The sequence below is a fragment of the Pseudomonas sp. FeN3W genome, assembly GCA_030263805.2.
GTDB classification, from domain to species: Bacteria; Pseudomonadota; Gammaproteobacteria; order Pseudomonadales; family Pseudomonadaceae; genus Stutzerimonas; species Stutzerimonas stutzeri_G.
In genome coordinates this window covers 3,383,207-3,440,877 of record CP136010.1, presented here as the reverse complement: position 1 = coordinate 3,440,877, position 57,671 = coordinate 3,383,207, and the positions used below count along the sequence as shown (strand labels likewise).

Annotated in this window: 40 protein-coding genes, 1 tRNA gene, 2 pseudogenes and 1 riboswitch (2 of these 44 running past the window's edge); of the genes and pseudogenes, 11 read left to right on the top strand and 32 right to left on the bottom strand. The window is 61.8% G+C overall.

Annotated elements, in window-relative coordinates:
• A protein-coding gene (locus tag P5704_016180; protein ID WOF77579.1) for a glycosyltransferase crosses the window boundary here: on the top strand, positions 1–3,621 show its 3' portion. The gene continues 162 nt to the left of window position 1, outside the view; the window shows 3,621 of its 3,783 coding nt (coding positions 163–3,783); its start codon lies off the left edge, out of view; its stop codon occupies positions 3,619–3,621.
• Positions 3,622–3,855: 234 nt separating this feature from the next.
• Here the strand turns inward: P5704_016180 and P5704_016175 are convergent, their stop codons facing one another.
• From P5704_016175 to P5704_016135, 9 genes are all read right to left on the bottom strand, one after another.
• Positions 3,856–4,266 carry a GtrA family protein gene (locus P5704_016175; GenBank protein WOF77578.1) on the bottom strand — a complete coding sequence of 137 codons (411 nt, stop codon included), beginning with the start codon at positions 4,264–4,266 and terminating at the stop codon, positions 3,856–3,858.
• Positions 4,263–5,204 carry a glycosyltransferase family 2 protein gene (locus P5704_016170; GenBank protein ID WOF77577.1) on the bottom strand — a complete coding sequence of 314 codons (942 nt, stop codon included), beginning with the start codon at positions 5,202–5,204 and terminating at the stop codon, positions 4,263–4,265. The genes P5704_016175 and P5704_016170 overlap by 4 nt, the downstream gene beginning before the upstream one ends.
• A 5-nt stretch (positions 5,205–5,209) precedes the next feature.
• Complete coding sequence (locus P5704_016165; GenBank protein WOF77576.1) at positions 5,210–6,829, bottom strand: DUF6311 domain-containing protein; 1,620 nt, start codon at positions 6,827–6,829, stop codon at positions 5,210–5,212.
• 179 nt (positions 6,830–7,008) lie between these two features.
• Positions 7,009–8,835 (bottom strand): DUF4214 domain-containing protein, encoded by a 1,827-nt coding sequence (locus P5704_016160; protein WOF77575.1) that lies wholly within the window; start codon positions 8,833–8,835, stop codon positions 7,009–7,011.
• Positions 8,836–9,112: 277 nt separating this feature from the next.
• Positions 9,113–10,111, bottom strand: a complete 999-nt coding sequence (locus P5704_016155) for an acyltransferase (protein WOF77574.1) — start codon at positions 10,109–10,111, stop codon at positions 9,113–9,115.
• Positions 10,112–10,329: 218 nt separating this feature from the next.
• Positions 10,330–11,376 (bottom strand): GDP-mannose 4,6-dehydratase, encoded by a 1,047-nt coding sequence (gene gmd, locus P5704_016150; protein ID WOF77573.1) that lies wholly within the window; start codon positions 11,374–11,376, stop codon positions 10,330–10,332.
• A complete protein-coding gene (locus P5704_016145; protein WOF77572.1) occupies positions 11,360–12,763 on the bottom strand; it encodes a TolC family outer membrane protein in 1,404 nt (467 codons plus the stop codon). Before P5704_016145 ends, gmd begins: the two co-directional genes overlap by 17 nt.
• Positions 12,763–14,076, bottom strand: coding sequence for an HlyD family type I secretion periplasmic adaptor subunit (locus P5704_016140; protein ID WOF81258.1), 1,314 nt, complete (start codon positions 14,074–14,076; stop codon positions 12,763–12,765). Before P5704_016140 ends, P5704_016145 begins: the two co-directional genes overlap by 1 nt.
• 20 nt (positions 14,077–14,096) lie before the next feature.
• Positions 14,097–15,833 carry a type I secretion system permease/ATPase gene (locus tag P5704_016135; protein ID WOF77571.1) on the bottom strand — a complete coding sequence of 579 codons (1,737 nt, stop codon included), beginning with the start codon at positions 15,831–15,833 and terminating at the stop codon, positions 14,097–14,099.
• A 221-nt stretch (positions 15,834–16,054) separates the two neighbouring features.
• Between P5704_016135 and P5704_016130 the strand changes: the two genes are divergently transcribed.
• Entirely contained in the window at positions 16,055–17,170 is a 1,116-nt protein-coding gene (locus tag P5704_016130; GenBank protein WOF77570.1) for a glycosyltransferase family 4 protein, read from the top strand.
• A gap of 8 nt (positions 17,171–17,178) precedes the next feature.
• On the opposite strand, the gene P5704_016125 is transcribed toward P5704_016130, so the two are convergent.
• From P5704_016125 to thiC, 3 genes are all read right to left on the bottom strand, one after another.
• Positions 17,179–18,597, bottom strand: a complete 1,419-nt coding sequence (locus tag P5704_016125) for an MBL fold metallo-hydrolase (protein ID WOF77569.1) — start codon at positions 18,595–18,597, stop codon at positions 17,179–17,181.
• A gap of 99 nt (positions 18,598–18,696) precedes the next feature.
• Positions 18,697–18,771: transfer RNA gene (locus P5704_016120), tRNA-Thr, on the bottom strand.
• A 207-nt stretch (positions 18,772–18,978) separates the two neighbouring features.
• Complete coding sequence (thiC, locus tag P5704_016115; protein ID WOF77568.1) at positions 18,979–20,862, bottom strand: phosphomethylpyrimidine synthase ThiC; 1,884 nt, start codon at positions 20,860–20,862, stop codon at positions 18,979–18,981.
• 96 nt (positions 20,863–20,958) lie between these two features.
• Positions 20,959–21,065, bottom strand: a riboswitch (TPP riboswitch).
• 175 nt (positions 21,066–21,240) lie between these two features.
• On the opposite strand from thiC, the gene P5704_016110 reads away from it, so the two are divergent.
• Positions 21,241–22,695, top strand: a complete 1,455-nt coding sequence (locus tag P5704_016110; protein WOF77567.1) for a TolC family outer membrane protein — start codon at positions 21,241–21,243, stop codon at positions 22,693–22,695.
• A gap of 118 nt (positions 22,696–22,813) precedes the next feature.
• On the opposite strand, the gene waaA is transcribed toward P5704_016110, so the two are convergent.
• Positions 22,814–24,082 carry a lipid IV(A) 3-deoxy-D-manno-octulosonic acid transferase gene (gene waaA, locus P5704_016105; GenBank protein ID WOF77566.1) on the bottom strand — a complete coding sequence of 423 codons (1,269 nt, stop codon included), beginning with the start codon at positions 24,080–24,082 and terminating at the stop codon, positions 22,814–22,816.
• Positions 24,083–24,201: 119 nt separating this feature from the next.
• Here waaA and P5704_016100 point away from each other — a divergent pair, with 119 nt between their 5' ends.
• From P5704_016100 to P5704_016085, 4 genes are all read left to right on the top strand, one after another.
• Positions 24,202–24,534 carry a multidrug efflux SMR transporter gene (locus tag P5704_016100; protein ID WOF77565.1) on the top strand — a complete coding sequence of 111 codons (333 nt, stop codon included), beginning with the start codon at positions 24,202–24,204 and terminating at the stop codon, positions 24,532–24,534.
• A 60-nt stretch (positions 24,535–24,594) separates the two neighbouring features.
• Positions 24,595–25,770, top strand: a complete 1,176-nt coding sequence (locus tag P5704_016095; GenBank protein WOF77564.1) for an FAD-dependent oxidoreductase — start codon at positions 24,595–24,597, stop codon at positions 25,768–25,770.
• Positions 25,767–26,576: an aldo/keto reductase gene (locus P5704_016090; GenBank protein WOF77563.1), complete on the top strand. Its 810-nt coding sequence runs from the start codon at positions 25,767–25,769 to the stop codon at positions 26,574–26,576. Before P5704_016095 ends, P5704_016090 begins: the two co-directional genes overlap by 4 nt.
• A 90-nt stretch (positions 26,577–26,666) precedes the next feature.
• The gene (locus tag P5704_016085; GenBank protein WOF77562.1) at positions 26,667–27,554 is read left to right on the top strand and encodes a metal ABC transporter ATPase; all 888 of its coding nucleotides are present in this window, start codon (positions 26,667–26,669) and stop codon (positions 27,552–27,554) included.
• Positions 27,555–27,626: 72 nt separating this feature from the next.
• Here P5704_016085 and hldE read toward each other — a convergent pair whose 3' ends face one another.
• The 3 genes and pseudogenes from hldE to P5704_016070 all read right to left on the bottom strand — a co-directional run bounded on the left by hldE (position 27,627) and on the right by P5704_016070 (position 31,533).
• Positions 27,627–29,048 carry a bifunctional D-glycero-beta-D-manno-heptose-7-phosphate kinase/D-glycero-beta-D-manno-heptose 1-phosphate adenylyltransferase HldE gene (gene hldE, locus P5704_016080; GenBank protein ID WOF77561.1) on the bottom strand — a complete coding sequence of 474 codons (1,422 nt, stop codon included), beginning with the start codon at positions 29,046–29,048 and terminating at the stop codon, positions 27,627–27,629.
• A gap of 85 nt (positions 29,049–29,133) precedes the next feature.
• Positions 29,134–30,948, bottom strand: a complete 1,815-nt coding sequence (gene msbA / locus P5704_016075; GenBank protein WOF81257.1) for a lipid A export permease/ATP-binding protein MsbA — start codon at positions 30,946–30,948, stop codon at positions 29,134–29,136.
• Positions 30,949–31,251: 303 nt separating this feature from the next.
• Positions 31,252–31,533: pseudogene (locus P5704_016070) on the bottom strand (polymerase).
• 683 nt (positions 31,534–32,216) lie between these two features.
• On the opposite strand from P5704_016070, the gene P5704_016065 reads away from it, so the two are divergent.
• Positions 32,217–32,846 carry a toluene tolerance protein gene (locus P5704_016065; protein ID WOF77560.1) on the top strand — a complete coding sequence of 210 codons (630 nt, stop codon included), beginning with the start codon at positions 32,217–32,219 and terminating at the stop codon, positions 32,844–32,846.
• On the opposite strand, the gene P5704_016060 is transcribed toward P5704_016065, so the two are convergent.
• The 15 genes and pseudogenes from P5704_016060 to glnE all read right to left on the bottom strand — a co-directional run bounded on the left by P5704_016060 (position 32,771) and on the right by glnE (position 50,181).
• Positions 32,771–33,922, bottom strand: coding sequence for a glycosyltransferase (locus P5704_016060; protein ID WOF77559.1), 1,152 nt, complete (start codon positions 33,920–33,922; stop codon positions 32,771–32,773). The two genes, P5704_016065 and P5704_016060, sit on opposite strands and share 76 nt — an antisense overlap.
• A 30-nt stretch (positions 33,923–33,952) precedes the next feature.
• Positions 33,953–34,816: a DUF6625 family protein gene (locus P5704_016055; GenBank protein WOF81256.1), complete on the bottom strand. Its 864-nt coding sequence runs from the start codon at positions 34,814–34,816 to the stop codon at positions 33,953–33,955.
• A gap of 53 nt (positions 34,817–34,869) precedes the next feature.
• A complete protein-coding gene (locus tag P5704_016050; protein ID WOF81255.1) occupies positions 34,870–35,829 on the bottom strand; it encodes a glycosyltransferase in 960 nt (319 codons plus the stop codon).
• Positions 35,830–35,850: 21 nt separating this feature from the next.
• Entirely contained in the window at positions 35,851–36,672 is an 822-nt protein-coding gene (locus P5704_016045) for a hypothetical protein (GenBank protein ID WOF77558.1), read from the bottom strand.
• A gap of 3 nt (positions 36,673–36,675) precedes the next feature.
• Positions 36,676–37,827 (bottom strand): glycosyltransferase, encoded by a 1,152-nt coding sequence (locus P5704_016040; protein WOF77557.1) that lies wholly within the window; start codon positions 37,825–37,827, stop codon positions 36,676–36,678.
• Positions 37,814–39,568, bottom strand: coding sequence for a carbamoyltransferase (locus P5704_016035; protein ID WOF77556.1), 1,755 nt, complete (start codon positions 39,566–39,568; stop codon positions 37,814–37,816). The genes P5704_016040 and P5704_016035 overlap by 14 nt, the downstream gene beginning before the upstream one ends.
• 100 nt (positions 39,569–39,668) lie before the next feature.
• Positions 39,669–41,108 (bottom strand): lipopolysaccharide kinase InaA family protein, encoded by a 1,440-nt coding sequence (locus P5704_016030; protein ID WOF77555.1) that lies wholly within the window; start codon positions 41,106–41,108, stop codon positions 39,669–39,671.
• A gap of 68 nt (positions 41,109–41,176) precedes the next feature.
• Positions 41,177–41,440 (bottom strand): annotated as a pseudogene (locus P5704_016025) (lipopolysaccharide kinase InaA family protein).
• Complete coding sequence (locus P5704_016020; protein WOF77554.1) at positions 41,437–42,174, bottom strand: lipopolysaccharide kinase InaA family protein; 738 nt, start codon at positions 42,172–42,174, stop codon at positions 41,437–41,439. Before P5704_016020 ends, P5704_016025 begins: the two are co-directional and overlap by 4 nt.
• Positions 42,171–42,986: a lipopolysaccharide core heptose(I) kinase RfaP gene (gene rfaP, locus P5704_016015; protein ID WOF77553.1), complete on the bottom strand. Its 816-nt coding sequence runs from the start codon at positions 42,984–42,986 to the stop codon at positions 42,171–42,173. Before rfaP ends, P5704_016020 begins: the two co-directional genes overlap by 4 nt.
• A gap of 43 nt (positions 42,987–43,029) precedes the next feature.
• A complete protein-coding gene (locus P5704_016010; GenBank protein WOF77552.1) occupies positions 43,030–44,151 on the bottom strand; it encodes a glycosyltransferase family 4 protein in 1,122 nt (373 codons plus the stop codon).
• On the bottom strand, positions 44,151–45,152 hold the full coding sequence (gene waaC, locus P5704_016005) for a lipopolysaccharide heptosyltransferase I (protein WOF77551.1): 1,002 nt from the start codon (positions 45,150–45,152) through the stop codon (positions 44,151–44,153). Before waaC ends, P5704_016010 begins: the two co-directional genes overlap by 1 nt.
• The gene (gene waaF / locus P5704_016000) at positions 45,153–46,187 is read right to left on the bottom strand and encodes a lipopolysaccharide heptosyltransferase II (protein ID WOF77550.1); all 1,035 of its coding nucleotides are present in this window, start codon (positions 46,185–46,187) and stop codon (positions 45,153–45,155) included. It lies immediately after the preceding gene.
• A 74-nt stretch (positions 46,188–46,261) separates the two neighbouring features.
• On the bottom strand, positions 46,262–47,185 hold the full coding sequence (gene ilvE / locus P5704_015995; GenBank protein ID WOF77549.1) for a branched-chain-amino-acid transaminase: 924 nt from the start codon (positions 47,183–47,185) through the stop codon (positions 46,262–46,264).
• A gap of 50 nt (positions 47,186–47,235) precedes the next feature.
• A complete protein-coding gene (gene glnE / locus P5704_015990; GenBank protein WOF77548.1) occupies positions 47,236–50,181 on the bottom strand; it encodes a bifunctional [glutamate--ammonia ligase]-adenylyl-L-tyrosine phosphorylase/[glutamate--ammonia-ligase] adenylyltransferase in 2,946 nt (981 codons plus the stop codon).
• 266 nt (positions 50,182–50,447) lie between these two features.
• On the opposite strand from glnE, the gene aceE reads away from it, so the two are divergent.
• Both aceE and aceF read left to right on the top strand, forming a co-directional pair.
• A complete protein-coding gene (aceE, locus tag P5704_015985) occupies positions 50,448–53,093 on the top strand; it encodes a pyruvate dehydrogenase (acetyl-transferring), homodimeric type (GenBank protein ID WOF77547.1) in 2,646 nt (881 codons plus the stop codon).
• Positions 53,094–53,120: 27 nt separating this feature from the next.
• Positions 53,121–55,127 carry a dihydrolipoyllysine-residue acetyltransferase gene (gene aceF / locus P5704_015980; protein WOF77546.1) on the top strand — a complete coding sequence of 669 codons (2,007 nt, stop codon included), beginning with the start codon at positions 53,121–53,123 and terminating at the stop codon, positions 55,125–55,127.
• Positions 55,128–55,214: 87 nt separating this feature from the next.
• Here aceF and P5704_015975 read toward each other — a convergent pair whose 3' ends face one another.
• Positions 55,215–55,703, bottom strand: coding sequence for a hypothetical protein (locus P5704_015975; GenBank protein ID WOF81254.1), 489 nt, complete (start codon positions 55,701–55,703; stop codon positions 55,215–55,217).
• 149 nt (positions 55,704–55,852) lie between these two features.
• Here P5704_015975 and P5704_015970 point away from each other — a divergent pair, with 149 nt between their 5' ends.
• Positions 55,853–57,671, top strand: partial view of an EAL domain-containing protein gene (locus P5704_015970; protein ID WOF77545.1) — the 5' portion only. The gene runs 854 nt beyond the window's last position; 1,819 of the gene's 2,673 nt are visible here — the first part of the coding sequence; its start codon is at positions 55,853–55,855; the stop codon falls past the right edge of the window.

Below are 57,671 nucleotides of genomic sequence, written 5' to 3'. Positions count from 1 at the left end.
CGCATCGCATTCACTGGCCTGCTGCCGCAAGCCAATATCCTCACCTGGTGGGCGCCGGGCCCGGTAAGCGCCGACAATCCAAAAAATGATGGCCGCCGCCAGGCGGCGGAGCTGATTCGCGAGGCATTCATCGCCAGCTTGCGACCCGACATTGTTCACCTCAGCAGCCTGTTCGAGGGCTATATCGACGATGCCGTAACCAGCATCGGACAGTTCAGCAGCACGACGGCCACTAGCGTCTCGTTCTACGACCTGATCCCGCTGCTTAACCCCGACCAATACCTTAAGCCGCGCCCCCAATACGCCAGCTATTACCAGCGCAAGATAAGCCACCTGAAACAGGCAGGAGCATTGCTGGCCATTTCAGACTTCGCCAGGGAAGAAGCCTTGAGCCACCTGGAAACGCCAGCGGAGCGAGTGACCAATGTTTCGACCGCCATCGAAGCGGATTTTCGCCCTCTTTCCATTGATGACGGAAGCGCCGATCACCTTAAGCAACGACTAGGCCTGAGCCGCCCGTTCCTCTTGTATACCGGCGGAAGTGACGAACGCAAAAACCTGCCCCGCCTGCTCCAGGCCTACGCAGCCCTGCCTGCAGAACAGCGCACCACGCATCAACTGCTGCTCGCTGGAAAAATGTCCGAAGGGTGTGTCGCCAACCTCCAGCGCGAGGCAGCCCAGGCAGGCCTGCAACCCGGTGAGTTATGTTTCAGTGGCTATGTAACCGATGTGGAACTCATCCAGCTGTACAACCTGTGCAAGCTGTTTGTATTTCCCTCGTGGCATGAGGGCTTCGGTTTGCCAGCGCTTGAAGCCATGGCATGCGGGGCTGCCGTGATTGGCGCAGGCACAACCAGCCTACCCGAAGTCATTGGACTGCCCTCGGCACTGTTCGATCCCACCGATACGAACGCCATCACAGCAACAATGTCCAGAGCCCTCGGAGACGCGAGCTTTACCGCCGAACTGCGCCAGCACGGCCTGCAGCAAGCAAAACGTTTTTCCTGGGATGAAACCGCGCGGCGAGCATTTCAAGCCTGGCATGCACTGCATACAAGCAAGCACGTCACCGCCTCCCCCGCCACTCAAAAACCCAGGCTAGCGTTCGTATCTCCCTTGCCTCCCGAGCGCAGCGGTATCGCCGACTACAGCGAACAATTGCTGCCAGCACTGGCGCAGCACTACAGCATTGAGGTCATTGTCTGTCCCGACGAGATGGGAAAACAGGCCCCCAGCACGAGCTACAACGTGCGCGATATAGACTGGTTGCGCGCGCACTCCCATGAAATGGATCGCGTGATCTACCAGATGGGTAATTCCCCCTTCCACAAACACATGCTGAAGCTGCTACGGGACATACCGGGGACCGTTGTCCTGCACGACTTTTACCTGAGCGGCTTGCTGGCCTGGCTGGAAGATACTGCCGGCGCAGGCCGCGCATGGACGGAAGCGCTCTTCGAGTCGCATGGCTACCTGGCGGTACGTGAGCGCTTCCTCAATCCACAAGCGGCGAAGTATGAATACCCGGCCAATATCGACATCCTGCGCTACGCGCAAGGGGTAATAGTCCACTCCGAGTATTCCAGAAAGCTCGCCGAACACTGGTACGCTGGACGCCTTCCCGAGGCGTGCGAAGTCATCCCGCTCCTGCGCTGCCCTGCAGAAAGCATCGACAGAACGATGGCGCGCCGCCACCTCAACATCGCGCCGGACAGCTTCGTCATCTGCAGTTTCGGCTTTCTCGATCCAACCAAGCTCAACCACCGGCTGCTGCAGGCCTGGATCGCCAGCAAGCTATCCGAAGACAAGCGCTGCACCCTGATTTTCGTTGGCGAGAACCACAGCGGCGACTACGGCTTCCAGCTGCTGGAAACTATCCGATCTTACGGCCTTGAAGACCGCGTGCGTATCACCGGCTTCGCAGCGCCCGAATTGTTCCAGCACTATCTGGCAGCAGCGGACATGGCAGTCCAGTTGCGCACCCGCTCACGCGGCGAAACGTCAGCAGCCGTGCTGGACTGCATGAACCATGCACTACCCGTCATCACCAACGCCAATGGCTCCATGGCTGAACTCGACCCAGCGGCCGTCTGGATGCTGCCTGATGAATACCAGGATTGCGCGCTTGTGGAGGCGCTAGAAACACTGTGGCAAGCCGCCGACAGGCGCAGCGCGATAGGCCAACGGGCCCAACAAATCATTGCCGAGCACCACTCACCCGCCGAATGTGCCTTGCGCTATAAGGATGCCATCGAGCGCTTCCATCTCAACACAACACCCACGGCGCCCGGCCTGGCAGACGCGATTGCTGCGACTTGCGGCTCGTCACTGACAGACACGGACCTGCTGCAGCTGGCAACGGCCATCGACACATCACTGCCACTGCCACGCTCGGCCAAACGCCTATACCTCGACATAACCGCCACCTGCAGCAACGGCCTCAACACCGGCATCGAACGGGTCGCACGGGCCTTGTTGCTTGCCTTGCTCGAATCCCCCCCAGCTGGCTACCGCATCGAGCCCGTCTATCTCAGTGAAACAGGCGGCAACTGGCATTATCGCCATGCCAGCCACTACACCCTGCAGCTGCTTGGTTGCCCTTCAAGCGCACTGAACGAAGAGAAAGTATCGCCCTATAGTGGCGACATCGTGCTGGGGCTGGATGTATCCGGCACGGTCCTGACCCAGGCGCAACGCTCGGGGTTGTTCAGCAGGCTCCGCGCCCAGGGCGTCCGGACCTTTTTCATGGTTCACGACCTGCTGCCAGTGAGAATGCCCGAGGTGTTTCCGGATGGCGCAACCCAGGGGTTTACCGAATGGCTGCAGAGCACCGCGCAACTTGACGGCATCATCGGCGTGACCAGGCAGGTTGCCGATGACTATGCCGCCTGGATGAAAGAACAGCCCGCCAGCCAGAGCAAACGGCAAAAGTCGTTTTACATCGGCTGGTCGCACCATGGGGCAGATCTAGGCAATTCCGCACCTTCCGGCGGCCTGCCTGATGATGCCGCACGGACCCTGGAAAAACTCCGCACATGCCCAAGCTTCCTGCTTGTGGGAACCATCGAACCACGCAAGGGCCACCTGCAGGTTCTCCAGGCCTTCAGCGCGCTCTGGCAACAGGGGGTCGAAGCCAATCTGGTGATCGTCGGCAAGGAAGGCTGGAAAGGCCTGCCTGACGCCGTACGCCGAAACATTCCTGAAACGGTCAAGGCTCTACGTGAACACCCGGAACGGGGCAAGCGGCTTGTCTGGCTCGAAAATGCCAGCGACGAATATCTCGAAAAGCTCTACGCCAACAGCGCCTGCCTGATCGCAGCCTCATTTGGCGAAGGCTTCGGCCTGCCACTGATCGAAGCCGCCCAGCACCGGTTGCCGATCTTCGCGCGCGATATCCCCGTGTTCCGCGAGGTCGCCGGTGAACACGCCTATTACTTTCAGCATGGAGACCCGGCGCGCCTGGCCGCTTCGCTCAAGGACTGGATAGCGCTTTATCAGGAGAACAAACACCCCCGTTCAGACGCCATGCCCTGGCTTACCTGGGCGGCCAGCGCGCAGCGGCTCCAGCAGCAGTTGCTCGCGGCAACGGCTGAAGATACAGAAGCCTTCAAGGCACAGTAACCACCAACCACCGCATGGCCGTGTTCGCGGGCGGCCCGCTCCTATAAAGCCGAGGCTCGCCCTGGTAGGAGCGGGCCATGCCCGCGAAAAAATCACACATCGGCGTGGCGCCATTCACGGGCATGGCCCGTTCCCACAAAAGCCACCAGCCGCGGCCAGCGGCCGGCACTACAATCCGAGCCCCACACCACGTAGGAGCGGGCCATGCCTGCGAAACACGCCAGCGCGCCCGCCTCAACGCAATGAGCGCGCCTCACCCACATGGGCGAAGGTCCAGAACTTCATAACGGCGAAGCTCAACAACGGCACCACCACCACGATCAATATAAAGCCCAGCAGATAATGCAGCCCGTAGAGTTCTGACATCCAGGCCAGCAGCAACGTAAGCCCCAGCGACAGCAGCGAGGCCAGGAAGAACCGCGCATAACGGCCTGGCGAGAGCGCCGCCTTGAAGGTCAGCCAACTGTTCATCAGATAAGAAAAGATATTGGCAACACAGAAAGCCAGCAGATGCGCAACCGTCACGCCCAACGCTACCCATTCGACCGCCACGACCAGAATAGCCCCGTGAACCAGGGTATTGGCTACCCCTATCAGCGCAAAACACATGAGCTGGGCATGACGTGCAAAGAGTGCGCGTATCACTCGTCGATGACCTCCCGGACGATATAGGAAGGCCGCCTTTTGACCTCGGAAAAGACCCTCCCGATATATTCGCCGAGCACACCGATTCCGATCAGCTGTACCCCGGCCGTAAACAGCATGACGACCATCAGCGAGGCATAACCGGGCGTATCGCCCCCATAGATCAACGTCTTGATGATCAGGTACAGGGCATACACGAAGGCCAGCAGCGAGACGAATCCGCCGATGTAAGTCCAGATGCGCAGCGGCACAGTGCTGAAACTGGTAATGCCCTCCAGGGCAAAATTCCACAACTTCCAGGTATTGAAGCTCGACTTGCCATGCTCGCGCGGCTCTACCTGATAATCGACAACGGTACTTTTGAAGCCAACCCAGGCAAAGATCCCCTTCATGAAGCGGGAGTTCTCGCGCAGCGACCTGATCGCCTCGACCACCTTGCGATCCATAAGACGAAAGTCACCCACGTCCGCCGGAATCTCGATATGGGAAATACTCCGGCTGACGGCATAGAACGCCCGCGCGCTGACCTTCTGAATTGCCCGATCGGTATTGCGGTCTACCCGGCGCGCCAGGACCACCTCATAACCAGCCTCCCATTCGTCGATCATTTTCAGCACCAGTTCGGGCGGGTGCTGCAAATCCGAATCGATTGGCACCACGGCATCGCCAGTAGCGAAATCCAACCCGGCAGTGATGGCGGCCTCCTTGCCGAAGTTGCGCGAGAAATCGACGATACGGATATAGCTGCGCCCCTCTCGCGCCTGCTTCAGCATCTCCAGCGTGCGGTCGCGGCTGCCATCGTTGACGCACACAACCTCCAGGTCATAGTGATCACGGATCGGCGCGAGCGCTGTGTCGATACGCTCGAAGAACCGGACCACGCCCGCCTCCTCGTTATAGAAGGGTGCGACAAGCGTGATTTTCTTCTTCTGAACCATCCCAGTCACTCAGTCGGTTGTAGACAAACATAAGCAAAGTCCAGCGCCTGGCAGCCCAGCGCCGCACCCGCTGGCAACAGCGCTTCGACCCTGGCGAGGCTTTCGAACTCCTTGCGCACGAAGATAAAGGCCGAAGCCTCCAGCGCCGAGCCGCTGATCTCCTCGGCAATATCGTCACAGCGCGGGGTGTAGCGGGCAATATAGCCCGTGTTGAGTTTCAGCTGCCGCTCGCCGGAATACTTCATCACCGGTAGCAGACTGTCATGGGGCGGATGCTGCCCGCACTTGAACTTCGGATAGAAGTACAGGTTGCGAACGTTCGCACCCAGTACCGCGTCCCATGCCGAGGCATCCATCTTCGGAGAGGCCTGAACGGAAATCTCATCCTTCAGCGATCGATAGTGGGGTCGCAGATCCGCCAGCTGCAGTGCGACCAGCACGGCCGCGGTCGCCGTGAAGGCCACACGGCCCAGGCGGCGGTAGAGGGTCAGCAACGAGAAGATCGCCACACAGTAGCCCACCGCCCAGAAGAAGCGCCCGGAGGCGCGAAACTGCGCGGTAAGCCCGCCCAGAAATTCCGGATAGCGGATCACCAGAATCTCGGTGCCGCCCAGATAGACCTGATTGGACAGCGCATACAGGCTGTAGCCCAGCATCAGCAGCGTCAACGGCCAGTGGCGCCTGAAGAAGCCCCGGTCGTGGCGCCGGCACAGCCCCAGGGCCAGGGCAAAAGCGACCAGCAGCCCCAGCCCCAGGTAATTGAAGCCCTCGTACTGGCCGGGCCCCGCCTCGGCCTGCACCTGCAGGAAATGCCCGCCCAGCAGCGGCGAGAGCAGGTTCATCGAGTAATAGCCAAAGCCCCACTCGCGGGTCACCTCGGCCAGCGGCATCGGCAGCAGGGTCACGAGCAGGCTGGCCAGCAGCAGCCCAAACGGCAGCATAAAAAACAGCAGGCTGCGCCAGTGCCGGTAGACCCCCACCGCCAGCGCCCCGGCCAGGTATATGCCGGCGGCCATCACAAACAGATAGATGTTGATATAGAACGCGGCCAGCAGCAGCACGGCCCAGCCGCCAACGGGCAACGCCGCCAGGCGCAAGCCGCGAACGTACAAGGCCAGGGCGAACAGCAGAATCCAGTGCGACATCAGCGATATATGGCCGATACGCGCCATCAGTGCCGGCGAAACCAGCAGCACCAGCGCCAGGCCGATAAGCAGCGTCCAGGAGTTGATGCGCAGCTCCCGGACGATCCACCAGGCACCCACCGGCTGCAGGATAAAGCACAGCGCGACCCATACCCCATAGGGGTTCAACGGCGCCAGGCTGGCCGGCAGCAAGGCCTTGAGCAGCAAGGCATACAGCGGAATCGCATCGACGAAGGTCGCGCGCGTGCCCTGCGGGTAATTGAGGCTGTCGAACGCCAGCAGCGGAAACTGCCAGGGCGCTGCGAAATAATGGTTGAACCCCGCGACATACTGGGTCACGTCATCGACATCGGTCTGCCAGAAGCCGGACACCCCCAGCACGAAAGACAGGCCGAAGGTCACCGCGACAAAGCCGATACCCAAGGTTAGGGCCACTACCAGGCCGACAGGGCCGGTTGGCCGTAAGGAAACTGCGGGCACGGGTAATAACCTCTCGGAGATGGCACGAAAGTCGCGGATGCTACAGCGCTGTGTGCGGAATGTCTTTAGTCGCATGCCATAGCTGGCTTGAGCGAGTGTCGCCAGTATTTATAAAGAAAAAACCCGGCCGAAGCCGGGTTTTTTATCAGCTCAAGCTGACCCGAAGGCCAGCGTAGAACTTAGGCGAAGCTGACGAAGCCGTTTTCGAAGACCAGGTCCGCAGCGTTGACGCCAGTCAGGGTGATGGTAGTGACATCCGCCTGGCCAGTAGCATTGCTGGCAAAAGTTTCAGTTTCGATTTGGATCTCAGCGCCAGTAGCACCCTGAATGATGAACACCTCCAATGCGTTAGCGTCACCTTCAAGCTTAGAGTAGTCACCAGTGCCGGCCTTGTACTCGGTGCCGATAAAGAGCAGATCGTTACCGGCAGTACCGAAGCTGCCGATTGAGGCATTGGCGGCATCGGAGGCTAGGAAAAGATCGTCTTCCGCAGTGCCTGTACCAGTAACAATCGTCACACCCAGAGCCTCTACGGCCTCAACAGCACTTTCAATCGCATCAGTCAAACCTTTGTAGTCAGCCTGCACTTTCAATGCAGCTTCAAGTTCATTGATAGCAGTTGTAAGCTCAGTGACTTCATCATTGGCGTTTTTTAGGGTGCCTTTGGCTGCAGTCAAAGCAACATCAACAGCATTGATTTTGGTGTTGCTTGTAACTGCATTAGCAGCGTTACTGGCATCTGTTGTGGCTTTAGCAGCAGCAGCTACCGCCGCCTGGTCGGCTTTGACTGCAGCCAGCAGTTCATTAACACCGGCAACTTCTTTGTAGGCTTCGACGATGATCAAGTTCTTGCCATCAGCGTCGAACGTAATGACGTCTGTACCTGCGCCAGTGGTAACCTCAGTACCCACCGTGACCACAGGTGCTTTAGCTGCCGGAGTCACAGCAACACCGTCGGTATAGCCAACGCTACCCACAGTGCTATTCAGCGTGAGGAAATTGGTTTCCGCACCGGCTGCAGCAGCCTTGGCAGTAAGAGCAGAAGCATCTGCAGCTGTTTTAGCGATAGCGGTCGCATCACGAGCAGCAATGGCTGCGGCGGCACCCTCTACTTCGTTAACAGCCTTCTGCTTGGCAGCTACGTCATTTTGAGCTGTAACCACAGCAGCTTTACGGTCGGTCAGGTAACCATTAGCAACAGCAAGAGAAATATTAGTCCCCGATACTTCGGTATCCAGCTTACTCTGTGCGTTAGTTACAGCCGTATTAACTGCTGCTTGGTCAGCCAGCTCATTCTCCTCGAGGAAGTCAGCTGCAGCCTTCTGCGCTTCAGCCAGATCAACCAGAGCAGCAGTCAGCGCACTGTTCTGACCAATCAGCGAACCAGCCGGATCGTCGGTGCCAACAGCTACGTCGATACGGCCTTGAGCGGCGGTAACGCTGGCAGCATCGGCGGTGACGTTGGCGATGGCAGCCTGGGAGGCCAGGTAGGCCGGATCGGCTTGCAGGCCGGCAACGGTGCTGGTGTCGGTGGCCGGGTTCAGGTTAGAGGCAGCGCCGAAGGTTTCGGCGAAGTAAATGCCGACGTTGGCTTTGTTGGTCAGGGTGTCCTGACGAACGACTGCTGCGTCGTACTCGGCCTGGGTCAGTTCGCCAGAAGCCAGCATGGCGTCCAGATCGACGCTCAGTGCGCCCTGAACGAAATCAGCCACGACCTGAGCCTTGCTCACGCCGCTGGCCAGCAGGTTGGCCCAGTTCTGGATGCCCTTGGCATCGCCCTCGGAGCCCAGCACGTTGATGTACAGCTGCTGAACGAACTGAATATTGGTCAGGCCAGCGTACAGCTCGGTGAATACCGGATGCTGAACGAAACCATCAGCAGCCTGGGACAGGGAGGCACCGCCCTGAATGAGGTTAACCCAGTTGTTCAGACCTTCCTGATCGGGCGCACGATTGAAAATCGCACTGTACAGCGCAGCTACTTCTTGTTGAACGGTAACGGCCATTTGTAACTCCTTAAGGATTAATGCAAGCGTTCGCTTGGCCTGAGGGCGACTCAGACGGGGGCGATTATGACGACACAATAACGGGCAAGCAACCCGAAGGGGTTCAGCTTAAGCATCCACGCCAAGCACCGTGGCCGACAAGATGCCGAAAAACCTTTCAAGTGACAAGCCAAAGGTGGAACTTGTAGACCTTTGGCGATTCATATCCAGGTTGCATGGTGCTATCGGCAGGTTGCGGCAGTACTACAGCCAGCCTGACGAATGGTGCACACGGCCCTCAGCCGGCAATGGCGCCCTTGGGCTGCGCTTGTGCCGGCAGCTGCTTTCTGAAACGTTTCCACAAGGGCAGCTCCAGCCCGTAATGGCCTAGCCCGGCCAGCAGTGCGCTGATCAACCACACAGCCCAAACCGCCCCGGGACCACTCCAGCCAGCCAGCTCCAGCAACCAGATGACCGGAAAGTGCAGCAAGAACAGGCCATAGGACAGATTGCCGGCTGCCCGCTGCAGCGATTGAAAGCGACCTGTGAAGCGATAGCGCTGAAGCAGCACAAGAATAGGCAACCCGAACGCCAGCCCGAGCGCTACCTCTATGTTGTGCGGCACATGCTGGCCGAACGTGAGCAGCCAGACGGCATACAGGCTGCTTCCCAGCCAGAGCACCAGCAGCAGGCGGCGCGCCCATGTGGCGGGGTTGCTCAGGAGGGTGCCGGCCAGGAAGATGAAGCCAACCCCGGCCAGTAGGCGATAGCCAAAGACATCGGTGTGCAGCCAGCCGATTTGCGCGCACAGGAAGACCAGGAAACTGGCCATGGCAGCGATGACAGCCCAGCGCGAGCGGCACAGTAGAAAGGGCACCAGCAGATAGAACTGCAATTCAGCGGCCAGCGACCAGGCTGGCGGGAGCAGGGTAAAGGTGTCCTGCCCGCCATACATATAGTAGTTGAGCGGAATGATCAGCAGATTCGCCAGCCAATCCTGCAACTGCGGCTCGCGTGACAGGAAATAGGATTGTGCGCCGAGCCACCAGACCACTATGGCGAAGATCAGGCAGGCGAAGTACAAGGGTAGAATGCGCCAGGCCCGGTCATGCCAGAACCAGAGCGCGCCGGACAGCCAGCCACCTTCAGGGCGGCGGCGCCACAACGAGGCCACCACGTGGCCCGCAAGCATATAAAAGACGATGACGGCCACGACACCGGGATTGACGCCCGCAACGGTAATGCCCATATGGCTGACAAGCACCAGGCTGGCCAATAAAAAACGCAGCAGCCCCATCACTCCCCCTTCGGCCATTGGCAAGCGGCGACAACCAGCCCCGGCATCCATTACGACAATTGGTCGCTCCGGATGACGCTCGGAACCATACCGCCACCCCACCCTCATTCACATAAAAGCAAAGCGCGTAGCCACCGCAGGAGCGTGCCGTGCCCGCGAAGCACGTGGCCCCTCCACGGACATGGCCGACTCCCATAAAAAGCGAAGCGTACGGTTACTTAGAATGACTTACCGTTTTGCACGCGCTGCAGATCGGCGTCGACCATCAACTGGCAAAGCTCTTCAAGCGTGGTCTTCGGCTCCCAACCCAGGGCTGCCCTGGCCTTTTCAGGATTGCCAATGAGCAGGTCCACTTCAGCCGGGCGATAGAAGCGCGGGTTGACCTCAACGAGGGTCTTGCCGGTACGACTGTCAATCCCGCGCTCGCCCTCCGCGGCCCCCTGCCAGTCGAGCTGGATATCCACGGCCTTGAATGCCAGCGAAACGAAGTCGCGCACGGTCTCGGTGCGGTTGGTGGCCAGCACGAAGGTATCTGGCGTATCGACCTGCAGCATGCGCCACATGCCCTCGACATATTCCTTGGCGAATCCCCAGTCGCGCTTGGCATCGAGATTGCCGAGCTGCAGGCAATCCTGTTTCCCGAGCGAGATACGCGCAGCGGCGTCGGTGATCTTGCGCGTCACGAATTCCTTACCGCGCAGTGGAGACTCGTGGTTGAAGAGAATGCCGCTCGCGCCGAATATGCCGTAGGACTCACGGTAATTGACCGTCATCCAGTGGGCATACAGCTTGGCCACACCATAGGGGCTGCGCGGATAGAAAGGAGTGGCTTCGGTCTGCGGTATCTGCTGAACCTTGCCGAACATCTCAGAGGTCGAGGCCTGGTAGTAACGAATCGCCGGGTTGACGATACGGATAGCCTCGAGCAGGTTCACCGCGCCAACACCGGTAATTTCAGCGGTGGTGATCGGCTGATCGAAGGACACGCCGACGAAACTTTGTGCGGCAAGGTTGTAGACCTCGGAGGGCTGCGCGCGCTGCATCAGGCGGATGCTCGATGACAGGTCCGTCAGGTCATGCTCGACCAGCTCCAGTGAGGGGTGCTCGAGCACGCCGACCTCCTCAAGTCGCCAGAAGTTGACCGAGCTGGTCCGGCGATAGGTGCCGTAGACCTTGTAGCCCTTGTTCAGCAGCAGTTCGGTCAGGTAGGCGCCGTCCTGGCCGGTGACGCCGGTGATGATCGCGGTTTTACTGTTCATGCTCATTCCGTTGTTTTTCTTCCAAAGCCCGTGCAGATTCGCCACGAGCCAACCAGAGATTAACGTTGGCAACGCTCTGCTCGGACAAGCCGCCGGCCCAACGATTCAACACCAGAAGGTTGGTGATGAAATCGTACTGAGCCTTGAGCAGATCACGCCGAGCCTTGTATTCATTCTGTACCGCAGTCAGCACATCAACCGCGTTGACGACGCCGAACTCGAAGCCGCGCTCGGCAGCCACGCTGGACCGCTCTGCCGACTCCAGCGCATTACGTGAGGCACGGATCCTTTCCACGCTGGATTGGGCGGTCAGGTAGGCGCTGGTTGTTTCCTTGACAACTTCTCGCCGCACCGCTTCCATCTGCTGCTCGGTCGAAAGCCGGTCGTTGTAGAGCGCGCGGCTACGGGCCGAGGTGGAGCCGCCACTGTAGATCGGGATCTGCACGCCAAGGCTGGCGACATAGCTATCCGAGCGAGGCGCAAGGGTATTGTCGTAACCGACATCACTGCGCTGAGCGCTGAGGTTGAGACTTACCGAAGGGTAATGCCCACCCCGCCCTTCACGAAGGGCGGCCTCGGCAGCCGCCAGAGCCTGCTCCTGGGCCTTGAGCGCAGGGTTCGCGGCGACAGCACGTTCGACCCAGACGCTGACGCTTTCGCCCGGCACCTGCAGCTCGATGTCCTCGCGTATACGACTGAGGCGCTCGGTCACGGGGCGACCGATGATTTCGGACAACTCCTCGCGGCTGACGCGTACCTGATTGCGCGCCTCGACCTCCTGCGCAGCCAATGCATCGACGCGCGCCCGCAAATCGAGTACGTCGGTCACCATGGCGAGCTGTCGCTCGTACATTGCCTCAACGCGGTCGAGATTCTTCTGCGTGGCACGGCGCTCGGCCAGCACCAGCTCCAGTTCGTCGTCCGACGCCAGGGCAACAAAATAGCGCTGAGCCAGGTCAACGGTCGCCTCCGCCTGCGCATCTTCCGCTTCGTACTCGCCCTGCCGCGCCCGGGCCTTGAACTCCTGGTAATTCTCCCAGGCCTGCTTGTTATACAAGTGCTGGCTCAGCGAGAGGGCGTAGCGTTCGTTGTTGAAGCTCTCGGTGTAGGTTTCCACGTCGCGGTTGGTGCGGTTGAAGCTGCTGCTGGCGGTGACCTGCGGCAGCAGTCCGCCGAAAGCTTCGCGCTCGCGCTCCTTGCCAGCCTGGGCGCGAGCGTAGGCGGCGAGCACACGCGGATCCTCGAGGCGGGACTCGCGATAGAGTTGCATCAGGTTGGCCGAGTAGTTCGAGGCCGTAACCTCGCCCGGCGGCGCCGCCGGTGTTTCGGCGGCCTGGGCATGAACGAGGCCGAAGAACAGGCTGAAGCAAAGAGAAGCGAAGCAGCGCACCATCAGTCCTCGATCAATGATCTGGCAAAGGCATCGGTCGCGGGCTGCATCAGATACTGCAACATCGTCCGGTTGCCGGTATTGATCAGCACCTCCGCGGGCATGCCCGGCTGGAGCGTGAGCGAGCCCAGCGCCCGCGCGCCCTCTTCGGTCAGCGCGACGCGCGCCAGGTAGTAGGGCATGCCCGTTTCCTCATTGATCAGGCGGTCCGCCGATACATGCCGGACAACACCCTTGATCACCGGAGTGGTCGAACTCTTGAAGGCACTGAAGCGGATATCGGCGGGCTTGCCCACGCTTACACGGTCAATATCGATAGGCGACACCTGAGCCTCGACGATAAGGTCGGACACCGAGGGCACGATATCGAGCAACGGCGTGGCCGGGCTGACGACACCTCCGATCGTGTGGACCTTCATGCCCAGGATCATGCCGTCTTCGGGGGCACGGATGACGATGCGGCTCAGGCGATCTTCCAGCGCGGCCTTGCGCTCCTGCAGGTCGAACACCTTTGTCTGCACCTCGGAGAGCTGCGACACCACCTCCGAATTGAAGTCCTTATTCAGCTGGAGTATCTGCAGCTCGGTCTCACTGATCTGCAACCGGGTCTTGGTGACTTCGGACTGATGGTCGGCAATCTCGGCCTTGAGCATGTCGAGGCGGCGCTGCTGTTCGAGCAGGCGCTGCTTGTCGACATAACCCTCTGCCAAGAGCTCCGTCAGTTCGCCAATTTCATCGCGGTAGGACTTTTCCAGATTGCGCTTGGTAGCGACCATTGATTGCAAGCCAGAAATCTGCTCCTGCAGCTGTCCGACACGCTTCTGCAGAACCGCGACTTCTCCAAGCCGGGAACCACGACGGGCATTGAACACCTGGGTTTCCCCGTCCTGGGCCTCGATCGCGCGATGGCTGCTGGTTTCGATCATTGCGCTGAAGTCGATCTGCTCCCGCCCGTCGCGCTCGGCCTGCAGCCGCGCTTCCATGGCCTGGGCAGCCACCAGCTGGCTGAGCGTCATGCCGTATTCGGCACGGACCTGGGTGTCGTCAAGCACGATCAGCGGATCGCCTGCAGCCACGACGTCTCCGTCACGGGCATGCAGTTCCTTGACGATGCCGCCTTCCAAGTGCTGGATGGTCTTGCGATAGGACTGCACGGTCACTACACCGGGCGCCAGTGCGGCGCTGCCTAAAGGGGCGAAGGTGGCCCAGGCACCAAAGAGCCCAAACGTCACGAAAACGATGGCAAAACCGATCAGGCGAGCCTTGCGGTCCGACGCCGGCAGGCTGGCAAGGCGATCTTCGATGGCATTGTTCATGCTGGTCATGATGGTCTCGGTTACGAGCGTGCCGCAGATTGCCCAGGCGTTACCTGGGCAATCTTCTGGGCGCTGGCTTGTTGCTTGTTGAGTTCGGCCATGACCTTGTCGCGCGGCCCATACAGGCCGATTGCTCCGTTGCTCATAACCAGCAGGCGATCAAGCTGGGCCAGGATGCTGGTGCGGTGGGTAATGATGAACACCGTGGCGCCACTGGCCTTTAGCTGCTGGATGGCCATGGCCAGTGCGCGCTCTCCGACCTCGTCGAGGTTGGAGTTGGGCTCGTCAAGGATAATCAGCCGAGGGCTGCCGTAGATCGCCCGCGCCAAGCCGACGCGCTGGCGCTGGCCACCGGACAGGTTGACGCCGTCCGAGCCGATCACCGTGTCATAGCCTTCAGGCAGTTGCAGGATCATCTCGTGCACGCCGGCAGCCTTGGCTGCCTGGATGACCTTGTCCGGCTCTATTTCGCGGAAGCGGGCGATGTTTTCGCTGATGCTGCCTTCGAACAGTTCGATGTCCTGCGGCAGATAACCGACGTAGGGGCCCAGCTCGCGCTTGTCCCAATTGTTGATATCCGCGCCATCGAGCCGCACCACACCATGCTGCGGCGCCCAGACGCCAAGCAGGGCGCGGGCCAATGTGGACTTGCCGGAGGCGCTCGGGCCTATGACACCCACTACCGAGCCTGCCGGTACGGCGAAGCTGATGTTCTTGAGAATCGGCGTCTTGGAACCGGGCGCACTGACGATGAGGTTTTCTACCAGCACATGGCCCTCGGGTGCGGGCAAGGACATGCGTTGCGGCTCAGCCTGCTGCTCGTCGAGGATTTCGTTCAGCCGTGCGTACTGGGAACGCGCCGAAATGAAGCCCTTCCAGCTGCCGATCATCAGGTCGATCGGCGCCAGCGCCCGACCGAGGAGAATGGAGCCGGCAATCATCAGGCCGGGAGTGATTTCCTGCTTGACCGCCAGATAGGCACCAATGCCCAGAATGAGCGACTGCGACAGCATGCGGAATGTCTTGGAGAACGAGGTAACCATTCCACCCTTGTCGCTAGCCTGCGATTGCAACAGCAGAACCTGACGCTGACGCTCGCCCCAGCGCCCCATGAGCGTTTCCAGCATACCCATGGATTCGATCACTTCGGCGTTGCGCAGATTCTTGTTGGTGTGCAGGTTCGCAGCGATGTTCTGCTTGTTGGCATCGGCGATGGCCTTGCCGGTCAGCTTTTCGTTGACTACCGCAAGCATGAGCAGAACGATGGCGCAGCCGATGGCGAACCAGCCGTACCAGGGGTGAAAGAGGAACATCACGCCGATGTAGACCGGTAGCCAGGGGGTATCGAAAAATGCAAAAAGACCGTTACCCGTGAGGAACTGGCGCAGCCCAGTAAGGTCATTAAGAGGCTGCGCCGACGCATCCATGCCACCGCTGTCCAGGGCCTTTTTGAAGCTCGCCCGGTAGACGTCACGACTCAGCAAGACATCCAGCCGGGTGCTCAGGCGCACCATGATGCGCGAACGCACCCACTCCAGCGAGCCCATGGTGCCCATCAGAATGGTCATGATGAGCGTGAGCATCACCAGCGTCGGGATGCTGCCGCTGGTCACGACACGACCATAGACCTGCAGCATGTAGAACGACGGCACCAGCATCAGGGCATTGACGAAGAAGCTGAAGAAGCCGACCGAGAGGAAACTGCCCTTGCACGCTTTGAGCGCGGTCTTCAGGCTGTTTTCGCGAACATTACGCATGGATTCGGTACTGCCTGGCATATTCGAAAGCGGCGGAGTCTACCATCGTTATATCCACCGGAGAATGTAAACCGAGCTGGTACGATGAATGACTCCCTTGTCGGGACACTGGGACGCAAGGTAGATTTCCGGCCCGGGGCCCCATGCCGGCCTCTATCCCTTTTGGCGCCAGCCCGATCGCTCAGCGTATTCAGGCGCCCCACAACCTGCCTCGAGCCCCCATGCGCGTCCTTCACTTTTTCAAGACCTACCTGCCGGATACCACCGGCGGTATAGAACAGGTCATCTATCAGCTGTGCCAAGGCAACCGCGAACTGGGGGTTGAAAGCCGAGTACTGACACTGAGCTCTGATGCTTCGCCGCAACGCCTATGGGTCGCTGACCACGAGGTGATCAGGGCGCGTCAGGATCTGTTCATTGCCTCCACCGGCTTTTCCCGGGAAGCATTCGCGTTGTTCAGCGATGCGGCTAGGCAGGCCGATATCATCCATTTCCATTTTCCCTGGCCGGTAATGGATCTAGTGCACTTCGTGAGCCGGCACAAGCGGCCATGCGTCGTCAGCTATCATTCGGACATCGTCCGCCAGCGCACACTGCTCGCCCTTTATAAGCCGCTGATGCAGCGCTTCCTGGCGGGCGTGGACCGCATCATCGCTTCCTCGCCGAACTATCTTGAAAGCAGCGAGGTCCTGGGTCGGTTTGGCGGCAAGACGGTAGTCATACCCTATGGCCTGGATCGCCAGGCCTACCCCGAGCCTTCGACCGAGCGCTTGACCTATTGGCGCGGACGCCTGCCGGCGCGCTTTTTCCTGTTTGTCGGCGTACTGCGTTACTACAAGGGGCTGGAGTATTTGCTCGAGGCGGTGGCCGGCACTGGCTGGCCAGTAGTGATCGCTGGCGCAGGTCCTGAGGAAGCCAACCTCAAGGAACAGGCACGCCAGCTCGGACTTGCACATCTGATCTGGACCGGGCGGATCACCGATGAGGACAAGGCCTGCCTGTTGCAACTCTGCCACGCATTCGTCTTTCCATCACACCTGCGCTCGGAGGCATTCGGCATTTCTCTGCTGGAGGCAGCCATGTATGGCAAGCCGATGATCTCCTGCGAGATCGGCACGGGGACGACATTCGTCAACCTGGACGGCGTTACCGGTATGGCCGTCCCGCCGGCCGACTCGCCAGCATTGCGACGGGCCATGAGCCAACTCTGGGAGAATCCGGCTCTGGCCGCCGAGCTGGGCGCGAATGCGGCGCGCCGCTTCGGGGAGAAGTTCAGTGCGCAGCGCATGTGCGAGCAAACGGTACAGGTCTACCGGGACGTACTGCAGGGCCGCTAGAGCGAAGCTCAGCGCTCGGGGACCAGCACGTCTACCCTACGCCCCTTGGCCGCATAGGCTGACATAAGGCCCTCGCGCAGTTGCTGCTTGGCGCGCGCCTCGCCATGCACCAGCCGCACCTCGCTCGGCCAGCGCCGCATCGTGGTGATGAAGCCAAGCAGCCCATTCCGATCGGCATGCGCCGAGTAGCCACCAATGCTTTCAATACCGGCGCGGATGTCCAGCCGCTGGCCATCGAGCTCGACGTAGCCACCGCGAGGGCCGAAGCGCTGGATGGCGTGCCCAGGGGTGCCGGCAGCCTGGTAACCGACGAAAAGAACGTTGTGCCGCCGATCTTCGAGCATCGCCTTCAGATAGTTGACGATGCGCCCGCCGGCGCACATGCCGCCACCGGCGATGACCACGGCCGGCCGCGCCGTTTCGGCCAGGTGGCGGACCATGCTCAGATGCTGGTCGTGGCTGTCGACGGTGAGCAGCTGGTCGAATGCCATCGGATCGCGCCCCTCGCGCAGCCGACCCTGCGCTTCGTCATTCCAGAACGGGCGCAGCTCGCGGTATGCCTCGGTGAAGCGACTGGCCAGCGGCGAGTCGAGGATGATCGGCAGCTGCCGCCAGCCGGCACCAGACGCAGGGCCGGCCCCGGCATGGGCCTCGAAGATGATCTGTTCCAGCTCGTAGAGCAGCTCCTGAGTGCGGCCAATGCTGAAGGCCGGGATCAGCACGCTGCCGTCGTCGGCCAGCGCCTTCTCGATCAGTCGTTTCAGGCGTTGTCGGCGCCGGGTTCGATCCTCGTGCTGGCGGTCGCCATAGGTGCTCTCCAGCACCACCACGTCGGCGCCTGCCGCCACTTGCGGCGGGCGCAGCAAAGGCGCATGAGGCGCACCGAGATCACCCGAGAACAGCACACGCCGACGTGCCTGGCCAGGACGCCTGATGTCCACCTCGACATAGGCCGAGCCGAGGATATGCCCGGCGCGCCGCAGGCGGATGCGCGCCCGCAACGACGACGTGTCGCTGAGGGTGAACCAGCGGTTGTAGGGCAACGCGATCAGACGCCGCTCGACGAGCGCAAGATATTGCTCGACCTTGTGCTGGTCACGACTGATGCCGAGACGAAAGGCGTCCTCGAGCACGATCGGCAGCAGCCGGGCAGAAGGCTCACTGCAGAGGATGGGGCCACCGAAGCCTGCGGCCAGCAGGTAGGGAATGCGGCCGACGTGGTCGATATGCACGTGGGTTGCGACCAGCGCACGAATGCCGGCCAGGTCGAACTCGATATCCAGACTGCCGGCCCCGGCCCGTCCCGGCGAGGTATCGGCCCCCTGGAACAGCCCACAATCGACCAGCAGGCTGAAACCGGTATCCAGGCGCAGCTGATGACAGGAGCCGGTGACGCCATCGGCGGCGCCGTGATGAAGGATTTCCATGACTCGTCCCTGAGTGTCGAAAACACAGGGGACCTTAGCCGGAAAATGCTGCAGCGGCCATTGGCCAAGTCACAGTTAACGACTGCACCCGCCAAACAATGGAGCCCATGGGCGGACTTGAACCGCCGACCTCTCCCTTACCAAGGGAGTGCTCTACCGCTGAGCTACATGGGCATCGCGAAGGGCGAGCACTCTAAGCGTCTAATGCAGGAAAATCAATAAGTTGCAGGTCGCCTCGGGTAGCGCTGGGCGGGCAATTCGGTGGATGGCTTCGGCCATCCACCCTACGCCTGCCGGCAGCACAAGGCGAAGCTTCCCGCAGGGTGGATAACCGCACAGCGTTAGCCGCGCTCATGATCAGCGCAGGCCCGCCCTCGCCGGTCACACCTGTTTGTAGATCACCGAGCCTTCGTCCTTGAAGCGCGAGGACTGCTCGGCGAAACCCGCCTCGATGGCTTTCTGCTCATCGGTCAGGCCGTGCTCGGCAGCGTACTCGCGCACTTCCTGGGTGATCTTCATCGAGCAGAACTTCGGCCCGCACATGGAGCAGAAATGCGCCACCTTCGCCGATTCCTTCGGCAGCGTCTCGTCGTGGAAGGCGCGGGCGGTGTCCGGGTCCAGGCCGAGGTTGAACTGGTCTTCCCAGCGGAACTCGAAACGCGCCTTGGACAGGGCGTTGTCGCGGACCTGCGCGCCCGGATGGCCCTTGGCGAGGTCGGCGGCGTGGGCCGCGATCTTGTAGGTGATGATGCCGGTCTTGACGTCATCCTTGTTCGGCAGGCCCAGGTGCTCCTTCGGCGTGACGTAGCAGAGCATGGCGCAGCCGAACCAGCCGATCATCGCGGCACCGATGCCGGAGGTGATGTGGTCGTAACCAGGGGCGATGTCGGTGGTCAGCGGGCCGAGGGTGTAGAACGGCGCCTCGTCGCAGCATTCCAGCTGCTTGTCCATGTTCTCCTTGATCATGTGCATCGGCACATGGCCGGGGCCTTCGATCATGCATTGCACGTCATGCTTCCAGGCGATCTTGGTCAGTTCGCCGAGGGTCTCCAGCTCGCCGAACTGCGCGGCGTCGTTGGCATCGGCAATCGAGCCCGGACGCAGGCCATCGCCGAGGCTGAAGCTGACGTCGTAGGCCTTCATGATTTCGCAGATTTCCTCGAAATGGGTGTAGAGGAAATTCTCCTTGTGATGCGCCAGGCACCATTTGGCCATGATCGAGCCGCCGCGGCTGACGATGCCGGTCACGCGCTTGGCAGTCAGCGGCACATAGCGCAGCAAGACGCCGGCATGGATGGTGAAGTAGTCCACACCCTGCTCGGCCTGTTCGATCAGGGTGTCGCGGAACAGCTCCCAGGTCAGGTCTTCGGCAACGCCGTTGACCTTTTCCAGCGCCTGGTAGATCGGCACAGTGCCGATCGGTACCGGCGAGTTGCGGATGATCCACTCGCGCGTCTCGTGGATGTGCTTGCCGGTGGACAGGTCCATCACGGTGTCCGAACCCCAGCGGATGCCCCAGGTCAGCTTGGCCACTTCTTCCTCGATGGAGGAGCCCAGCGCCGAGTTACCGATGTTGCCGTTGATCTTCACCAGGAAGTTGCGGCCGATGATCATCGGCTCCAGCTCGGTGTGGTTGATGTTCGCCGGGATGATGGCGCGGCCGCGCGCGACTTCCGAGCGGACGAATTCGGGGGTGATCTCCTTGGGAATCGCGGCGCCGAAGCTCTGCCCGGCATGCTGCTCGGCCAGCAGGCCGGCTTCGCGCGCCTCGGCGAGCTTCATGTTCTCGCGGATGGCGACGTACTCCATCTCCGGCGTGATGATGCCCTTCTTTGCATAGTGCATCTGGCTGACGTTGTGCCCGGCCTTCGCGCGACGCGGGTTGCGCACATGGGCGAAGCGCATGGCGGATAGTTCGGCATCGTTGAGGCGGCGCTGGCCGAACTCGGAGGACAACCCCGGCAGCTTCTCGGTGTCGCCGCGGTCCTCGATCCAGGCGCTGCGCACGTCGGCCAGGCCCTTGCGCACGTCGATGGTGACGTTCGGGTCGGTGTAGGGGCCGGAGGTGTCGTAGACGGTGACCGGCGCGTTGATCTCGCCGCCGAAGTCGGTGGGTGTCACGTCCAGGCTGATCTCGCGCATGGGTACGCGGATGTCCGGGCGTGAACCCTGGACATAGATTTTCTGCGAACGCGGGAAGGGTTGAATGGACTGCTGGTCGACCTGGGCGGATTCACTCAGGTTCTTGTTGCTTTGCACGCTCATCGGCTTCTCCTGGGATGTGTCGGAGCGAACCTGAGCAACACGGCGGATCAAGGGCGTCGGGCACCGCAACTGCGGTGGAGAGACTCGTCACGTTCTAGACGAGGACATCTTGTTCCCTACGCAGGCCTTAACCTGATCAGGTTCAACGGGATCCGGAACTTTCCGATCTCAGCCTTCGCTTCAAGGCACCCCGACAAGAACGCCGTCGAGTCTAATCAAGACCTTGGGCGAACACCATGGCAACGACGAAACTAGTCGACCGTTCGGTCATTTGCCCGGACCGCCATCGCCGCCTCACACCACGGCGCACGCGCGCCTTGACCCCCTGACAGCTGCCGCTTAGCCTTGCCCATCAGCTCTATTCAGGATGGACCCAACATGCTGCGCAGACTCCCCCTGGCTCTCGCCGTGGCCACCCTCACTGCCGGAGGAGCCTGGGCGCAAGAGACCGCCCCCCTCGCCAGCAAGACCGATCTGGTCAGCGTCTACCAGCAAGCCGTCAACAACAACGCCGACCTGGCGGCAGCCCGGGCGCAGTTCCGCGCACGCCAGGAAGTGGTGCCACAGGCACGCGCCGGCCTGCTGCCCAACCTCAGCGCCGGCGCCGAGCTGAGCGACACCGAAACGGACGTCGACACCAGCATGGGCTCCACGTCGCTATCACGCAGTGGCACCGCCTATCAGGCGACGCTGAGCCAGCCGATCTTCCGTGCCGACCGCTGGTTCCAGCTCAAGGCTGCGGAAGCCGTGAGCGAGCAGGCCGCAATCGAATACTCCATCGCCGAGCAGGACCTGATCCTGCAGAGCGCCCAGGCCTACTTCGCCGTGTTGCGCGCGCAGGACAATCTGGCCGCGGTAAAGGCCGAGGAAGCCGCGTTCAAGCGCCAGCTCGACCAGGCCAACGAACGCTTCGAGGTGGGCCTTTCCGACAAGACCGATGTGCTCGAAGCCCAGGCCGGCTTCGATACCGCGCGCGCCAATCGCTCCATCGCCCAACGCCAGGTCGAGGACGCCTTCCAGGCGTTGTTCACCCTAACCAACCGCGAGTACGTGGCACTGGAGGGCATCCGCCATACCCTGCCGGTGCTGGCGCCGGTGCCAAACGAGGCCAAGGCGTGGGTGGATACGGCGACGCGGCAGAACCTCAACCTGCTGGCGGTCAATTACGCCGTGACCGCCGCCGAGGAAACCCTGCGCCAGCGCCGCTCCGGCCATGCGCCAACACTCGACGCCGTGGCCTCGTACCGCAAGGGCGACAACGACGCGCTCGGCTTCAGCAACACCCAGAGCATCCCCGGCTTCGACATGCCGCGCTATACCGGCGACGTCGAGCAGCGCAGCATCGGCCTGCAGCTGAACATCCCGCTCTACAGCGGCGGGCTGACCACCTCGCAGAGCCGCGAGGCCTATTACCAGCTCAGCCAGAGCGAGCAGCAGCGCGAAAGCCTGCGCCGCCAGGTGGTGGAGGCCACACGCAACCTGCACCGCGCGGTGAACACCGATATCGAACAGGTCCAGGCCCGCCGGCAGTCGATCATCTCCAACCAGAGTGCGTTGGAAGCCACGGAGATCGGCTATCAGGTCGGCACCCGCAACATCGTCGATGTGCTCGACACCCAGCGGCGCCTGTATGCCGCGGTACGCGACTACAACAACGCCCGCTACGACTACATTCTCGACAACCTGCGCCTGAAGCAGGCGGCCGGCACGCTGAATCCGGACGACCTGCAGCAGCTGGCGGCCTACCTGAAACCCGATTACAACCCGGACACCGACTTCCTGCCGCCGGATCTGCCGCAGACCATCGGTCAGCCGGTGCGGGTGGATTATTGAGCCAGGGGGCTCGCTTGAACCGCGGTTGGGTGGGCTAAAGCCCACCAGGCGCTCGCCCCCCAGACGGCGCAATGACGCCGACAGTTGATCCGGCTTCCTCGCGGACCAGACACACCAGCTAGCCGAGCAGCCTCGCCAGCCCTGTCAGCAGACGCTGCAAGGCGCCCTGATTGGCCTTGAGCACGCCCAGCCCGGCGTCACGCATCCGTTGCGCGGCAGCCGAATCGCGCCAGATTTCACCGACAGCATCCGCCAGCTGATCGGCATCCTGCACTTCGCGCAGGGCGCCGGCATCGCGCAGCTGCGCGGAGATTTCGAGAAAGTTGAACAGATGCGGACCACTGAGGACCGGCTTGCCCAACGCCGCAGGCTCCAGCAGGTTGTGTCCGCCATTGGGCACCAGGCTGCCACCGACGAAGGCCACGTCGGCCAAGGCATAGAGAAACAGCAGCTCGCCCATGGTGTCGCCGACCAGCACCTGCGTGCCGGCGCCAACCGTCTCGCCCGTCGAGCGGCGCACCGCGGCAAAGCCTTCCTTGCACGCCAGTTCAAACACCGAGATGAAGCGTTCCGGATGCCGTGGTACCAGGAGCAGCAGGGCCTGCGGAAACCGCTCCAGCAAGCGTCGGTGCGCGGCCAGGATGATTTCGTCCTCGCCGGCATGGGTGCTGGCGGCAATCCACAGCGGCCGATCCTGCGCCGCCCATTGATCGCGCAATTCGGTCGCCCGCGCCAGCAGTGCCGGGTCGATGGCCAGGTCGAACTTGATCGAGCCAGTCACTTCGACGCATTCGTGGCGTGCGCCGAGCTGGCGAAAACGCTCGGCTTCAGTCTCTGTCTGCACGGCAATCAGGCTCAGCTCGGCCAGCATCGGCGCGGTCAGACGGGCGAAGCGCGCGTAGCCGCGAGCCGAGCGCTCGGACAAGCGAGCATTGGCCAGCGCTACCGGAATGCCGCGCCGGGCGCACTGATGGATATGGTTGGGCCAGAGCTCGGTCTCCATCACCACCGCCAGCTTCGGCTGCAGGCGATCCAGAAAGCGCGCCGCCGCCCAAGGCAGGTCATAGGGCAGGTAGCAATGCTGCACGCTGTCTCCGAACAGCGCCTGGATGCGCTCGGAGCCGGTCGGCGTCATGCAGGTGATGGTGATCGGCAGCTGCGGGTAGCGTGCCATCAGCTCACGGACCATCGGCGCCGCGGCGATGCTCTCGCCGACCGACACCGCATGCACCCAGATGCCACCCGGACGAAGCGGCGGCAAACCAAAGGCGAAACGTTCGCCGATACGACGGGAGTAGGCCGGCGCGCGCCAGGCGCGCCAGAGCAGGCGCAGAAATACCAGCGGCAGGCCGAGGTGGAACAGCAGGGTATAGAGGGTGCGATTCATGGGCGCGGAGCTTAGCAAGCCGCCTGCCGGCGAGCCACAATCGCCACGGCTGGCGAACTAGTTGACGAGGACGCGACCGAACGAAGTTGACCTCCTCCAGCCCACGATCAGGATTTCCCATGTCCGGTTACGTTTACCTGGCCATCGCCATCTGCGCCGAAGTGATCGCCACCACCTCGATGAAAGCCCTGGCCGGCTTCAGCCGCCCGCTGCCCCTGTTGCTGGTGATCTGTGGCTATAGCCTGTCCTTCTGGATGCTGGCGCTGGTGGTGAAGACCATTCCGGTGGGGATCGCCTACGCCATCTGGGCGGGCCTGGGCATCGTGCTGGTCAGCATCGCTGCGGCGCTGATCTATCGCCAGCACCTGGACCTGCCGGCAGTGCTCGGTATGGCCCTGATCATCGCTGGCGTGGTGGTCATTCAGCTGTTCTCCGGCAGCACCGGCCACTGAGCACCCCGCGAACTGCATGCAGTTATACTGCGCGTCCGTTTCCCCGTATGAGGCCTGCACATGCCTGAATCCCTCAGCACCGATGTCCTGATCGTTGGCGGCGGCGTCGCCGGCCTCTGGCTCAACGCGCGCCTGCGCAGGCAAGGTTTTGCCACGTTGCTGGTGGACAAGGGAACGCTGGGTGGCGGGCAGAGCGTGAAGTCCCAAGGCATCATTCATGGCGGTACCAAATACGCCTTGAGCGGCGCCCTCACCGGCGCATCCGAAGCCATCGCCGACATGCCACGGCGCTGGCGCGAGGCTCTTGCAGGCAAGGGCGAGCTGGATCTCAGCGGCGTGCGCCTGCTGTCCGATGCGCATTACCTCTGGTCGCCCGGCACGCTGGCCGGCAATCTCACCAGCTTCTTCGCCAGCAAGGCAGTGCGCTCGCGGGTCGGCCAGGTCAAGGGCGATGAGCTGCCGCCTGCGCTGCAGCATCCGCGGTTCAAGGGCAAGGTCTATCGCCTCAGCGAGCTGGTGCTGGACGTGCCCAGCCTGATCGCCCGGCTGGCCGAGCTGGCTGGCGACACCCTGCTGGCCTGCCAGCAGATCGAACCACTACTCGACGGCGACGAACTGGTCGGCCTACGCGTCGATGGTCGCGAGATCCGCGCTCAGCGCATCGTCTTCAGCGCCGGTGGCGGGACTGCCGAGCTGCTCGCGTCGCTCGGCCTGCAGCAACCGGCCATGCAGCGCCGTCCGTTGCACATGGTTATCCTCAAGGCGCCCACGCTCAAGCCGCTCTACGCTCACTGTCTGGGCGGCGGAACCAAGCCGCGCATCACCGTGACCAGCCATCCGGCAGCAGATGGCGAGTGGGTCTGGTATCTCGGCGGCGATCTGGCCGAAGCCGACGGCGTGGCGCGCGACGAAGCCAGCCAGATCGCCGTGGCGAAGAAAGAACTGGCCGAGCTGGTGCCCTGGATCGACCTGTCTACCGCGCACTGGGCCACGCTACGCATCGACCGCGCCGAGCCTGCGCAATCGGCCCTCGCCCGTCCGGACAATGCCTTTCTCGCCGAGCAGGGCCGCCTGCTGGTCGGCTGGCCGACCAAACTGGCGCTGTCACCGGACTTTTCCGACCGCGTCGAAGCCACTCTCGCCCGCGACGGCATTCGCCCCGGCCAGCATCCTGCGCTACCGGAACTGCCGCGACCACCGTTGACCGGCCCGTTCTGGGAAGGGCTGCTGCCATGAGTGCAACGCTGCATGAGTTGCACCGCCCGCTGGGCAGCACTGGCCTGAACATCTCGCCACTGGGCCTGGGAACGGTGAAGCTCGGACGTGACCAGGGCGTGAAGTACCCCAGCGGTTTCGCCATTCCCGACGATACCCAGGCTCGCCAGCTGCTGGCGCTGGCCCGCGATCTGGGTATCAATCTGATCGATACCGCCCCGGCCTACGGCGTCAGCGAAGAACGGCTCGGTCCGTTGCTGGCTGACCAGCGCGATGAGTGGGTGGTCGTCAGCAAGGTCGGCGAGGAGTTCGAGAACGGCCAGTCGCACTTCGACTTTTCCGCCGCGCACACGCGCTTTTCGGTCGAACGCAGCCTCAAGCGCCTGCGCACCGACCGCATCGAGCTGGTGCTGGTGCATTCCGATGGCAACGATCTGGACATCCTGCAGCATGCCGAGGTCTACCAGACCCTCGCCGAGCTCAAGCGCGAGGGCAAGATTCTCGGCTACGGCCTCTCCGGGAAGACCGTGGACGGCGGACTGCTGGCGCTGCAGCAAGGCGACTGTGCGATGGTCACCTACAACCTCAACGAGCAGGCCGAGCGACCGGTGCTCGACTACGCTGCAGCCCACGGCAAGGGCATTCTGATCAAGAAAGCCCTGGCCAGCGGCCACGCCTGCCTCAAGCCAGGTGAAGACCCGGTGCGCCGCAGCTTCGAGCTGCTGTTCAGCCACCCCGGCGTCAGTGGTGCGATCATCGGCACTATCAATCCGCAGCATTTGACGGCTAACGTACGGACTGCTGCTACCGTTCTGACCGGCAACTGAAACGGTCCTAGCGGCAACGTTCATCCGCTGCGCGGGAGCGCATTACGCTGATGCCGCGCGGTTACTTTCTTCGCCGCAAGGAGAATCCGAATGCCAAGAGTTCTGGTGCGCAAGAGCCCTGCCGCATTCAAGACCCTGCCTCTCTACGTCGAGGCCAGCCAGGACAACCTGAGCTATCAGAGTCTGGGCCGGCCGTTGAACTTCAGCGAAGTGATCGAGCGCCGCCGCCCGGTGGAGGTGTCCGATCCGGGCCGTTTTGCCATCGAACTGGCCAATCTCGGCGTTTCGGTGCGTCTGACCATGAGCTGGCAGGGCCGCGAATACTGGGTGCTGGTCCGTCAGCAGCGGCCGGACCGTGGTGACGTTGTCCTCAAGCTGATTTCCGGCTACATCCCGGCGCATGAGCTGAACCTGCCGCTGCTCACCGCCATCCAGGAAATCGCCGAAGAATGCCTGCTGGAAACCCCTGAAGGCTGGCTCGCCGGACGTTTCGGCGATACCTGGCTGCCCACCCCTTACCAGGCCAGCCTGCACTACCGCGAGGCGGTGCACTTCAAGCTCGCCTCACAATCCGGCGCCACGCGCCCGGTGCAGTGCGGCAACATGGTGCTGATGGAGCGTCCACGCGCCTATGTACACCTGCCGACCGCATCGTTGCAGCTGGTATATGACATGCGCATGGAGCTACCGAAAGAGACGCGACAGCTGAGCCTGTTTCATGTCGACGAACGCTTGGAAGACGGGCAACTGGTTGCGCGCCTGGAGCGCAGCCGGCCCGACATCTACCTGATACCGCTGCATCAGGGCCAGCCGCAGGATCAGCTGTTGCAACTGCGCAATGGCCAGTTCAGCCCGGTGAACACTCGCGGCCTGTGGCTATCGGAAAGCTTTGCGCCGCAGGAAGGCTGGGTGGTGCGCGACGAGCGCGTTCGCTGGCGGGATTGGTGGGCGGCACGGCCGATGGCAGCCGCCCGTTAACGCGTAGTGGGTAGCCGCGCAAAGCGGCTATCCACCTACTGACGCGATACGCGATAGGCGTATCCAAAGGACTCAGCGGCTGCGAATCTTCTCGACGATGGCGGTGGTCGAGCTGTTTTCCACCAGCCCCAGCACCTTCACCACACCGCCGTAGGACTTGACCAGATCGGCACCGACGACCTGATCGACGCCATAGTCGCCGCCCTTGACCAGCACATCGGGACGGACCTGGGCCAGCAGGTTTTCCGGCGTGTCCTCGGCGAAGCACACCACCCAATCCACCGCTTCCAGACCGGCGAGCACCGCCATGCGGCGGTCCACCGAGTTGATCGGCCGGCCCGGGCCTTTGAGGCGGCTCACCGAACCATCATCGTTCACCGCCACCACCAGCCGGTCGCCCTGGGCGCGGGCCTGCTCGAGGTAGGTCACATGGCCGGCGTGCAGGATGTCGAAACAGCCATTGGTGAAGACGATCTTCTCGCCCTCGGCGCGGGCATCCTCGACCGCGGTGAGCAGTTGCTCGACGGTCATCACGCCGCGCTCGGAGCCTTCCTCGCGTTGCACCGCGCGGCGCAGCTCCGGCGCGCTGATGCAGGCGGTGCCCAGCTTGCCGACCACGATCCCGGCGGCCAGGTTGGCCAATGCCACGGCCTGTGGCAGTTCCTCGCCGGCCGCGATCGCAGCGGCCAGCGTCGAGATGACGGTATCGCCGGCACCGGTGACATCGAACACTTCACGGGCACGAGCCGGCAGGTGCAGCGGCGCGTGATCGGGACGCAGCAGGGTCATGCCGTGCTCGCCACGGGTGACCAGCAACGCATCCAGCTCGAGCCGGCTCATCAGCTCGGCGCCCTTGGCGACCAGTTCGGCCTCATCGGCGCAATGCCCGACGATTGCCTCGAATTCGCCCAGGTTCGGCGTGATCAGCGTGGCACCGCGGTAGATGTCGAAGTCCTTGCCCTTGGGGTCGGCTAGCACCGGAATGCCACGGCGTCGCGCCGCCTGGATCAACGCCTGATGATTCCTCAGCGCGCCCTTGCCGTAGTCAGACAGCACTAGCACCTTGACCCCGGCCAACAGCGCCTCGACCTCAGCCAGGATCGCCGCCGGATCGGTATCGAACGGCTCCTCGAAATCCATGCGCAGCAATTGCTGATGGCGGCTCATCACGCGCAGCTTGACGATGGTCGGCTGGTGCTCAATGCATTGGAAATGCGCTTCAACGCCGGCGGCTGCGAGGCTGTCGACCAGGCTCTGACGCGCCTCGTCCTCGCCGGTCACGCCGACCAACCGGGCAGGCGCGCCCAGTGCAGCGATGTTCAGCGCAACGTTGGCTGCGCCACCGGGGCGATCCTCGATCTGCTCGACCTTGACCACCGGCACCGGCGCCTCCGGCGAAATCCGCGACGTGCCGCCATGCCAATAGCGATCGAGCATGACGTCACCCACCACCAGGACGGGGGCTTGGTCGAAACGGGGCATGGACAGCTTCATTGAGAGGGCTCCGGGGCGCTGGAAAACGCCGCGGATCATAGCATGCCGGCGCGCCGCGGCTCGCGCGCCCCAGCGGACACGCGGATCACGCCGGCTCGTCGTCTTTGAACTGCTTCTCGTGCAAACGAGCATAAGCACCGTTGGCCGCCAGCAGCTGCGCATGGTTGCCGCGCTCGACGATACGCCCCTGCTCCATCACCAGAATCAGATCGGCCTTCTCGATGGTGCTTAGACGATGGGCGATGACCAGCGTGGTGCGTCCACTCATGGCGTGGTCCAGCGCGCTCTGGATATGCCGCTCGGATTCGGTGTCCAGCGCCGAAGTCGCCTCGTCGAGGATCAGTACCGGCGCGTTCTTCAACAGCGCGCGGGCGATCGCCAGACGCTGGCGCTGACCGCCGGAAAGCAACACACCATTCTCGCCAACCAGCGTCTGGTAGCCTTGCGGCATCTGCTGGATGAACTCGTCCGCATAGGCATCGCGAGCCGCGCGCTGAATATTTTCCAACGGGGCACCAGCCAGATCGCCGTAGGCGATGTTGTTAGCAACAGTGTCGTTGAACAAGGTCACCTGCTGAGTCACCAGAGCGATATGCCGGCGCAGGTTGCGCAGCGTGTAGTCCTCGATATCCACACCGTCGAGCAGAATCTGCCCTTGATCGTGGTGGTAGAACCGCGGAATAAGATTGGCCAGGGTGGATTTGCCACTGCCCGAACGGCCGACCAGCGCGACCATCTGCCCCGGCTCGACATTGAAGCTGATGTCGTGCAGCACCTGCTTGTCGGTGCCCGGATAGACGAAGCTCAGCCCGTTGATCTCCAGGCGCCCCGCCACTCGCTCACGCTCCAGCGTACCGCCATCGACTTCCGAGGCCTCGTCCAGCTGCTCGAAGATGCTTTCGGCACCGGAAACACCCTTTTGTATGGTGGAACTGACCTCGGACAGCTGCCGGATCGGTTTCGGCAGCAGGCCGGCCAGGGTGATGTAAGCAACCAGATCGCCGGCAGAAGCATCGCCGCGCATGTACAGCACCAGAAACATCAGCACTGCCATCGCGCTGTAGATCACCAGTTGCAGCGTCGGCGTATAGACCGCATTGGTCTTGACCATGCGCAGCTGCTTGCCGGTGTTGTCCTGACTCGCGCCGAGAAAACGCGCCTGCTCGTAGGCCTCGCCACCGAAACTGCGCACGACCCGGTAGCCCTGGATGGTTTCCGAGGCCACATGGGTGACATCGCCCATCGCGACCTGGATTTTCTTGCTCTGCTTGCGAAATTTCTTGCTGGCACTGGACACCATCACCCCGATCACCGGCAGGATCGCCACCATCACCAGCGTCAGCTTCCAGTTCATCCACAGCAGCGTCGCGAACAGAAAGATCACCGTCATACCCTCGCGCACCACCACCTTGATCGCATCGGTCGCCGCTCCGGTGACCATGGTCACGTTGTAGGTGATGCGCGAGATCAGATGCCCGGAGTTGTGGCTGTCGAAGTAGCGATTGGGGAGCGTCAGCAGGTTGTTGAACAGCGCTACACGCAGGTCATGTACCAATCCCAGCGAGACGCGGGCGAGGAAATAGTTGCCAAGAAACGAACCGACACCCTGCAACAGCGCGATGACCACGATCAGCAAGGGCACCGCCTGCAGCAGCTTCAGCCCGGCCAGCCACTCCAGCTCGTTGAGATGAGGTACCTGGGCAAAAAAACTGGCGTCCGGGTTGTTCAGCCCATCGACGAAGAACTTGAGGATGTAGCCCAGCATGGGCTGCGTAGAGGCGAAGAGCAGGAAGCCGAGGATGCTGATTGCAAACAGGCTCCAGTACGGGACCACATAACGCAGCAACCGCAGGTAGATACTCAGACTGGATGTCGTGTCGGCTTTCCGAGGGCCACTCATAGGAGAATGCAGCCTGTCTGTCAAAGGCCTGGGATGGTAACACAGCGAGCTGGCCGCCCCTGCCCCCAGCGCCAGCCCCACTGGCAGCCAGGTTAGGAACCATTCCGGGCGAGGCGAATCCCAAAGATTCGCGCCATCGAACAACAACGCAAAGGTGCTGAAAAACCACATGCCCAACAATGCGCCGCCGAGAACGGTGGCTCGCTCACGCACAGCGATGACGAAGCAACGCAGCCAAACTGCCAGCCATAAAATGAGTCCGGGCAAGCCAAGCTCTACCGCAGCATGAGTAAACAGGTTGTGAGTGTGGTCGAATATGCGCCCCAGGGCTCCGACCTGATAATCGCTGCCCAACCCCAAACCTAACCAAGGCCGATCTCCGATCATCGCGAGACTTGCAGCGAATATTTCAGGGCGGTAGGAGGTGCCCCTGGCGACAACATAACTGCCGAACAACCAGTACCCCAACGCAGCCACGACCAGCAGCAGGAACGCAACGAACAAGTCGGCACGGCCGCTCCGCCAAGCAGGCATCAGCAAGATAGTCGCCAGCAGAGCAACCCATACGCCACGGCTCTGCGTCATCACGACAAAAGTGAACAGCGCCAACAAACCAAGCGCCCACACAATGCGCAGCATGGCGCGGCTGGGTGGCAAACAGAACCACCAAATCAGCGCTATACCGAACACGTATCCACCGATAATCGGATGGTCTAGCAGGCCATAACCCTGCATCCGCCAGGCCCAAGGCTTCGCCTCGATCCCATAACGCTGAACCAGCGCTACCAGCGCTGCAAGCGCCAGTCCCAAACCAGCCCACTGCAACACCGAAACGACGCGTCGTGGCTGTCGCATGAGGCATACCAGGCCCAGCAAAAAAAGCACCACGTATATCAGCCGTTTGACTTCGCGCGCAGGCTCCTCGGCGGCGCTCCAGAACGAGCTAACGGCAGCCCACGCAACCAGCGCGACCAATGCTGTCAGCAGCGACTTTTCCTTGCGCCAGAGGTCGAGCAGCACCGTACGACAGGACCAACAAGCCCACATGGCCGGCAGCCAGAAAAACACGATCAAGCCTTGTTGGTAAAATTTAGTCGTCGAAATCCAGGTTATGCCCAGCAGGAACCACACCAACCCCAGCGTTAGCCAGGTCAACCCTAAACGACGGCTATCCATACTACCCCTTCGGAAAACGGCGAATGCGCCAGCACCAGCGATGTTAGAATGCGCGCCTTGTCCCGACGTTCGCACACTGCTTAAGGCCAACCATGCATGTAAGCCAATTATGCCAGCGAGACTTGCAACAACTCACCCATAATGCGGCAATTCTCGAAGCGGATGGTCTGGGTCCCAAGGTCCTGCAGCTTGAGAGCGGTCTATTTCTAAAATTCTTTCGTCGAAAGCGCTGGCTTTCCTCGGCATTGCTGCGGCCTTATTCGCGTCGATTCGTCAAGAACGCCGAACGCCTCCAAGCCCTGGATATCGCTACGCTAAAGGTGCGGGCAATATACGAACTGTCGGATAAATCGGCGGACGCGGTGCTTTATGCCCCGCTGCTGGGCAGCTCGCTAAGTCAACTTGCAACGCAGCCTGGCTTCAGTTGGTCAACAATCCTGCCCAAGCTGATTGGATTCGTACGCGAGCTGCATCGCAAGGGTATTTATTTCCGCTCGCTGCACTTGGGAAATATTGTCCTTACTCCGCAAGGTTCGCTGGGGCTGATCGATATCGCCGATATGCGTTTCCTGGGCCGATCTCTACCGAACCATATGATTCGACGTAATCTGGCGCACTTCAAACGATATCTCGAACGTGAAAAATTTCAGAACGCCTTTCCGTTTTCGCAGTTCTGCGATGCGCTGACCGTTCCCGAGTCATCGGCCAGCAGCTCAACGTAACTCTTGCGGAACCGTTTCCAGGCCTGCTCCGATGCTAGGTGATTCCCCTGCTCGACGGCGAGCGATCGCCGATCCGAATCGAGCACATGCTCAATGGCGGTGACCCAGCCGGACACATCGTTCGGCGAGACGTAAATGCCCTTGACCCCCAACTGCTCGACGAAGACTGGCAGATCGCTGGCAACGACCGGCACATCCGCCATCACCGCTTCTTGCAAAACCAAACCCAACCCTTCACTGCGGGACGGAATCAACATCACATCGAACGCTTTATATAGCTGCGCAGCGTCCTGTCGATATCCCGCCAGCGTAACCATTCGGCCTAGGCTCAGGCGTCGGATACGTGACTCCAGTTCCGGTCGTTGCCTCCCTTCGCCCACGAGCACCAGGTGGATGTTTGTCCGCACGCGTGACAACTCACTCAGCACATCGAGCATGGGCAGAAAGCCCTTTTCCTCGACCAGCCGCCCAACCGTGCCCAGGACAATGCTTGCGCTATCAAGGCCCAGTCTGCCCCTGGCTTCGTCGCGAGAAATCAGTTCCTGCTTGAACGAATGCGGGTTTATCGCTGTTCGTGCAGCGAACACCGCTCTACCCAGCTTCGCGCCCAGAGATTCGGCGAGCGCCTCGGACACCGCGACCAGCCTCAGACGATGCGCAGCAATCGCGTCGAACAACTTCGGATCGCTCCGACGCATGCGGCTTTGCCCGTGGAACACGACGATGACCCGGGACTTAAGGTGCAATCTCGCCACCACCGGAATGATCAACCGAGCCACGCCAATGCCATCGAGCAACAACACTTTCGGATTGAGTCGCTCGATCTCGCGGGCAAGGTGCCGCTGCAACCACCACTGCGATAGTTTCCAGATGCCCCGACCTTTGAGCGCCCTCGAGCTCAGCCGCCAATGCAGCATTTGCCCGCAATCAGAGTTCCGCGCAGCCTCGCGCCCCATCAGCATCCAAGTGTGCATTTTTTCTCTTTCATCAGCCACTAGGGAAAGAATCTCCTCATGCACTCGATGAATGGAGGTATGCGCCTTGCCGGAAGACCACAAAATACTAAGGATACTCAAGCCGAATGCTCCAGCATGAGCACTCTGGGGTTAAAGCGAGCCATCGGTACTCGTTCTCCGTCCGATAACAGCCAGCCCGTCTAAAGCCCGAAACCCTTGTTCTGTAACGCACCACGATTGCTGAGCGGCAAGATTTTCAGGCTGCACCAGTGACTCGAGGGTACAGCCTGACCATTTGGCGTTCTTCCAGGTTATAAAATGGAAATAGGGGAAGTCTCGAGCGCCATCGCGGTTGTTGGTCAGCCGCCCATCGTTCCAGACCCAGCAATCGGGAAAATCGAAGCTACCGCTAAGCCATGGAACCCGAGCGTGCGGAGTACTGAACGCCTCGTTGAACTCGCTGCATCGACGCCACGGATTGAAGTGATCAGCCACCCGCCGAAGCGGCTCGGGCCAGTTTTTTCGTCGAATGAACAATCGGCTGAATGCCGCTTCGTCGAACGCATGGTGCCTGGGGTCTTCGAAACAAGCCTGCCAGCCAGGAACGCACATGAACGCCTGGCGCATACGCTCGTTATTACGCAGCAAACACAGATGTCCTGAAACGCGACGCGCGTGGGTGGACAGCAGATCGTATCGGGCGAGCCGATCCTCGGAAAAATAGCCGCGCAGGTCGCCGTATATGAGATCGATATCGCTGAAACCCCAGAAATCGAAGCCATCCAAATGGTCGGCGTGGATATGACCTAGCGCAGGCTTGATATCGCAGAGCTTGTAAGGATTGTCCGGCTTGAAGGAGATACCCAGGCGCTCGCTGACCAATTGACAGTAATCGGCAAACGAAATCGGCACGATCCGTACGTTATCCGGAAGGTCATCCGGCACTCCACAATCGCTGAAGAAGAGCCAGTCGATGCCCGCGTTCCGCTTACAGCTCCGCAGGAAAAACGGCATCCAGAACGGCCACCGGCCGAAATAGGGAATCAGCAAACGAATACGTGATGGATTCACTTAAACCTCCAGTACAAGCGCAGCCGATCCAACAGGCCCATCGGCGGATGATCGCGTAGCGGCCTATCCAAGGCCTGGACGATGCGCTGTCCGATGCGCGAGAAGCTGTATTCCCGCTCCGCCAAGGCCCTACCCGCCGAAGCAATGCGCGCCGCTAGGTCGAGATCGGAACGCAGCATCGCCAACTTGCTTCGCAGCTCATCGACATTGCGGTAAAGCACAAGGTTTTCCATATCGATGAAACCCAGCGCCTTGTTTTCTGCTTCGCCCTGATCCCACGCCAGCAATACACAACCACAGGCCATAGCCTCGAAGTTCTTGATCATGTATTCGCCCATGCCGACGTCGGCACTGACGAAGAAGCGAATGCGATTGAGGGTATTGCAATAGTCTTCACCAGAATTGGTGCGCGTAACGACCAGATCCTCAACTTTTGCCAGCTCATCGAGCAACGCCTTGCGCTCGCTATAGGCGCCGCTTTTGGTGCTGCCAACGAAGGCCAGTTCGATATCTCGCTCCCGCCCCAGATCGCGCAGCAATGCCTGGTCGTACCCCTTGGGCACGAAGACTGTATCGAAGCCTTCCTGGCGAAGCCGCTCGCTGACCATGTAACCGGAGCTGATCACACGCACCCACGGCAAACGCCGATAATGTGCGCTGAACTTTCCCGTGTACTTGCAGGCGATATAGTTTTGATAAGCGTCGTGCTCAAGTATCACCAGATTTGGCACGCTGCGAATAAACCCAACCTGCCGAATCTCCTGCTTGAAGCGTAAGAACAATACAATGCGGTCATACTGCTGCGGGTTTACGCTCTCGGAGAAGTAGCGCTTCAAATTGGCCTGCTCGTCACGACTCAGCCACCGCGTATCACACTCGCAATTATACGCAATACTTTCATACAAGCGGTCAAGCATGACGCGCTGCTCTTTTTGCACAAGTAGCAGAACTTTCAACATTGGACGATATTCCCTAAATCAGCCAAGCATACCGCCCTGCCGATACCGTAGTTTGTCGAACTGCGAGCGCAGGCGCGCCATCGGCAGCATGAAACGATTTTCCCGACGCCCCATGGAATGTTTGGATGAGAAAGATTCTTCGACCAACTCCCCATTCAATCCAACCCGGGATGCCCGCACATCAAGTGTGCGTACCAAAGCGCCGGACTCCGCCAGGGAGAAGCGCAGCAACCGCTCAGCATGCAGACCTCGCTGCTCCTGCAGACAGAAAGGGATCATAAGTTCTGCACGACGACCGTAAGCGCCATATACGTCCCGACCACAAACAGCAAAACGATCATTCAGACCATTCCACCATTGCCAATGAGGGATGAAGACCGCGCGGCTATCCGCTGCACAGGCGTTAAGCACGAACCTGGGCAAGGTGTCGTGATAGAGCAGGTCGGGACGTACGAAAAGCACGACGTCAGACTCAAATCCATCGACCAGCGCAGTTACCGCATGCAGAGAGTTCAATTGATGTATCAGATTGGAAACGGACTTGAAGTCGTCCCGCCATACATCGCCGTGCTTCTTGATCTCGTCGAAATCCCAGCATTTCAGACAGGCGCCAGCCGCCTCAAGACGCCCCTCCATACGAGCAAAAGGCAGATAATTGGACTCACCGATGAAGCCATTCTCTCCAGACCTCGGATTATTGACCGACTGGGGCTCGTAAAGGTGATAGTACGACCGCACCTGTGCATTACCGGGCAGGCGCTGATAGATGTTCTGCTCAATAGACGGGAAGCAGATAGAACTGTTGCGAGGAATACCAAAAAATGCGACTGCTATTCTCATGAATTATTCAACGTAAAAATGAACATGCCGCACTGAATCATCCGTGAAAAACGCTTTCGACAGAATTGTATTGAAATCACGCTGCGCACGCGCATCGGAAAAACGTTCGGTGAGATGCTCAAGGGTCGAGGCTGCCGATTGAGCCGAACCGGGATCCAGTTGTGCAGCTTTCACCAACTCGGTGGCTAAAGCAGCGCTGTCTCCCAACGGAAACAGCTTTCCGACGCCCTCGACCACTTCACGCCCACCACCGCAATCGGTGCAGACCACCGGCACCTTCGCCGCGATGGCTTCTAGCAACACCATGCCGAATGGCTCGTGGTCTGAGGTCAATACAAAGAGATCAAACGCTTTGAAGTAGCGCCTGCCGTGCCGCACATGCCCGAGAAACCGCACCTGATCGGCGATCCCCAGACTCTCGGCCAGTTGGCGAAGCGGCGCTTCCAGCCGACCGCTACCCATTATCGCAAGCAGGCTACCGACGGGCAGTCGTGGCAGTGCCTGAGCGAATCCTCGGATCAAGGTGGCCTGATCCTTATCTGGGTGCAAGCGACCGGCATTGCCAACCACCCAGGCATCCAGCGGCAGTTGCAGCGCTGTGCGGGCGCCGAGGCGAGAAATCTGCTCGGTCTGCACGGCGGCGACGTCGATGCGATTGTAAAGAGTTTCAACGCGCGTGCTTTCCCAGCCGGGGAGGTCGGCACGCATCTCGTCACGCACCGCATTGGAAACGCCGAGTAGCAACAAGCGCGCACGAAAATGATTGACGAACCAGCGCCGCATGGGCCGGTTATAAACGCCGAAGGCGTGGTGCACGCCGATCACCGGCAGTCTGGTCGCTAGCAGCGCGATGTAGATGGGCTTGAAGCGATGGGCGATGCACAATCGGAAATTGCGACCCGCAACTATCTTACGCAATTTGCGTATGGCACCGAGCTTGAGGCCCCGCACATGCCGGCTATCATAGCCAAGAAACACGACGTCATCGGAAGCCGAGCCTTGCACTACCTCTTCACTCGGCGCCCCCGTCAAATAAACCGTGCAGACCTTGTATTGCGTGCCGGCAAAAAGCACCGCGTACTGTCGTGCGCAATCGAGAAAAGGGCCGTCATAGCCATGACAGAGCTGCAGCACCCACCGCTCAGCTGGGCTCATGCCGGCTCATCCCATCCTTCACCACCAACACATCCTCCATGATCAGATACTGCAGATCCGACCCAAAGAACATATTCAGCGCATCGGTCGGCGAGCAGATCATCGGTTCGCCGCGGCGATTGAGAGATGTATTCAAAGACACGCCGTTGCCGGTGAGCTTTTCCAGCTCGAGCATCAGGTCGTACCAGCGCGGATTGTATTCGCGCTTGAGCACTTGGGCGCGAGAGGTGCCGTCCTCGTGGACGACTTCGCCGACGCGCTCTTTCCAGCCTTCGTTGACTTCGAAGGTAAAGGTCATGAACGGGCTCGGGTGGTCGACCTTGAGCATCTGCGGCGCGACTGTGTCGAGCATCGACGGGCAGAACGGCCGCCAGCGTTCGCGAAACTTGATTTGCTCGTTGATCCGGTCGGCCACGCCCGGCACGCTGGGACAGCCGATTATGGAGCGACCGCCGAGGGCGCGCGGGCCAAATTCCATGCGGCCCTGAAACCAGGCGACCGGATTGCCGTCGACCATGATCTTGGCAATGCGCTCGGGCACGTTGTCGATCTTCTGCCACGCGGGCTTGTTAGGGTGGCGCGCGCAGGCCGCGATGACGTCCTCGTTGCTGAAGCTCGGACCGAGATAGACGTGCTCCATCTTTTCCACCGGCACGCCGCGCTGATGGGAGATGTAGGCAGCAGCACCGACCGCAGTACCAGCGTCGCCTGAGGCGGGCTGGACGAACAGTTCCTTGACCTCTTCGCGGGCAATGATCTTCTGGTTGAGCTTGACGTTCAGTGCGCAGCCGCCGGCGAAAGCGATCTTGCCGGTTTCGCGGATGATGTCGCCCAAGTAGTAGTCCATCATCTCCAACGCCAGCTTCTCGAACAGCGCCTGCATACTGGCGGCGTAGTGGATGTATGGATCGTCGGCGATGTCGCCTTCGCGCTTGGGACCGAGCCAGTCGATCAGCTTGGGCGAGAAGTAGTAGCCCTTGCCGTTTTCCTTGTAGCGCCGGAAACCGATAACGTTGGCGTAATCGGTATTGATGATCAGCTCGCCGTTCTCGAATTTCGCCAGGCGAGAGAAATCGTACTTGGCCGCGTCGCCGTAGGGCGCCATGCCCATGACTTTGAATTCGCCATCGAGCATCTCGAAGCCGAGGTACTCGGTGATCGCTCCGTACAGGCCGCCCAGCGAATCCGGATCGTAGAATTCCTTGATCTTGTGGATCCTGCCGTTCTCGCCCCAGCCGAAGAACGTCGTGGCGTACTCACCCTTGCCGTCGATGCCCATGATCGCGGTCTTCTCGGTGAAGCCGGAGCAGTGGTAGGCACTGGAGGCGTGGGCCAGGTGGTGCTCGACCGGCTGCAGCTTGACCTTTTTCAGATCGAAGCCAAGCTGCTGCAGGCACCACTGGATGCGCTTCTTGTAGCGATAATAGCGACGGTTGCCCATGAGAATGGCGTCGAGCGCGCGGTCCGGGGCGTACCAGTAGCGCTTGGCATAGTGCCAGCGGGCTTTCTCGAAAATGCTGATGGGCGCAAAGGGAATCGCCACCACGTCGACGTCGCTCGGCTTGATGCCGGCCTGCTCCATGCAGAACTTGGCGGACTCGTAGGGCATGCGGTTCTTCGCGTGCTTGTCGCGCACGAAGCGCTCCTCCTCGGCAGCAGCGATGAGCTTGCCGTCGATGTAGAGGGCAGCGGAAGGATCATGGCTGAGGGCGCCGGAAAGGCCGAGAATCGTCAATGCCACGGATGAAAGCCTCTTGAAAAGCGAGCTGAACGCCTGAAGCCGGAGGCTTGAAGCAACAGCGGATGTTTAGTTCAGCTCCGCAGAGCGTGTTCTTCCAGCTTCAAGCATCGGGCTCCAAGCTGTCCTTCGGTATTCGTTCGGCCAGTAGCCGATGCAGCGCAGAATCTGACGGCCAGTTGCGCAGAAAACGTGCGCGATCACGCGTATAGGCGCGACTGAAGCCCGCCTCGCTGCGGTGCTGCTGCGCAGCATCCAGATCGATCAGCGTCCAGCGCCCCTGATTCCAGAGCAGGTTGGTGCCCTTAAGATCACCGTGGCTGATGCGCTCGCGACGTAGCGCGGCGAACAACTGATCAAGCGCCAGCAACTCGATTTCGGGCGGCGAACCGGCGAGGTATGGCTGAAAACGCGCAATTATATCCTCGCCGCCGCTGTATTCGGTAATCAGATAGCTGCGTTGGCGCAGGCCCAGCCAACGGCGCTCCAGCATGGCCAGCGGTCGTGGCGTGGCGATGCCAAGAAAATCCAGGCGATTTCCCTCGACCCAGCTGTGCCAGGCACGACTGGGCCGCCAGCAGCGACGCAGCCAGTGGCCCAGGCCCTTTATGTTGTAGCGCTTGATGACCAGCGGCCGGCCGGCTGTCTCGATCAGCGCCACGCTGGCACTGCCGCCCCGCTTCATTGCACGTCCCGACTCGAGCGCCATATCCGGCGCGTCCAGCAGACTCTCCAGTACAGTCGCCTCGCTGCGACGAACGATGCGTAGCTCACTCAGGCTGCGCCTTGCGCTGAACAGCGAGCAGTCGCGGCCAAGCTTGCCGAGATAGTCGCGCAGTCGCCAGCGACGTACGCCTGCGATCTCCCGCAGCAGAGCCTCCAACGGCAGGGCATGCTCGCCGTTGACCAAGATGTAGTGCACCAGCAGTTCTTCGATGTACGGCTCCAGACCAGCCGGCAGCTGCGCGAAGAACACGCCGAGGTTAGCCAGTACCTTATCGCGTGCCAGCGGCTGGCCCGGAGTCTGCGCCTGAATGCCGCCGCCATCGATGATGAAGAGATGGCCATCATGTCGCAGCAGATTGTCTAGGTGGAGATCATCCTGCCACAGGCCGCGCGCGTGTAGTTGCGCGATGGCGCCCAGTGCTTCCCCCAGCACCATCTGCTGGAGATCGGACAACGGCGGTTCGTGCTCCACTGCCCGCCAGGCCTGCTCCAGACTTTCGGCGCCGACCAGGAAGTCGAAGAGCAGCCAGCCACCCTGCCCGGCCTCGAAGCCCTCAGCGAGCAACGCCGGAGTGATCATGCCCTGCTCGGCCAATAAGCGAGCACCTTGGCGCTCGCGCTGAAAATGGCGCTCGGCCTTAGCGCCGACCAGCAGCTTGGCCAGCACAGTACGCCCCTGCCATTCGGCCCGACCTACATATCGCTGCCCCGGCAGTACACGCAGCCACTGCAGCATGCGCAGTTCGCCGGCCGGCAGCAGGAGTGTCAGAGGTAATGTTGGCGAGCGGCCGCCACGGGTGAGATCCGTCAGTACCATATGCTTGCCATCCTGCACTGCTGGCGGCCGGCTATCATCTCCAGCCTGGGGTCGTTAGTCGCATCACTCCGACACCGCTGGATATTGCGAAATTCGCAAGCAACGGTCAGCTCGCCGAACGGATGGCGCAGGCTGTGGGTCAGGTAGTTGCTCTGTCGCTTCAGGTAATAGGCCGTATCGCCCAACTCCAGGCGAAACACGCTACTCCAGCCGCCGCGACCGGTATTGGGCATATCGACCGATTCGAGCTGCACGGCCCAGAGTGCATCGAAGCTGGCCAGGCCGTGCGCCTTGAGCAGGGGCCGATCAGCGACAGAAAAAAACTCGTTCATTCGCGCCCCTCGAAATACTCCAGCACCTGCGCGATCAGCGCTCGATCAGTCGGTATCAGCCGCCCACGCCGCTGGTACTGCAGGTAGAAGCGCAGGCGCTGGGTGCGACTCAAATGGTACTTGGCCACTTTGTCCAGGCAGGCCAGATCCTTGATGATGCGCCGCCGCAGGAAAGGCCCCCACCAGAAGTTGCCCGAGGGGCAGTCGATCAGGAACAGCTCGCCGTCCTCATTGATCAGCAGGTTGCGCCATTTCAGGTCGTTGTGGGCGAAATGATGGTCATGCAGGGTGCGGGTGGCGTGCGCCAGTTGGCGACTGATACGCGCGACCCAGTGGGGATCGCCAAGACGGGGGTCGTTGTTCGTCGCCATTGCCGCCATGTCGACGGTATTGGGCACCTCCAGCGTGATCAGCGCCCCGCGCAGGAATACGCCGCCGCGACGCTCCATGCCCCACGCCACCACCGGCGCGACAGGAATACCCCAGCGCGCAAAGTGCCGCAGGTTCTGCCATTCGGCCTTGACCCGCGGCCGCCCGAGAAAGCGCCGCAGCCCTTTGCCGGCAGCCCAATAACGTTTGACGTAATAGCGCAAACCGCCGCATTCGACGCGAATCACTTCGGATAACGGATCGCGGGCAATCGCCTCGCCGGTCAGCGCGAACACCGTCGGCAGATCGGCGAACGCCGAGGCTGCCTCGACGGGCATGCCGGTCGCGAGCTGCCAGCCACTCACGCCTGTGCGCCCGGTGCGTACCTGCGCGCATAGCGACTGGATAGCCGCTCGGCCTTGCGCTGCAGCCAGGCGAGCAGACGCGCCTCGTCGTGCAGGATGTCGCGCAAGGGCCGCTGAAAATAGCCGCGCAGAAAGCGCAGCCTATCGCCGCGCGTCAGGCCAATGCCCAGCGCCGAGAAGTACAGCCCGGCCAGATCCTTGTCGCGCCAGCGGCGCGGTGTCTGCGCTCGGGTCTGGGCACGGTGCAAGTCGATCAGCGACAGGCGGAAATCACTTGCTATCACCGGTTTGTCGGTATGCAGCAGAAAGTGGCAGATGTAGAAATCGCGATGATTGACGCCGGCGCGATGCATGGTGCCGGCCATGCGGGCGACTTCGGCGATAAGGGCGCGCTTGAGCGACGGTGCCGGTGGCTGTTCCAGCCAGTTGGCCGTGAAGTCCTCGAGGCTGACGGTCGGGGCCAGTTCTTCGGTGATGATGAACGAATGCTGGCTGGCCGGATTGGCTCCGCGCTCGCCGTAAGCCACCGCGGTCATGGTCGGCACACCCACTTCGTGCAACCGCTGGATCGCTCGCCATTCCTGGCCAGCACCGAGAACGGGCGCCTTGGCGGTAAGCAGGTTCTTGGCGATCTCGCCCCAACCGATACCGCGATGAATCTTGACGAAGTAGCCCTGCCCTTCGACTTCTGTACGCAGCGTGCGTCGCCCCTCCAGCTCGCGGTACACCTGCCCGTCGAGACGCTCGACTTCGACGAACGGGTCCTCGCCGTGCCAGAGGCTTTTGAACGGCTCCAATAGCATCAGGCGCATGGAGCCTCCGCCAATCGGCAGGGCGCTGACCGAGCTGCAGCGCTCATGCGCTTGCCCCGAGAATCACGTCTGCCGCCTTCTGCGGCATCGAATAAAGGTCCGCCGTGTCGGCGAACGTCAGCGCATTGCGACTCCAGACCGCGCGCTGCTGATCATCGGCCAGCATCTGCACCAGCATCTGGTCGAGCACCTGCTGCTCGAAGGGGCTGGGTACCACGCGACCGCAGTCGGCGTCGGTAATGTAGTGCGCATAGCCACATACATCGGTGACCAGCACCGGCAGCCCGGCGACCAGCGCTTCCAGCAGTACGGTACCGGTGTTCTCGTTGTAGGCTGGGTGGATCAGCAGATCGGCGCCCAGCAGGAACCGCGGTATATCGCTGCGCCCCTTGAGGAATTCGACCATGCCGGAAACGCCCAGCGTCTTGGCCTGCAGCTTGAACGGCTTGGGATCGTCCTGGCCGATCACCAGCAGCCGGGTGCGCTGACTCAGTTCGCGCGGCAATGCGGCGAGCGCCTTGAGGCTGCGGTCCAGACCCTTGGTCTTGAAACCGGAACCGATCTGCACCAGCAGCAGCTCCTCGGGCCGCACCTCGAATTCCTCGCGAAACTCGGTACGGATTTGCGCGGCATTGGCCGGCGCGCGGCGATCCTGGGCGATGCCCGGCGGCAATAGGTGAAAGCGTTCGGCGGGCGTGCCGTAGTGTTTGACGAACAGCGGCTGCTGTACCTCGGAGATCATCAGGATTTCGGTCTTCGCCTCGGGCGCAAACACCGCGCGCTCGTACTCGGCGAAGTGCTTGTAGCGAGCCCAGCGGCGGTAGATCGGATTGCGCAGGGTCTGCGCCTTGTCCTCGAAGCAGGGGTCGGCGGCGTAATACACATCGAGTCCCGGCATCTTGTTAAAGCCGATCACCCGGTCGACCGGCCGTTTGGCCAGATCGGCCTCGACCCAGGCAGTGAAACGCTCGTTGCGGGTGTGGTTGAACAGCGCCTTGACCGGCGCGATCAGCACCTCGAAGCCTTCGGGCACGTCACCTTCCCAGATCATCGCGTAGACGCGGATTGAATGGCCGCGACGCTGACATTCGAGGGCAATGCGCATGAAATCGCGCTGCAGCCCGCCGAAGGGGAAATACTTGTAAAGAATGAACGCCAGTTGCATCAGACGGACTCCGGGGCCCGCAGCAGGGCTTTCAGTTCGGTGACGACACGCTCGGGGCGCAGATCGTCGAAACAGGGCTTGTGCCGATCACCGCGACCGGCGTTCGGTCCGCCGGCGCACAGGTGCACCTGCGAGCGCCCATAGGCGCCGACCCGCCCGGGCAGGGTCGGACCATAAAGCGAAATGCTCGGCACATCCAGCGCCGCGGCCAGATGACCGAGGCCGGTATCCACTGCGACACAAGCCCGCGCACCAGCGATGACCCGTGCAACACCGGCCAGATTGAGCTTCGGCAGCACCGCGGCGTTGGCCACACCGCTGACGATGCGTTCGGCCCGCGCCTTCTCTTCGGCATTGCCCCATGGCAGGCGGATCGCCCAGCCGAAATCGCTCATGCGTTCGGCCAGTTCGCGCCAGTAGGTTTCCGGCCAGTGCTTGCTCGGCCAAGTGGTGCCGTGCAGAAACAGCAGATACGGCTGATCGCTGGGCGCGGCCATCTGCTCGCGATTCAGGCCGTAGTCGGCAACATCCTGCGGCAGCGGGTAACCGAGCGCCTGAGCGAACAGCTGACGCACCCGCTCCAGCGCATGCTGCTCACGCGGCACGGCATAGCACCGATCATAGAAGCGTGTCGCCAGCGGCTCGCGGGCCGAATCGTGGTCCAACCCGGCGACCGGCGCCTTGACGTAGCGGGTCAGCCAGGCGCTCTTGAGCAAGCCCTGGGCGTCGATCACCAGGTCATAACGACTTTCGCGCAAGCGCGCCTTGAAGCGTCGCCACTCGCCGCTGCGCAGGGTATTGATCGGATGTTTGCGCCAGCGACGAATCGCCACCGGAATCACCTGCGCCACCGCTGGATGCCAGGCCGGGATCTCGGCGAAGCCCTCCTCCACGACCCAGTCGACCTGGATGCCAGGCAGCGCCCGCTGCGCATCGGTCAGCGCCGGCAGGGTATGCACGACATCGCCCAACGACGAGGTCTTGACCAGCAGGACCTTCAATCAGCGCACCTCAACTGACTGCGGGGCCAGGCGATCCAGCGCCTCGATCACCGCGCGCGGCTTCAGCTCGCGCATGCAGTTGTTGTGGCCGAAGCGGCAGGTGCGTTCAAAACAGGGGCTGCAGTCGAGACCCAGCCGCACAACCTCGACCTGCTCGGAAAGCGGCGGGGTGAAGGCCGGTGACGTCGAGCCATAGACTGCAGCCAGAGGCCGGCCCAGCGCGGCTGACACGTGCATCAGGCCGGAGTCGTTGGACACCACTGCGTCAGCGCAGGAGAGCAGATCGATAGCCTCGGCCAGGCTGGTCTCGCCGGCCAGGTTCACCGCCTCTTCGCGCAACCCAGGAATCAATCGCGCGAGGATTTCCTCGCCCACCGGGTGGTCGTTTTTCGAGCCGAACAGCCAGACCTGCCAGCCCTCGCGAATCTTCAGCTCGGCGACCTTGGCGAAGTGCTCGGCCGGCCAGCGCTTGGATTCGCCGAACTCGGCGCCCGGACAGAGCGCCAGTACCGGACGATCCAGACTGAGGCCGAAACGTGCCAGTGCCACATCGCGAGTCACGGGGTCGATACGCAGCGAAGGGTTCGGATACGGTCTGGGCAACTCGGCGCCCGGCTCGAACGCCAGCGCCATGAAGCGTTCGATCATCAGCGGATAGCGTTGTTTGTCGAGCTTGCGCATGTCGTTGAGCAGGCCGAAGCGCATTTCGCCGCGCCAGCCGGTGCGCTTGGGAATACCGGCGAAGAACGGCACCAGCGCCGACTTCAAGGAATTGGGCAATAGGATCGCCTGCTCATACTGACCACGCAGGCTCTGCGCCACCTTGCGCCGGGTCGCCATGTCGAGCACGCCGTGCCCGACCGGAAAGCTCAGCGCCTGGCGTACCTCGGGCATGCGCTCGAGAATCGGCCGGCTCCACTCGGGCGCCAGCACGTCGATCTGGCAGTCGGGATGGCGCTGTTTCAGGCAGACGAACAACGTCTGCGCCATCACCATGTCGCCAACCCAGCTGGGTCCCACAATCAGAATATTCATAAGGGCAGCTTCAAGCCACGAGCCTCAAGCTGCAAGCGGCAAACCATCGGCCGCGTGCAGCTTGGCGCCTGCGCTTACTTGACCAGTGTCCGCCATTCGGCATACGCCGCGGTCTTGCCGGAGACCAGATCGAAGTAGGCCTTCTGCAACTTTTCGGTCACTGGGCCACGACGACCGATGCCGATGGCGCGGCCATCGACTTCGCGAATCGGCGTCACCTCTGCGGCAGTTCCGGTGAAGAAGGCTTCGTCGGCGATATAGACCTCGTCGCGGGTGATGCGCTTCTCGACCACCTTCAGGCCGTGCTCGGCGGCCAGGGTCAGCACGGTGCCACGCGTGATGCCATTCAGGCAGGCGGTCACTTCCGGGGTGTAGATCACGCCATCCTTGATGATGAAGATGTTCTCGCCCGAACCTTCGGCCACGTAGCCTTCAGGATCCAGCATCAACGCTTCGTCAGCGCCACCGGAAATGGCTTCCTGCAGGGCCAGCATCGAGTTGATGTAGGCACCGTTGGACTTGGCGCGGGTCATGGTGATGTTGACGTGGTGACGGGTGAAGGAGCTGGTGCGCACCTTGATGCCCAGTTCCAGCGCCTCGTCGCCCATGTAGGCGCCCCAGTGCCAGGCGGCGACGATCACGTGCACTTTCAGGCCGCTGGCGCGCAGGCCCATGCCTTCGCTTCCGTAGAACACCATCGGGCGGATGTAGGCGCTTTCCAGGTTGTTCTCGCGCACTGCGGCGCGGGTCGCTTCGTTGATCTCTTCCTTCGAGTACGGCATCGGCATGTTCATGATGTGTGCCGAATCGAACAGGCGGTCGGTGTGCGCCTGCAGGCGGAAGATCGCCGTGCCGTCCGGGGTGTTGTAGGCGCGTACGCCTTCGAATACGCCCATGCCGTAGTGCAGGGTATGGGTCAGCACATGGGTGGTCGCATCACGCCACTGCACCAGTTCGCCGTCATACCAGATGACGCCATCACGATCGGCCATCGACATCGTTGCCAGCTCCTCAGAATTCGAATTTGCCCAGTAGCCCGACGAGGGGCTCAGCTTAGGCCCAACTCACGCCAGATACGCATGACAGCGCGGCGCTCGTCGTGGAATTGATCCCCACTCACCACTCCGGGCTGCTTCTGCAGTGATTGCCGGTGCGCTGCGGCGCGGTAGGCCTTGTAGGCATCCTGCAGCAGCCGAACCTCATCGCCGGTCATCAACCCGGCCTGCTCCAACCCATCGAGGATGCGGATGTTATCGGTATAGCGCAGCAGTTCGGGATGCTGGTGCGACCACGCCAAAGCCGCGTATTGCACCATAAATTCGATATCCACGATACCACCGGCGTCCTGCTTGAGATTGAACTCGGCGGCGCCGTCGAAGGCTTGCTCGGCAGTCCCCGCATGTGTCGCGCGGGTCCCGAGGTTGTCGCGCATCTTCGCGCGCATGTCGCTGACTTCGCGACGCAGCGCATCCAGATCACGTTCACGACCGAGCACACCGGCGCGCACCCGTTCGAAGTCGGCAGTCAGCTGCGGACAGCCAACCAGCACCCGCGCACGCACCAGCGCCTGGTGCTCCCAGGTCCAGGCTTCCTGGCCCTGGTAGCGCTCGAAGGCGCCGAGGGAGCTGACCAGCAGCCCAGAAGCGCCGGACGGACGCAGGCGCATGTCCACCTCGTACAGCTGGCCGGAGGTGGTCTGGGTGGTCAGCAGATGAATGATGCGCTGACCGAGACGGGTAAAGAACTGCGCGGTGTCGATGGGCTTGGCGCCATTGGTCTCGGCGGCAGGGTCGCCGTCATGGATGAACACCAGGTCCAGGTCGGAACCGTGACCGAGCTCGATCCCGCCGACCTTGCCGTAACCGACGATGACGAAGGCCGGATCGCACAGCGTGCCGTCGCTGCGCTGCGGCTGACCATGACGCGCGACAGTGTGGCGCCAGGCCAGGGTCAGTACTTCCTGCAGAATGGCCTCCGCCAGCCAGGTCAGGTAGTCACTGACCTTCATCAACGGCAGCGTCCCGGCGATCTCCGAGGCTGCGACGCGCAGGCGATGCGCCAACTTGAAATGACGCAGCGCCTCCATCTGCTGCTCGAGGTCATCCTCGGGAATACGCATCAGCCGCTCGCGCAATTCTGCGGCCAGCTCCGGCGCCAGCGGCGGGCTATACAAACGACCGGCGTTGAGCAATTCGTCGAGCAGCAACGGGAACCGCGCGATCTGCTCGGCGACCCACGGGCTGGCCGCGCAGAGTTCGAGCAACCGCTGCAGCGCGCCGGGATTTTCGGTCAGCAATACGAGATAGGCCGAACGCCGGGCCACCGCCTCGACCAATGGCAGCACGCGCTCGAGCACCAGATCCGGGTCGTCCTGCTCGACAGCCTGTGCCAGCAAACGAGGAATGAAGGCATCCAGACGCTCGCGGCCGAGACGCTGCATGGTCCTGACCTGACTGGCATTACGCAGTGCGGCGAGGCGCTGACAGGCAACCTGACCATCACGGAACCCGGCTTCGGACAGCTGTCGACAGGCGAACTCCTCGTCCCAGTCCTGCTCCCACAGCGGCAGCCACTCGCCGCCGACCAGCGCCTCGCCTTCGGCATTCTCGTCCTCGTCCGGGTCGGCGATGACCTGGTGAAAATGCCAGTCGATACGCCCACGCCAGTGCAACAGCTGCTCGTGGAAGGCCTGCCAGCTGTCGAAACCGAGCATGAAGGCGACCCGCGCGCAGTCGACTTCAGTCTCCGGCAGCATCTGCGTCTGGCGATCGGCGATGGCCTGCAGCGCATGCTCGGTATAGCGCAGAAACTCATAGCCTTCGCGCAGCTCCTTCACCGCCGCACCCGGCAGATAGCCCTGACCTTCCAGGGTAGCCAGCACCTTGAGCAACGGCCGCTGTTGCAGGCTGAGATCGCGCCCGCCGTGAATCAGCTGAAACGCCTGGGCGATGAACTCCACCTCGCGGATGCCACCGGCACCCAGCTTGATATTCGAAGCCATGCCCTTGCGCCGCACTTCCTGCTGGATCAGCTGCTTCATGGTGCGCAGCGCTTCGATGGCGGAGAAATCAAGGTAGCGCCGATAGACGAACGGCCGCAGCATTTCCAGCAGCTCCTTGCCGGCCTGCTGGTCGCCACCGATGACACGCGCCTTGATCATCGCGTAGCGCTCCCAGTCACGCCCCTGGTCCTGGTAGTACTGTTCCAGCGCGTTGAAGCTGTAGACCAGCGGACCGGACGAACCGTACGGGCGTAGGCGCATATCGACGCGGAAGACGAAGCCATCGACGGTGATGGCGTCCAGCGACTTGATCAGCCGCTGACCGAGCCGGACGAAGAACTCCTGATTGTCCAGCGAGCGCTTGGCGCCCACGGTTTCGCCACCTTCGGGGTATCCGAAGATCAGGTCGATGTCCGAGGACAGATTCAGCTCGTGGGCGCCCAGCTTGCCCATGCCAAGGATGACCATGTGTTGCGGGTTGCCGCTGCGACGCCCGGTGGGTACGCCGAACTGCTCGCAATGGCGTGTGTACAGCCAGTGATACGCCAGATCGACCGAAGCGTCGGCGAGATCGGAAAGGTCGCGACAGGTTTCGGCAAGGTCGGCCTGACGGGTCAGGTCGCGCCAGATGATCCGCACCTGCTGGCGGGTCCGGAAGCGGCGCAGGGTCAGCGCCAGGGCATCCTCGCTGTCGCACGCGGCGACCTGCTCGCTCAGTGCGTCACGCATCTCGACCGGCGCGAGCGATCTGTCCAGCCACCCCAGCTCGGCCAGCTGCAGCAGCATCTGCGGATCTCGACTAACCTGTTCGCTGACGAAGTCGCTCGCCGCACAGACCCGGCCGAACGCCTCGCGCTGCTCCACCAGCCAGGCGCGGCAACGTGCCGCAATGGCATCCGACAGGCTGCCGGCAGCAGCGAGGAACGACTCTTCGGCACGGCTGACAAAAGGCAGAAGCGAGGGCGGCAATGCAACCAGCGATGGCAGACTCATTGAGGTTTCCTTCACAGCAACACAGTGAAACCGCGCGATTCAGAGCCTCGCAGATGCCTTTCTCAGGAAAATGCCAGCGCCGCTGATCTGTAGTTTTACTACTAAAGAGTATTTCAGGGGGCTGATCCCGACGTCATTTTGTAGTAAAACTACAGACGCCCGGTCCTACCCCCGGCACTCGTCCAAGAACATTACACGCACCGGCCCACAAAGCCGGTCGCGAACAGGCAACCGATTCTGGAAGCCTTTCCGCCATGGAGCAAGCCATGCAAGATCTCGATCCCGTCGAAACCCAGGAATGGCTGGACGCCCTCGAGTCCGTCCTCGACCGCGAGGGTGAAGACCGCGCTCACTACCTGATGACCCGGATGGGTGAACTGGCCACACGTAGCGGCACCCCCCTGCCCTACGGCATCACCACGCCGTACCGCAATACCATCCCCGTCACCCGCGAAGCCAAGATGCCCGGCGACCTGTTCATGGAGCGCCGTATTCGCTCCCTGGTCCGCTGGAACGCACTGGCCATGGTGATGCGCGCCAACCTCAAGGATCCGGATCTGGGTGGGCACATCTCCACCTTCGCTTCCAGCGCGACCCTCTACGACATCGGTTTCAACTATTTCTTCCAGGCCCCAACGGAAGAGCACGGCGGCGACCTGATCTACTATCAGGGGCATGCCTCCCCTGGCATTTACGCCCGCGCCTTTCTCGAAGGCCGCCTGAGCGAAGACCAGATGCTCAACTTCCGCCAGGAAGTGGACGGACAGGGCCTGTCGAGCTACCCGCATCCGCACCTGATGCCGGACTTCTGGCAGTTCCCGACCGTGTCCATGGGTCTCGGCCCGATCACTGCGATCTACCAGGCGCGCTTCATGAAGTACCTGGAGAACCGCGGCTTCATTCCGAAAGGCAAGCAACGCGTCTGGTGCTTCATCGGTGACGGCGAGTGCGACGAGCCGGAAACCCTCGGCGCCATTTCCCTGGCCGGTCGTGAAAATCTCGACAACCTGGTGTTCGTCATCAACTGCAACCTGCAGCGTCTGGACGGCCCGGTACGCGGCAACAGCAAGATCATCCAGGAGCTGGAAGGCGTATTCAAAGGCGCCAACTGGAACGTCAACAAGGTCGTCTGGGGCCGCCTGTGGGACCCACTGTTCGCCGCCGACGAAGACGGCCGCATGCAGCGCCGCATGGACGAAGCCATCGACGGCGAATACCAGAACTACAAGGCCAAAGACGGCGCCTATGTGCGCAAGCATTTCTTCGGTGCTGACCCTGAGCTGCTCAAGCGTGTCGAGAGCATGTCCGACGAGGAAGTCTGGAAGCTCAACCGCGGCGGCCACGATCCGTACAAGGTCTATGCGGCCTACCACCAGGCGGTCAATCACAAGGGCCAGCCGACAGTCATCCTGGCCAAGACCATCAAGGGCTACGGCACCGGTGCCGGAGAGGCGAAGAACATCGCCCACAACACCAAGAAAGTCGATATCGACAGCCTGAAGAAATTCCGCGACCGCTTCGACATCCCGGTCAACGATTCGCAGCTCGAAGAACTGCCGTTCTACCGCCCGGCCGAAGACAGCGCCGAGATGCGCTACCTGCGCAAGTGCCGCGAGAAACTCGGTGGTTCGCTGCCGCAGCGCCGGCCGAAGAGCTTCAGCATCCCGACGCCGCCATTGGACACCCTCAAAGCAGTGCTCGACGGTTCCGGTGATCGCGAGATCTCCACCACCATGGCGTTCGGTCGGATCCTGTCGCAGCTGGTCAAGGACAAGGATCTGGGCAAGCGCATCGTGCCGATCCTCGCCGACGAGGCGCGCACCTTCGGCATGGAAGGCATGTTCCGTCAGCTGGGTATCTATTCCCCGGTGGGGCAGCTTTACGAGCCGGTCGACCGCGACCAGGTGATGTATTACCGCGAAGAAAAGGATGGTCAAATCCTGCAGGAAGGCCTGAACGAAGCGGGTGCCTTCTCCTCATTCATCGCGGCGGGTACCGCCTACAGCAACTACAACCAGCCGATGCTGCCGGTCTACATCTTCTATTCGATGTTTGGCTTCCAGCGCATCGGCGACCTGGCCTGGGCGGCCGGCGATGCCCAGACCCGTGGTTTCCTGCTCGGTGGCACCTCCGGGCGCACCACCCTGAACGGCGAAGGCCTGCAGCACGAGGACGGGCATAGCCACATCCTCGCCAGCACCATCCCCAACTGCCGCAGCTATGACCCTACCTACGGCTACGAGCTGGCGGTGATCATGCATCACGGCATGCACGAGATGATGGAGCTGCAGAAGAGCGTCTACTACTACATCACCGTGATGAACGAGAACTACCAGCAGCCGGCCATGCCGCAGGGTGTCGAGGACGGCATCATCAAGGGCATGTACCTGCTCGAGGAAGCCAAGGGCGACTTCAAGCACCGCGTACAGCTGCTGGGTTCCGGCACCATCCTGCGTGAAGTGCGTGCTGCGGTGGACATCCTCGCCAAGATGGGTGTCGGCGCCGACGTCTGGAGCGTAACCAGCTTCAACGAGCTGCGTCGCGATGGCCTGGCGGTCGACCGCTGGAACCGTCTGCATCCGACCGAGGAGCCGCGCAAGAGCTATGTCGAGCAGTGTCTGGAAGGCCGCGAAGGCCCGGTAGTGGCCTCGACCGACTACATGAAGCTGTTCGCCGATCAGATTCGTCAGTGGGTTCCGTCGCGCGAATACCAGGTGCTCGGCACTGACGGCTTCGGCCGCAGCGACTCGCGCGCCAAGCTGCGTGACTTCTTCGAAGTCGACCGCCGCTGGGTTGCCGTCGCGGCACTGCAGGCACTCGCCGATCGCGGCGCCATCGAACGCACCGTGGTGGCCAATGCCATCACCGAGTTCGGTATCGACCCCGAGAAGCGCAATCCGCTGGATTGCTGATGCTGCGTGCGCACAGGAGAACCTATTGTGAGTGAAACCATACGCGTACCCGACATCGGCAGCGGTGAGGGTGAAGTAATCGAGTTGTTCGTCAAGGTCGGCGACCGTATCGAAGCGGACCAGAGCATCCTGACGCTGGAGTCCGACAAGGCCAGCATGGAAATCCCGGCACCCAAGGCTGGCGTCGTGAAGGCCTTGAAGGTCAAGCTCGGCGACCGCCTGAAAGAAGGTGACGAGCTACTTGAGCTGGAAAGCGAAGAAGGAACTGACAGCGAAGCGCCGGCGCAAGCCGCGGCCGAGCCTGCAGCTGCCAGCACTGGCGGCCCGACTGATGAAGCCGAAGCACCTACGCCTCCGGGAGATGACAATCCTTCGGCCTCCGCCGAGGAAAGCGAGTCGCAGGAAATCAAGGTTCCGGACATCGGCTCCTCCGGCAAGGCCAGCGTGATCGAGATTTCGGTGAAGGCCGGCGATACCATCGCCGCCGAGCAACCGCTGATCACTCTCGAGTCCGACAAGGCCAGCATGGAGATCCCCTCTCCAGCCGCTGGCGTAGTCGAGAGCATTTCGGTCAAGGTGGGCGACGAAGTCGGTACCGGCGACCTGATCCTGATCCTCAAGGGTACCGCCTCGAGCAAGCCGGCAGCAGCCAGTGCTCCGGCCAGCCAGGCACAAAGCCCGGCCGAGGAGAAACTGACCGAGCAGGCCGCAGAAGCACCGGCCGAAACTGCAGGCGAGTCAGTGGAGGAGGTTCGTATTCCGGACATCGGTTCCAGCGGCAGCGCCAAGGTCATCGAAGTCATGATCAAGGCCGGCGACAGCGTCGAGGCGGACCAGTCGCTGATCACCTTGGAATCCGACAAGGCCAGCATGGAAATTCCGGCGCCCAAGGCGGGCGTGGTGGAGTCGCTGTCGATCAAGGTGGGTGACGATGCCAAGACCGGCGACCTGATCCTGACCCTCAAGGTCCAGGGCTCGGCGCCAGCGAAAAAGGCCGAGAGCAGGCCGCAGGAGGCCGTTTCCCAGCAGCAGGCCGTCGCACCGAACAAGCAGGGCGTACCGGAAGCCAAGGCCGCGGCGACGCCGGCTCCGGCCGTCAGCGGCCCGAGCAAGGCCGGCACCAAGGTTCACGCCGGGCCGGCGGTACGCATGACTGCGCGAGAGTATGGTGTCGACCTGGCCGATGTTCCGGCCACCGGTCCCAAGGGTCGGATTCTCAAGGAAGATGTCCAGGCCTACGTCAAGAACATGCTGCACAAGGCCAAGCAGGCTCCGGCCGAAGGTGCCTCGGGCGGTGCCGGCATTCCGCCGATCCCGGCCGTGGACTTCAGCAAGTTCGGCGAAGTCGAAGAAGTCGCGATGTCGCGCCTGATGCAGATCGGCGCAGCCAACCTGCACCGCAGCTGGCTGAACGTACCGCACGTGACCCAGTTCGAATCGGCCGACATCACCGAACTGGAGGCTTTCCGCGTCTCCCAGAAGGCTGCCGCCGAGAAGGCCGGCGTCAAGCTCACCGTGCTGCCGTTGTTGCTCAAGGCGTGTGCGCACCTGCTCAAGGAGCTGCCGGACTTCAACAGCTCGCTGGCGCCAAGCGGCAAGGCACTGATCCGCAAGAAGTACGTGCACATCGGCTTCGCCGTGGATACGCCGGATGGCCTGATGGTCCCGGTGATCAAGAACGTGGATCAGAAGAGTTTGCTGCAGTTGGCTGGCGAGGCGGCCGAGCTGGCAGAGAAAGCGCGCAGCAAGAAGCTCTCGCCTGACGCCATGCAGGGTGCCTGCTTCACCATTTCCAGCCTTGGCCACATTGGCGGCACCGGCTTCACGCCGATCGTCAACGCGCCGGAAGTGGCGATTCTCGGGGTATCCAAGGCGACGATGCAGCCAGTCTGGGACGGCAAGGCATTCGAGCCGCGCCTGATGTTGCCGCTCTCGCTGTCCTACGATCACCGTGTAATCAACGGGGCTGCTGCCGCACGCTTCACCAAACGGCTGTCGGAGCTGCTGGCGGATATCCGCACCCTGCTGCTGTAACGGCTGAGCCAAACGAAAAACGCCGCATCCTCTGAAGAAGATGCGGCGTTTTCTATTGTGCAGGGATCACGCGCACCAACTGCTGCGTCAACCCTTCTGCAGATTACGAATCAGAAAAGACAGTGCCTTGGCCAGCTCTTCGGCACCCGGGGGGTCGCGCAGAATGACCAGCAAGGGCAGGCCGTCGATGGGGCTGCTGATCGAACAACTGAACCCTTGCGCAGGACACTGATATTGCAGGTAGGGATCAAGCCCGAATACCGACAGACTGCGGTTGCGTACGGCAACACCGCTGCTGCTGCTGCGGACTTCCTCGCGTATGCGCAACTCCCCAGGAGCGGCCACGCTCAGCTCGTAGAGAAAGTCCTGCGGATTGGCCTGACCAACCTGATAACCCGCTCGCAATGCGTAGGTATCGAGCAATCCGTTACTATGCGCGAGCAGCGCTTCGCGATCGCTGCTGGTGAGATAAAGCTTTTTCAATTCAGTGAGATAGCGAGCCGACTCATCCGAGCCGAACTCCACCACTTCACTCGCGATCAGAGGTGTTCCGATCACGCAGAGAACCGAGACCATCACTAACTTTGCAAGCCGACTTGTCAGTCCCTGTCGCATGATGCACCCTTGCCGAAATTAATATTATTTAGCCATCGCCCTTCGCTGGAACGGCGCCTGGAGCACAGGCCAGCCCGACTCCGTGGAGCATACTGGAAGCCAACCGCTCGATGAAAATACATACCGATGCCGCCAGCCGTCTGGCGACCGAGGTTGTGACGCAGTTGCCAGTGCCTTCACGGCTCGGCATGCTGCGTTTCGAGCGCTTGAACGAGTCCAGCTGGACACTGCTTTTTCTCGACCCCGCTTGCGAGCGTTATCTCGGTGTTTCCGCCGGCGACCTTTGCTCCCTGGTCGACGCCCCCTACGCCAGCCTGATGGAGCCCAGCGTCCGTCACCAGCTACACGAAGAGATTCAGCAACAGCTGACAGGCCGCAGCCACTATTCAGTCAGCTATCGACTGCACACGCCTGACGGCGTGCAGGACATCACCGAACTCGGCGAAGTTTGCCAGCAGTATGGTCGCGAGCTGCTCAGGGGCTATCTGATGCCCGGACGCCAGCCTGAATCGGATCAGGATCTCAGGGCGCAGAACGCCCGACTGCGCACGGCGCTGCAGCAACATCAGCAAGCCCAGGACGAACACATCGAGCACATGCTGCGCTCGCGCACCCAGCAGAGCCTGATCGTCAGGCTGGCTCGGCATCGCTACGGCTCCGCCAATCCGGAACTGGAAGCGGCACAGCTGATCACCCAGGCCGCCTGCGAAGTCTACGAGCTGAACCGCGCGACAATCTGGCATCTGGACGGCACGCGCCTGGAGCCGGTGTCGTGCTACCGACTCGACAGCGACCATTACGAAACGCCCTCAGCCCTGGAACTCGCACCCTTTCCCCGCTACTTGCAGGCGCTGCAGAGCGGTCGCGCCGTCGATGCGCAGGACGTGTCCCAGGATCATCGCACCTGCGAACTTGACCAGCTTATCTATCGCCCGCAGGGCGTTCGCTCGATCCTGGACGCCAGCATTCGAGTCGGTGGGGAGGTAATCGGCGTTCTCAGCCTGCAACACACAGGCAAACCGCGCGCATGGCAGGCCGACGAGATCGCCTTCGCCGGCGAGCTGGCCGATCAGTATGCGCAGGTGCTGGCCAATCAGCAGCGGCTCAGCGCAACCCATATGCTCGGCCTGTTCCAGCGCGCCGTGGAACAGAGCGCCAGCGCTTTCATCCTGGTCGACCGAGAAGGCCGGGTGGAATATGTGAATCCGGCATTCACCGTCATCAGCCAGTTTTCCTCAGCCGAGGTACGCGGTCAGCGTCTGGCCGATCTGAAGGCTCTGGAAAACCTCGGCGAGCTACTGTTCGACACCTCTTCGGTACTTGCCCACAGCAACAGCTGGCAGGGCGAGTTCCGCTCCCGACGCAAGAACCTCGAGCCGTACTGGGGTCAGCTTTCCATCTCCAAGGTCTTCAATGATGAAGGCGCGCTGACCCACTACATCGGTATCTACGAGGACATCACCCGCAGCAAACTGGCGCATCAGCATATCGAGCGTCTGGCCTATACCGACAACCTGACCAACCTGGGCAATCGCCCGTACTTCATTCGCAGCATCGAGGAGCGCTTTGCCGCCGGCGCCGAGCCCAGACTCTGCCTGTTGCTGGTGGACATCGACAACTTCAAGCGCATCAACGACAGCCTCGGCCACCAGACCGGCGACAAGCTGCTCACCAGCCTTGCCCGGCGACTGCGCAACGGACTCAGCCAGCAGGCCGTACTGGCACGCTTTGCCAGCAACGAGTTCGCCCTGCTGTTCGATGACAAGGGACTGGACGAAGGCGTCCGCCTGGCAGACCAGGTGCTGCGCATCCTCGATAAGCCGCTATTCGTCGACAAGCAGCTGATCAGCGTCAGCGGGTCCCTGGGGCTGGCGTGCTCGCCTCAGCACGGGCGTGACCCGGAAACGCTGATGAAGCATGCCGGGCAAG

Bases quoted from the DNA above. Each gene is read 5' to 3' on its own strand.
- P5704_016135 (WOF77571.1), bottom strand. From the start codon at position 15,833: ATGCGTAATGTTCGCGAAAACAGCCTGAAGACCGCGCTCAAAGCGTGC.
- msbA (WOF81257.1), bottom strand. From the start codon at position 30,948: ATGAGTGGCCCTCGGAAAGCCGACACGACATCCAGTCTGAGTATCTAC.
- P5704_016170 (WOF77577.1), bottom strand. From the start codon at position 5,204: ATGGTTCAGAAGAAGAAAATCACGCTTGTCGCACCCTTCTATAACGAG.
- P5704_016140 (WOF81258.1), bottom strand. From the start codon at position 14,076: ATGAACAATGCCATCGAAGATCGCCTTGCCAGCCTGCCGGCGTCGGAC.
- P5704_016110 (WOF77567.1), top strand. From the start codon at position 21,241: ATGCTGCGCAGACTCCCCCTGGCTCTCGCCGTGGCCACCCTCACTGCC.
- aceE (WOF77547.1), top strand. From the start codon at position 50,448: ATGCAAGATCTCGATCCCGTCGAAACCCAGGAATGGCTGGACGCCCTC.
- P5704_016155 (WOF77574.1), bottom strand. From the start codon at position 10,111: ATGGGGCTGCTGCGTTTTTTATTGGCCAGCCTGGTGCTTGTCAGCCAT.
- waaF (WOF77550.1), bottom strand. From the start codon at position 46,187: ATGAATATTCTGATTGTGGGACCCAGCTGGGTTGGCGACATGGTGATG.
- waaA (WOF77566.1), bottom strand. From the start codon at position 24,082: ATGAATCGCACCCTCTATACCCTGCTGTTCCACCTCGGCCTGCCGCTG.
- rfaP (WOF77553.1), bottom strand. From the start codon at position 42,986: ATGCGCCTGATGCTATTGGAGCCGTTCAAAAGCCTCTGGCACGGCGAG.
- P5704_016030 (WOF77555.1), bottom strand. From the start codon at position 41,108: ATGGTACTGACGGATCTCACCCGTGGCGGCCGCTCGCCAACATTACCT.
- P5704_016055 (WOF81256.1), bottom strand. From the start codon at position 34,816: ATGCCGTTTTTCCTGCGGAGCTGTAAGCGGAACGCGGGCATCGACTGG.
- P5704_016160 (WOF77575.1), bottom strand. From the start codon at position 8,835: ATGGCCGTTACCGTTCAACAAGAAGTAGCTGCGCTGTACAGTGCGATT.
- P5704_016010 (WOF77552.1), bottom strand. From the start codon at position 44,151: ATGCAACTGGCGTTCATTCTTTACAAGTATTTCCCCTTCGGCGGGCTG.
- thiC (WOF77568.1), bottom strand. From the start codon at position 20,862: ATGAGCGTGCAAAGCAACAAGAACCTGAGTGAATCCGCCCAGGTCGAC.
- P5704_016100 (WOF77565.1), top strand. From the start codon at position 24,202: ATGTCCGGTTACGTTTACCTGGCCATCGCCATCTGCGCCGAAGTGATC.
- P5704_016090 (WOF77563.1), top strand. From the start codon at position 25,767: ATGAGTGCAACGCTGCATGAGTTGCACCGCCCGCTGGGCAGCACTGGC.
- hldE (WOF77561.1), bottom strand. From the start codon at position 29,048: ATGAAGCTGTCCATGCCCCGTTTCGACCAAGCCCCCGTCCTGGTGGTG.
- glnE (WOF77548.1), bottom strand. From the start codon at position 50,181: ATGAGTCTGCCATCGCTGGTTGCATTGCCGCCCTCGCTTCTGCCTTTT.
- P5704_016130 (WOF77570.1), top strand. From the start codon at position 16,055: ATGCGCGTCCTTCACTTTTTCAAGACCTACCTGCCGGATACCACCGGC.
- P5704_016065 (WOF77560.1), top strand. From the start codon at position 32,217: ATGCATGTAAGCCAATTATGCCAGCGAGACTTGCAACAACTCACCCAT.
- P5704_016125 (WOF77569.1), bottom strand. From the start codon at position 18,597: ATGGAAATCCTTCATCACGGCGCCGCCGATGGCGTCACCGGCTCCTGT.
- P5704_015975 (WOF81254.1), bottom strand. From the start codon at position 55,703: ATGGTCTCGGTTCTCTGCGTGATCGGAACACCTCTGATCGCGAGTGAA.
- gmd (WOF77573.1), bottom strand. From the start codon at position 11,376: ATGAGCATGAACAGTAAAACCGCGATCATCACCGGCGTCACCGGCCAG.
- P5704_016095 (WOF77564.1), top strand. From the start codon at position 24,595: ATGCCTGAATCCCTCAGCACCGATGTCCTGATCGTTGGCGGCGGCGTC.
- P5704_016085 (WOF77562.1), top strand. From the start codon at position 26,667: ATGCCAAGAGTTCTGGTGCGCAAGAGCCCTGCCGCATTCAAGACCCTG.
- P5704_016040 (WOF77557.1), bottom strand. From the start codon at position 37,827: ATGAGCCCAGCTGAGCGGTGGGTGCTGCAGCTCTGTCATGGCTATGAC.
- P5704_016045 (WOF77558.1), bottom strand. From the start codon at position 36,672: ATGAGAATAGCAGTCGCATTTTTTGGTATTCCTCGCAACAGTTCTATC.
- ilvE (WOF77549.1), bottom strand. From the start codon at position 47,185: ATGTCGATGGCCGATCGTGATGGCGTCATCTGGTATGACGGCGAACTG.
- P5704_016145 (WOF77572.1), bottom strand. From the start codon at position 12,763: ATGGTGCGCTGCTTCGCTTCTCTTTGCTTCAGCCTGTTCTTCGGCCTC.